Source organism: Tersicoccus sp. Bi-70, from assembly GCF_001968825.1.
In the GTDB taxonomy this organism is placed as follows: domain Bacteria; phylum Actinomycetota; class Actinomycetes; order Actinomycetales; family Micrococcaceae; genus Tersicoccus.
The window spans coordinates 1-56,885 of sequence record NZ_MIEU01000014.1 but is presented as its reverse complement, the minus strand read 5'-3'; the positions used below and the strand labels follow the sequence as shown (position 1 = coordinate 56,885).

General features: G+C 72.8%; 51 protein-coding genes, 2 tRNA genes, 1 other RNA gene and 1 riboswitch (1 of these 55 running past the window's edge). Of the genes, 29 read left to right on the top strand and 25 right to left on the bottom strand.

What is annotated here, in order from left to right; genetic code table 11:
- From recR to ffs, 3 genes are all read right to left on the bottom strand, one after another.
- A protein-coding gene (gene recR / locus BGP79_RS11360; RefSeq protein ID WP_076695619.1) for a recombination mediator RecR crosses the window boundary here: on the bottom strand, positions 1–382 show its 5' portion. It extends 212 nt beyond the left edge of the window; only the first 382 of its 594 coding nucleotides appear in the window; its start codon is at positions 380–382; its stop codon lies beyond the left edge, outside the window.
- A gap of 104 nt (positions 383–486) precedes the next feature.
- Positions 487–4,596, bottom strand: a complete 4,110-nt coding sequence (locus BGP79_RS17120) for a DNA polymerase III subunit gamma and tau (protein WP_076695617.1) — start codon at positions 4,594–4,596, stop codon at positions 487–489.
- Positions 4,597–4,676: 80 nt separating this feature from the next.
- Positions 4,677–4,773, bottom strand: an RNA gene (ffs, locus tag BGP79_RS11350) — signal recognition particle sRNA small type.
- A 164-nt stretch (positions 4,774–4,937) separates the two neighbouring features.
- Here ffs and BGP79_RS11345 point away from each other — a divergent pair.
- From BGP79_RS11345 to BGP79_RS11310, 8 genes are all read left to right on the top strand, one after another.
- Positions 4,938–5,022 (top strand) — tRNA-Ser (locus tag BGP79_RS11345).
- A gap of 139 nt (positions 5,023–5,161) precedes the next feature.
- Entirely contained in the window at positions 5,162–5,464 is a 303-nt protein-coding gene (locus BGP79_RS11340) for an urease subunit gamma (protein WP_076695615.1), read from the top strand.
- An 11-nt stretch (positions 5,465–5,475) separates the two neighbouring features.
- Positions 5,476–5,784, top strand: a complete 309-nt coding sequence (locus tag BGP79_RS11335) for an urease subunit beta (protein ID WP_076695613.1) — start codon at positions 5,476–5,478, stop codon at positions 5,782–5,784.
- A gap of 22 nt (positions 5,785–5,806) precedes the next feature.
- Positions 5,807–7,534 carry an urease subunit alpha gene (gene ureC / locus BGP79_RS11330; protein WP_076695611.1) on the top strand — a complete coding sequence of 576 codons (1,728 nt, stop codon included), beginning with the start codon at positions 5,807–5,809 and terminating at the stop codon, positions 7,532–7,534.
- 61 nt (positions 7,535–7,595) lie between these two features.
- A complete protein-coding gene (gene ureE / locus BGP79_RS11325; protein ID WP_076695609.1) occupies positions 7,596–8,081 on the top strand; it encodes an urease accessory protein UreE in 486 nt (161 codons plus the stop codon).
- Positions 8,082–8,098: 17 nt separating this feature from the next.
- Positions 8,099–8,947 (top strand): urease accessory protein UreF, encoded by an 849-nt coding sequence (locus BGP79_RS11320; protein ID WP_083701886.1) that lies wholly within the window; start codon positions 8,099–8,101, stop codon positions 8,945–8,947.
- 64 nt (positions 8,948–9,011) lie between these two features.
- Positions 9,012–9,623, top strand: coding sequence for an urease accessory protein UreG (gene ureG / locus BGP79_RS11315; RefSeq protein WP_076695607.1), 612 nt, complete (start codon positions 9,012–9,014; stop codon positions 9,621–9,623).
- Entirely contained in the window at positions 9,620–10,510 is an 891-nt protein-coding gene (locus BGP79_RS11310; protein ID WP_233121444.1) for an urease accessory protein UreD, read from the top strand. Before ureG ends, BGP79_RS11310 begins: the two co-directional genes overlap by 4 nt.
- Positions 10,511–10,520: 10 nt before the next feature.
- Here BGP79_RS11310 and BGP79_RS11305 read toward each other — a convergent pair whose 3' ends face one another.
- A complete protein-coding gene (locus BGP79_RS11305; protein ID WP_076695605.1) occupies positions 10,521–11,435 on the bottom strand; it encodes a hypothetical protein in 915 nt (304 codons plus the stop codon).
- An 86-nt stretch (positions 11,436–11,521) separates the two neighbouring features.
- On the opposite strand from BGP79_RS11305, the gene BGP79_RS11300 reads away from it, so the two are divergent.
- Together BGP79_RS11300 and BGP79_RS11295 are read left to right on the top strand one after the other, a co-directional pair.
- Positions 11,522–11,821: a type II toxin-antitoxin system VapB family antitoxin gene (locus BGP79_RS11300; protein WP_076695603.1), complete on the top strand. Its 300-nt coding sequence runs from the start codon at positions 11,522–11,524 to the stop codon at positions 11,819–11,821.
- 29 nt (positions 11,822–11,850) lie between these two features.
- Positions 11,851–12,489, top strand: a complete 639-nt coding sequence (locus BGP79_RS11295; protein ID WP_076695601.1) for a LytR C-terminal domain-containing protein — start codon at positions 11,851–11,853, stop codon at positions 12,487–12,489.
- Positions 12,490–12,598: 109 nt separating this feature from the next.
- Here the strand turns inward: BGP79_RS11295 and BGP79_RS11290 are convergent, their stop codons facing one another.
- Positions 12,599–16,648 carry a S8 family serine peptidase gene (locus BGP79_RS11290; RefSeq protein WP_083701839.1) on the bottom strand — a complete coding sequence of 1,350 codons (4,050 nt, stop codon included), beginning with the start codon at positions 16,646–16,648 and terminating at the stop codon, positions 12,599–12,601.
- Between the two features lie 352 nt (positions 16,649–17,000).
- Between BGP79_RS11290 and BGP79_RS11285 the strand changes: the two genes are divergently transcribed.
- Positions 17,001–17,837 carry an alpha/beta fold hydrolase gene (locus BGP79_RS11285; protein ID WP_076695597.1) on the top strand — a complete coding sequence of 279 codons (837 nt, stop codon included), beginning with the start codon at positions 17,001–17,003 and terminating at the stop codon, positions 17,835–17,837.
- Positions 17,838–17,953: 116 nt separating this feature from the next.
- Here the strand turns inward: BGP79_RS11285 and BGP79_RS11280 are convergent, their stop codons facing one another.
- Positions 17,954–18,808, bottom strand: coding sequence for a PfkB family carbohydrate kinase (locus BGP79_RS11280; RefSeq protein WP_076695595.1), 855 nt, complete (start codon positions 18,806–18,808; stop codon positions 17,954–17,956).
- 237 nt (positions 18,809–19,045) lie between these two features.
- On the opposite strand from BGP79_RS11280, the gene BGP79_RS11275 reads away from it, so the two are divergent.
- The 4 genes from BGP79_RS11275 (at position 19,046) to BGP79_RS11260 (ending at position 22,768) form a co-directional block, all read left to right on the top strand.
- Positions 19,046–19,762 carry a queuosine precursor transporter gene (locus tag BGP79_RS11275; protein WP_076695593.1) on the top strand — a complete coding sequence of 239 codons (717 nt, stop codon included), beginning with the start codon at positions 19,046–19,048 and terminating at the stop codon, positions 19,760–19,762.
- A gap of 74 nt (positions 19,763–19,836) precedes the next feature.
- Complete coding sequence (locus BGP79_RS11270; RefSeq protein WP_076695591.1) at positions 19,837–20,430, top strand: DUF4126 domain-containing protein; 594 nt, start codon at positions 19,837–19,839, stop codon at positions 20,428–20,430.
- Between the two features lie 68 nt (positions 20,431–20,498).
- Positions 20,499–21,188, top strand: a complete 690-nt coding sequence (locus BGP79_RS11265; RefSeq protein WP_076695996.1) for an ABC transporter ATP-binding protein — start codon at positions 20,499–20,501, stop codon at positions 21,186–21,188.
- A complete protein-coding gene (locus BGP79_RS11260) occupies positions 21,185–22,768 on the top strand; it encodes a DUF6297 family protein (RefSeq protein ID WP_076695589.1) in 1,584 nt (527 codons plus the stop codon). The genes BGP79_RS11265 and BGP79_RS11260 overlap by 4 nt, the downstream gene beginning before the upstream one ends.
- Before the next feature lie 16 nt (positions 22,769–22,784).
- Here the strand turns inward: BGP79_RS11260 and tgt are convergent, their stop codons facing one another.
- On the bottom strand, positions 22,785–24,068 hold the full coding sequence (gene tgt / locus BGP79_RS11255) for a tRNA guanosine(34) transglycosylase Tgt (RefSeq protein ID WP_076695587.1): 1,284 nt from the start codon (positions 24,066–24,068) through the stop codon (positions 22,785–22,787).
- Positions 24,069–24,291: 223 nt separating this feature from the next.
- On the opposite strand from tgt, the gene BGP79_RS11250 reads away from it, so the two are divergent.
- The 8 genes from BGP79_RS11250 to BGP79_RS11215 all read left to right on the top strand — a co-directional run bounded on the left by BGP79_RS11250 (position 24,292) and on the right by BGP79_RS11215 (position 30,670).
- Positions 24,292–24,927, top strand: coding sequence for a response regulator transcription factor (locus BGP79_RS11250; protein WP_076695585.1), 636 nt, complete (start codon positions 24,292–24,294; stop codon positions 24,925–24,927).
- A gap of 257 nt (positions 24,928–25,184) precedes the next feature.
- Positions 25,185–25,358 carry an aureocin A53 family class IId bacteriocin gene (locus tag BGP79_RS16635; protein WP_198928468.1) on the top strand — a complete coding sequence of 58 codons (174 nt, stop codon included), beginning with the start codon at positions 25,185–25,187 and terminating at the stop codon, positions 25,356–25,358.
- Between the two features lie 76 nt (positions 25,359–25,434).
- Positions 25,435–25,971: a PH domain-containing protein gene (locus BGP79_RS11240; protein ID WP_083701837.1), complete on the top strand. Its 537-nt coding sequence runs from the start codon at positions 25,435–25,437 to the stop codon at positions 25,969–25,971.
- A 4-nt stretch (positions 25,972–25,975) separates the two neighbouring features.
- Entirely contained in the window at positions 25,976–27,520 is a 1,545-nt protein-coding gene (locus BGP79_RS11235) for a PH domain-containing protein (protein WP_076695581.1), read from the top strand.
- Positions 27,517–28,419: an ABC transporter ATP-binding protein gene (locus tag BGP79_RS11230; protein WP_076695579.1), complete on the top strand. Its 903-nt coding sequence runs from the start codon at positions 27,517–27,519 to the stop codon at positions 28,417–28,419. Before BGP79_RS11235 ends, BGP79_RS11230 begins: the two co-directional genes overlap by 4 nt.
- Positions 28,416–29,231, top strand: coding sequence for a hypothetical protein (locus BGP79_RS11225; protein ID WP_076695577.1), 816 nt, complete (start codon positions 28,416–28,418; stop codon positions 29,229–29,231). Before BGP79_RS11230 ends, BGP79_RS11225 begins: the two co-directional genes overlap by 4 nt.
- Positions 29,232–29,299: 68 nt before the next feature.
- Positions 29,300–29,527, top strand: coding sequence for a hypothetical protein (locus BGP79_RS11220; RefSeq protein ID WP_143588402.1), 228 nt, complete (start codon positions 29,300–29,302; stop codon positions 29,525–29,527).
- Positions 29,528–29,647: 120 nt separating this feature from the next.
- Positions 29,648–30,670, top strand: coding sequence for an FUSC family protein (locus BGP79_RS11215; RefSeq protein WP_076695573.1), 1,023 nt, complete (start codon positions 29,648–29,650; stop codon positions 30,668–30,670).
- Between the two features lie 2 nt (positions 30,671–30,672).
- Here the strand turns inward: BGP79_RS11215 and BGP79_RS11210 are convergent, their stop codons facing one another.
- Positions 30,673–31,215, bottom strand: coding sequence for an NUDIX hydrolase family protein (locus tag BGP79_RS11210; protein ID WP_076695571.1), 543 nt, complete (start codon positions 31,213–31,215; stop codon positions 30,673–30,675).
- Between the two features lie 99 nt (positions 31,216–31,314).
- Here BGP79_RS11210 and BGP79_RS11205 point away from each other — a divergent pair, with 99 nt between their 5' ends.
- On the top strand, positions 31,315–32,157 hold the full coding sequence (locus tag BGP79_RS11205; protein WP_076695569.1) for a phosphatase PAP2 family protein: 843 nt from the start codon (positions 31,315–31,317) through the stop codon (positions 32,155–32,157).
- A 45-nt stretch (positions 32,158–32,202) separates the two neighbouring features.
- On the opposite strand, the gene BGP79_RS11200 is transcribed toward BGP79_RS11205, so the two are convergent.
- Positions 32,203–33,363, bottom strand: coding sequence for a glycoside hydrolase family 76 protein (locus tag BGP79_RS11200; protein WP_076695567.1), 1,161 nt, complete (start codon positions 33,361–33,363; stop codon positions 32,203–32,205).
- Between the two features lie 173 nt (positions 33,364–33,536).
- On the opposite strand from BGP79_RS11200, the gene BGP79_RS11195 reads away from it, so the two are divergent.
- Entirely contained in the window at positions 33,537–34,310 is a 774-nt protein-coding gene (locus tag BGP79_RS11195) for an SDR family NAD(P)-dependent oxidoreductase (RefSeq protein WP_076695565.1), read from the top strand.
- Complete coding sequence (locus BGP79_RS11190; RefSeq protein WP_076695563.1) at positions 34,307–34,873, top strand: SRPBCC domain-containing protein; 567 nt, start codon at positions 34,307–34,309, stop codon at positions 34,871–34,873. The genes BGP79_RS11195 and BGP79_RS11190 overlap by 4 nt, the downstream gene beginning before the upstream one ends.
- On the opposite strand, the gene BGP79_RS11185 is transcribed toward BGP79_RS11190, so the two are convergent.
- The 12 genes from BGP79_RS11185 to tadA form a co-directional block, all read right to left on the bottom strand.
- Entirely contained in the window at positions 34,836–35,750 is a 915-nt protein-coding gene (locus BGP79_RS11185) for a TspO/MBR family protein (RefSeq protein ID WP_233121441.1), read from the bottom strand. The genes BGP79_RS11190 and BGP79_RS11185 overlap by 38 nt on opposite strands.
- 85 nt (positions 35,751–35,835) lie before the next feature.
- Positions 35,836–36,474, bottom strand: a complete 639-nt coding sequence (locus BGP79_RS11180; protein WP_076695561.1) for a DedA family protein — start codon at positions 36,472–36,474, stop codon at positions 35,836–35,838.
- A 37-nt stretch (positions 36,475–36,511) separates the two neighbouring features.
- Positions 36,512–37,438 (bottom strand): pseudouridine synthase, encoded by a 927-nt coding sequence (locus tag BGP79_RS11175; protein ID WP_076695559.1) that lies wholly within the window; start codon positions 37,436–37,438, stop codon positions 36,512–36,514.
- 116 nt (positions 37,439–37,554) lie between these two features.
- Positions 37,555–38,379, bottom strand: coding sequence for a DNA-formamidopyrimidine glycosylase family protein (locus BGP79_RS11170; protein WP_076695557.1), 825 nt, complete (start codon positions 38,377–38,379; stop codon positions 37,555–37,557).
- Entirely contained in the window at positions 38,372–43,378 is a 5,007-nt protein-coding gene (locus BGP79_RS11165) for a DEAD/DEAH box helicase (RefSeq protein ID WP_233121438.1), read from the bottom strand. The genes BGP79_RS11170 and BGP79_RS11165 overlap by 8 nt, the downstream gene beginning before the upstream one ends.
- Before the next feature lie 59 nt (positions 43,379–43,437).
- Entirely contained in the window at positions 43,438–44,184 is a 747-nt protein-coding gene (locus BGP79_RS11160; protein WP_143588401.1) for a DUF4232 domain-containing protein, read from the bottom strand.
- A gap of 82 nt (positions 44,185–44,266) precedes the next feature.
- Complete coding sequence (locus BGP79_RS11155; protein WP_076695551.1) at positions 44,267–44,761, bottom strand: GNAT family N-acetyltransferase; 495 nt, start codon at positions 44,759–44,761, stop codon at positions 44,267–44,269.
- Positions 44,762–44,846: 85 nt separating this feature from the next.
- Positions 44,847–45,698, bottom strand: a complete 852-nt coding sequence (locus tag BGP79_RS11150; protein WP_076695549.1) for an ADP/ATP-dependent (S)-NAD(P)H-hydrate dehydratase — start codon at positions 45,696–45,698, stop codon at positions 44,847–44,849.
- Positions 45,682–46,458, bottom strand: a complete 777-nt coding sequence (locus BGP79_RS11145) for a histidine phosphatase family protein (protein WP_076695547.1) — start codon at positions 46,456–46,458, stop codon at positions 45,682–45,684. The genes BGP79_RS11150 and BGP79_RS11145 overlap by 17 nt, the downstream gene beginning before the upstream one ends.
- Positions 46,455–47,486, bottom strand: a complete 1,032-nt coding sequence (locus tag BGP79_RS11140; RefSeq protein WP_076695545.1) for an aldo/keto reductase — start codon at positions 47,484–47,486, stop codon at positions 46,455–46,457. The genes BGP79_RS11145 and BGP79_RS11140 overlap by 4 nt, the downstream gene beginning before the upstream one ends.
- Positions 47,487–47,683: 197 nt before the next feature.
- Positions 47,684–47,773, bottom strand: a tRNA-Ser gene (locus BGP79_RS11135).
- 52 nt (positions 47,774–47,825) lie between these two features.
- On the bottom strand, positions 47,826–48,308 hold the full coding sequence (tadA, locus tag BGP79_RS11130) for a tRNA adenosine(34) deaminase TadA (RefSeq protein ID WP_076695543.1): 483 nt from the start codon (positions 48,306–48,308) through the stop codon (positions 47,826–47,828).
- A 33-nt stretch (positions 48,309–48,341) separates the two neighbouring features.
- Between tadA and upp the strand changes: the two genes are divergently transcribed.
- The 3 genes from upp to ligD all read left to right on the top strand — a co-directional run bounded on the left by upp (position 48,342) and on the right by ligD (position 51,762).
- Positions 48,342–48,980, top strand: coding sequence for a uracil phosphoribosyltransferase (gene upp / locus BGP79_RS11125; RefSeq protein WP_076695541.1), 639 nt, complete (start codon positions 48,342–48,344; stop codon positions 48,978–48,980).
- Between the two features lie 151 nt (positions 48,981–49,131).
- The gene (locus BGP79_RS11120; protein ID WP_076695539.1) at positions 49,132–50,667 is read left to right on the top strand and encodes an ATP-dependent DNA ligase; all 1,536 of its coding nucleotides are present in this window, start codon (positions 49,132–49,134) and stop codon (positions 50,665–50,667) included.
- 111 nt (positions 50,668–50,778) lie between these two features.
- On the top strand, positions 50,779–51,762 hold the full coding sequence (gene ligD / locus BGP79_RS11115; protein WP_076695537.1) for a non-homologous end-joining DNA ligase: 984 nt from the start codon (positions 50,779–50,781) through the stop codon (positions 51,760–51,762).
- 95 nt (positions 51,763–51,857) lie between these two features.
- Here the strand turns inward: ligD and gcvH are convergent, their stop codons facing one another.
- From gcvH to BGP79_RS11095, 4 genes are all read right to left on the bottom strand, one after another.
- Entirely contained in the window at positions 51,858–52,241 is a 384-nt protein-coding gene (gene gcvH, locus BGP79_RS11110) for a glycine cleavage system protein GcvH (protein ID WP_076695535.1), read from the bottom strand.
- Between the two features lie 41 nt (positions 52,242–52,282).
- A complete protein-coding gene (gene gcvT / locus BGP79_RS11105) occupies positions 52,283–53,446 on the bottom strand; it encodes a glycine cleavage system aminomethyltransferase GcvT (RefSeq protein WP_076695533.1) in 1,164 nt (387 codons plus the stop codon).
- Positions 53,447–53,504: 58 nt separating this feature from the next.
- The gene (gcvP, locus tag BGP79_RS11100; protein WP_076695531.1) at positions 53,505–56,366 is read right to left on the bottom strand and encodes an aminomethyl-transferring glycine dehydrogenase; all 2,862 of its coding nucleotides are present in this window, start codon (positions 56,364–56,366) and stop codon (positions 53,505–53,507) included.
- Between the two features lie 156 nt (positions 56,367–56,522).
- Positions 56,523–56,614, bottom strand: a riboswitch (glycine riboswitch).
- Positions 56,615–56,730: 116 nt separating this feature from the next.
- The coding region (locus BGP79_RS11095; protein WP_143588400.1) for an integrase core domain-containing protein at positions 56,731–56,885 on the bottom strand (155 nt) is incomplete at its 5' end.

The following is a 56,885-nucleotide window of genomic DNA, read 5'->3' as shown; positions in this document are numbered from 1 at the left end:
TGAGCAGTTCGCGGATGCGCAGCTGCTCGGGACCGACACCGCCGATCGGATTGATCGCGCCGCCGAGCACGTGGTATCGGCCGCGGAAGGCACGGGTGCGCTCGATGGCCATCACGTCCTTGGACTCCTCGACGACGCAGATGGCGCTCGGGTCGCGGCGGGAGTCGCGGCAGATCGAGCACGTGTCCGACTCGGAGACGTTGCCGCAGATCGAGCAGAACTTGACGCGATCCTTGACGTCGGTGATGGCGGTGGCGAGCCGGCGCATGTCCGCGGTGTCCGCCTCGAGGATGTGGAAGGCGATGCGCTGGGCCGACTTGGGGCCGATGCCGGGAAGGCGACCGAGCTCGTCGATCAGCTCCTGGACGGCTCCTTCGTACACGGGGTCACCTTATCCTTCGGGTCGGGTCGGGTCGGGTCGGGTCGGGTCGGGTCGGGCTGATGCGGCGCGCGTGAGCAGCAGTCGGGGGTACCAGGTGCGGCGAGTCAGTCCCGCAGCAATTCGCGTTCGTCGATGAGCTGGGCGCCGAGCACCCGCTCGGCGGCGGCACGACCGGCACGCCCGGAGTCCTCGAGCACCTGGTCGTCCTCGCTGGGGACGTCCTCCATCGGCGTGGGCACGGGCGCGGGCGCGGTACCGCTGGCCGCGACGCCGTCGGACGCAGTGCTGTGGGACGCAGCGCCACGGGACGGAGTGCCGTCCGGCGAGGCTGCACTCGGTTCGGCGCCGTTCGGGATGCCGACCGGCGCGCCGTGTCGCTGGCGGCCCGGCTCCGTGGATTCCGGTGCCGGGGTCCTGGACGGGCTCGGGGAGTCGGGCGTACTCGTGTCGGGACGGGCGCCGTCGCTGCGCGTGCCGGGCGCCGGGCGCGCCGACGTCTCGACCGAGGCGGCCGGTGCCGGGCGAGCCGCGGCCGACGACGAACCCGGTGCGGGGCGTGCGGGTGCCTCGGTCGAGCCGGTGGTGCCGGGTGCGGGGCGTGCGGGTGCGTCGGTCGAGCCGGGAGCGGGACGTGCGGGAGCGCCGGCGGGTGCGGGACGTGCGGGTGCGTCGGTCGAGCCGGGAGCGGGACGTGCGGGAGCGCCGGCGGGTGCGGGACGTGCGGGTGCGTCGGTCGAGCCGGGAGCGGGACGTGCGGGAGCGCCGGCGGATGTTCCCGGTGCCGGGCGCGCGGGGACGCCGGCGCTGCCGGACGTGTCGGCCGAGGCGGCGGCTGGAACCGGACGTCCCGGGGTGCCGGGCGGGGACGTGTCCGCAGCGGAGCGCGCCGGCCCCTCGCCGCGAGCCGGGGCGGTCTGCTGTCGGCCGCCCGCATCGCGACCCGACGGACCCGGACTCGAGAAGCGGGAACGCGAGGGCCCGCGTCCGCCCCCGGCGTACTCGTCGTCGGGGAACGGAGGCTCGTCCAGGTCGGGCTCGTCCGGTAGGGGCGGTTCGTCGTCCCACGGAGCCGTGGGGGTGACCGCATCCGCTCGGGCGCCCGGCCCCGGGATTGCCGCTGTAGACGGCCGGGTCGTGGCCCGATCGGTGCCCGCCGCAGGCGACGCCGGCGTCGAGGCAGCCGTGTCCGACCGATCTCGGTCCTGGGATCCATCTGTCGACCGATGCGGAGTCGATGGACCCGCGTCCGACCGCTCCCGGTCCGGCGATTCGCTGGTCGACTCATCCGCTCCCGACGGAGCGGTACTCTCCCGATCCGCGCCCGATGGCGCGGTGGTCGCCGGATCCGAGGTCACTCGTTCAGCGGCTGCTCGTTCCCGGGTCGCCGCCGGAGCCGGAGCGGCGGACGACGGCCGGTGGCTCGGCCGGTCGGCACTCGCCTGAATCTCGTTCGGCTGGTCGGAATCCGGCCGATCGGTGGCCGATCGACCGGCACGGGCCTGATCATCGCGCGATCGGCCGGTGCTCGAATCGCCGGTGGTCAATTCGTCGGTGTCGCGCGGGGGACGCGTCGGCGTGGGCCGCGCGGACGAGGGCGCCTCGCTGCGGGCGGACCCGGGTGCGGGCGCGGTGGTCGGCCCGGAGGGTGACCACACCCGCTCCCGCGGATTCGCCACCGGCTCGGCCGACGACGGCGCACTGGACGCGCCGGACGCACTCGGCCCGGAACCGGGCGATCGCATGCCTCCCGGGCCGGTGCCGCGAGTCCGGTCACCGCGGGGGTCGGCGTCGCGCGGTGAGGCAGGCTGTTCCGCGCGGCGTGCATCGCGGTCTGCGGTCGGGCGTCCCTGGCGGGGGGCGCCGTTCGTCACCGCGCCGTCCGTCACGGCGCCGTCCGTCACCGCGCCGTCCGTCACCGCGCCGTCGGCGGAGGCGGCACGCTCGCGATCGGCCGGACGCCCGGGGCGGCCGGCGGATTCAGAGGGTGCTTTTGGGCGGCCGCCACCGTTCGCGGGGTCACCGGTGGGCCGGGGTGCTTCCTGACCGCCGGCGGTGGGTGCCGACCCGGGGTGGACGGCGACGACGCGCACCTGCAGGCCGAGGACCGAGCCGAGCGCCTCGCGCAGGTGTTCCTCGTGCCGGCCGAACTGCTCGGCGATGCCCGGCGTCGGGAACTCGAGGTAGAGGGTGTTCTCCCGCAGGGCGCGCACGGTGCCGTTCTGGGAGACCAGGATCCACGCGACCTTCTTGCTGCGGCCGAGCGCCTCGAGCACCTCGGGCCACGCGCGGCGCACCATGTCGACGTCGGACGAGCCGCCGTCGGTGGCCGCGGGTGCAGGGGCGGGCGCAGGGGCCGGAGGCGCGTCGGCGCCGGCATCGCCGGGTTGGGCCGCTTCCACGAGCTCGTCGTCCTCGGCGGCGGCGTTGCCGCCGGGCTGCCGGGAGGGCGGGGGCTCGGGCAGGTCCGCCGGGTCGACCGGCGCCGCCGCGACCGGGGACTCGTCGTGGTCGGTGGGCACGTCCCGGTCATCGACCGGCGCGGTCAGCTCGACCGACTCGTCCTCGACGGCCGCGTTCTGCTCGGGAGCGGTGCGCTCCTCCGGCGCCGTCCGTTCCTCCGACGACGCGGGCGTCGCCAGCGAGTCCGGCGTCGTCTCCCTCGCACGAGCGGGTGCCGGCCGTGCGGGTGCCGACCCGGCGGGCGGTCCGTCGGTGGACCGGCCGCCCGGACCGGACGTGGAGGTCGACGAATCGGGTGTCGCCGGTGCGGGTCGGGCGGGTGCCGGTCGAGCGGCTCCTGACGTTGTGGGGGCGGGCCGTGCCGCCGTTGCACGGGTCTCCGCGTCGGCGCCGCCCGATCGGATGTCGCCTCGAGCACCGTCGCCCCGGGCACCGTCACCTCGAACACCGTCCTCGCGGGCAGCACCGACGCGCGCACCGTCCGTCGCGGCGGCCGGAGGAGCACCGGCGGCGGGAGTGAGGCCGACGTGTTCGGTGCCGTGCTCGACGCCGGCGATCGCGCTGGCCGGTCCGCGTCCGGCCTCGGGTGCGGCGTAGTTCAGCCGCCGTTCGATCCGGTCCACCCGGGCGGCGACGCCCCGCTCGCCGGCGTCCGCGCCGGGCAGCAGCAGGCGGGCGCACAGCAGCTCCAGGTGCAGGCGGGGCGAGGTGGCCCCGGTCATCTCGGTGAGGGCGGCGTTGGTGATGTCGGCGGCGCGGGAGAGCTCGCCGCGCCCGAGCTGTCGCGCCTGGTTCTGCATCCGGGCGATCGCGTCCTCGGGCACCGCGCGGAGCACGTGCCGGGCGGACTCCTCCATGGCGCCGACGATGATCAGGTCGCGGAACCGTTCGAGCAGGTCCTCGACGAAGCGGCGCGGGTCGTGCCCGGTCTGGATGACGCGGTCCACCGCCCCGAATACCGTGGACGCGTCCCCGGCGGAGAGGGAATCGACGACGTCGTCGAGCAGCGAGGCGTGGGTGTAGCCGAGCAGGTCGATCGCCATCTCGTAGCTCAGGCCCTCGTCGCCGGCGCCGGCCATCAGCTGGTCCAGGACGGAGAGGGTGTCGCGCACCGAGCCGCCGCCCGCGCGGATGACCAGGGAGAGGACGCCGGGCGCCACCGGGACGTTCTCCTCGGCGCACAGCCGCTCGAGGTAGGCCAGCAACGGCTCCGGGGGGACGAGGCGGAACGGATAGTGGTGCGTGCGCGACCGGATGGTGCCGATCACCTTGTCCGGCTCCGTGGTCGCGAAGATGAAGAGGATGTGCTCGGGCGGCTCCTCGACGATCTTCAGCAGGGCGTTGAAGCCCGCCGAGGTGACCATGTGGGCCTCGTCGATGATGAACACCTTGTAGCGGTCGCGCACGGGAGCGAAGGTCGCCCGCTCGCGCAGATCCCGTGCGTCGTCCACACCGCCGTGACTCGCCGCGTCGATCTCGATGACGTCGAGGCTGCCGGACCCGTCACGGGCCAGCTCGACGCAGCTGTCGCACACGCCGCACGGAACATCCGTGGGGCCCTGGGCACAGTTCAGGCAGCGGGCGAGGATCCGGGCCGACGTCGTCTTGCCGCAGCCGCGCGGGCCGGAGAAGAGATAGGCGTGGTTGACCCTGTTCTTGCGCAGCGCCGTCATCAGCGGTTCGGTGACGTGTTCCTGCCCGATGACGTCGGCGAACGTCTCGGGACGGTAGCGGCGGTACAGGGCGGTGCTCACGGATGAAACCCTATCGACTGGCACTGACGGAACTGGCCGGCCGGTGTGGACGCCCGCGAGGGGCCGGCACGGGCGGAGAACGTAGAGACCCCTCGTACACCCGCCAGAGCCCGTTTACCCTTGCTACCTTCCGGTCCTGGGGGAGTTCAACAGGATGACGCCGCACGAGGGGCTGCAGACGAGTCTAGCGGATCCGGCGCCCCCTCCCTGCCGGCCTCACCCTCGTCCTCACCGTCGCCAGGACGCTGCCCCGGCCGGTGGCCGGCGGCGATCGCGCGTCGATTGGTCCGGCGGCGTGGCCATCGGGTAGCCTGAGGCGTGCTCGTTCGCGAGTGCCACCAGGAGGATTCGCCTAGCGGCCTATGGCGCACGCCTGGAACGCGTGTTGGGTTAACGCCCTCGGGGGTTCAAATCCCCCATCCTCCGCGGCCGGTGTCGATACCGACACCCGAAGAGCCCCTTCCTCGCCAGGAAGGGGCTCTTCGCGTCGGTGGACAGCATCGCGCCGTGTCGGTGCGCGGGCCTAGGGTTGGATCACCTCGACCCCGCGTCCCGAAGGACTTCCATGCATCTGTTACCCCGCGAGCAGGAGAAGCTGCAGATCGTCGTCGCCGCGGACCTGGCACGCCGCCGGCAGGGCCGTGGCCTGAAGCTGAACTTCCCCGAGGCGGTGGCCATCATCAGCTACGAACTGATGGAGGGGGCCCGGGACGGCCGCACGGTGGCCGACCTGATGAGCTGGGGCACGACGATCCTCACCCGGGACGACGTGATGGAGGGCGTGCCCGAGATGGTCGCCGACGTGCAGATCGAGGCGACCTTCCCCGACGGCACCAAGCTCGTCACCGTCCACCACCCCATCCGCTGACGGAGGACGCGATGATCCCCGGCGAGTACGTGCTGCGCGACGAACCGATCGTCGGCAACGAGGGCCGCGAGACCCTCGAGACCGAGGTGACCAACACGGGGGACCGTCCCGTCCAGGTCGGCTCCCACTTCCACTTCTTCGAGGTCAACCCGGCGCTGGCGTTCGACCGGGCACCCACCCGCGGGTTCCACCTCGACATCCCCGCCGGTACCGCCGTGCGGTTCGAGCCCGGCGACCGGAAGTCCGTCCGCCTCGTGGCGATGGCGGGGGCGCGCTCCGTCCACGGCTTCACCGGTGCCGTCGACGGCCCCCTCGACTGATCCGTCACCGCGGAAGGACACCATGAGCTTCTCGATGAGCCGGCGCCAGTACGCCGACCTGTACGGCCCGACGACCGGCGACGCCGTGCGCCTGGCGGACACCGACCTGTTCCTCGAGGTCGAGCGGGACCTGACCACCCACGGCGACGAGGTGGTCTTCGGCGGCGGCAAGGTGATCCGTGACGGGATGGGCCAGGACGGTACCGCGGTGCGCGACGGCGGCCCGGGCGAGGCGCCCGTGGCGGACACCGTGATCACCAACGTCATCGTGCTGGACCACTCGGGCATCTACCGGGCGGACGTCGGGCTGCGCGACGGCCGCATCCTCGGCATCGGCAAGGCCGGCAACCCGAACATCATGGACGGCGTCGACATCGTCATCGGTCCGGCCACGGAGGCCGTGGCGGGGGAGGGGCGGATCCTCACCGCCGGCGGCATCGACTCCCACATCCACTTCATCAGCCCGGACCAGTTCGCCACCGCCCTGAACTCCGGCATCACCACGATGATCGGCGGCGGCACCGGGCCCGCGGAGGGGACGAAGGCGACCACCGTCACCCCCGGGCGCTGGAACCTCGCGAACATGCTCCGCGCCGTCGAGAACGTGCCCATGAACGTCGGGTTCCTCGGCAAGGGTCACGCGGCGACGACCGCACCGCTCGCCGAGCAGGTCGAGGCCGGGGCGATCGGCCTGAAGATCCACGAGGACTGGGGCTCGACGGCGTCGTCGATCGACAACGCCCTGCGGGTGGCCGACGAGTACGACGTGCAGGTCGCCATCCACACGGACACCCTGAACGAGGGCGGCTTCGTCGAGGACACGATCCGGGCCATCGACGGCCGCGTGATCCACACGTACCACACGGAGGGCGCCGGGGGCGGGCATGCGCCGGACATCATCCGAATCGCCGGCCTGCCCAACGTGCTGCCCGCGTCGACCAACCCCACGCTGCCCTACACGCGCAACACCGAGGAAGAGCATCTGGACATGCTCATGGTGTGCCACCACCTCAACCCGGACATCCCCGAGGACGTCGCGTTCGCCGATTCGCGGATCCGGCCGGAGACCATCGCGGCCGAGGACGTGCTGCAGGACCTGGGCGTCTTCTCCATCACGTCGTCCGACTCGCAGGCCATGGGCCGGGTCGGCGAGGTGGTGCTGCGCACCTGGCAGGTCGCGGACAAGATGAAGCAGCAGCGCGGCAAGCTCGGCGGCGACACGGAGCGGGGCGACAACATGCGGCTGAAGCGCTACATCGCCAAGTACACGATCAACCCCGCCCTCGCTCACGGCATCGCCGACGAGGTGGGCAGCGTCGAGGTCGGCAAGTTCGCCGACCTGGTGCTGTGGGAGCCGGCGTTCTTCGGCGTCAAGCCGTACCTCGTGTTCAAGGGTGGTCAGGCGGTCTCATCCCTGATGGGCGATCCCAACGCGTCGATCCCCACGCCCCAGCCGCAGCTGATGCGCGAGTCCTTCGGCGCGATGGGCACGGCCGTGCACGCCTCGTCCATCACGTTCCTCTCGCAGGCCGCGGTCGACGCCGGGGTGCCCGAGCAGCTCGGTCTGCGCAAGCAGATCCGCGCCGTGCACGGCATCCGGACGCTGCGCAAGTCCGATCTGGTGCACAACGGCGCCACCCCCGACATCGAGGTCGATCCGGAGACGTACGAGGTGCGGGTGGACGGGGAGCGGGTCACCTGCGACCCCGTCGACGTCCTGCCGATGGCCCAGCGGTACTTCCTGTTCTGAGCCGGCCGGTCCCGAGCGGGTCGGATGACAGCAGCACGACGACGACGGAGGAGAACACCGCATGATCGTGGAGGAGATCGCCGGCAACCTGGCCGAGCTGACGGACGAGGAGCGCGCCCGCGTGCACGTCGAGCGGGTAATGCTGCCCAGCGCCGACCTCGTCAAGCGGATCCAGCGGGTGACCACCGACCACGGCCGCGAACTCGGGCTGCGGCTGAAGGCGGCGCCGGGCCGGGACGGCGACCTGAAGGACGGCGACATCCTGCTGCGCGAGGACGCCGGACTGGTCGCGGTCGCGGTGCTTCCCACCGACGTGCTCGTCATCGCCCCGACCTCCGTCCTGCAGATGGGTGTGACGGCGCACTCCCTGGGCAACCGGCACCTGCAGTCCCAGTTCTTCGACGCCGACTCCGCGTACGGCGCCGACGTGATGGTCGTCCAGTACGACCACACCGTGCAGGACTGGCTCGAGCACCACGGGGTGCCGTTCGAGCGGCAGCAGCGGGTGATGCCGGTGCCGTTCCGGCACGCGGAGCACACGCACTAGTGCCCATGAACGACCCGATGACCCTGAACGACCCGGTGACTCAGCGCGACCCGGTGCTCCCGCGCGACGACGAGGGGGAGCTCCTGCCCGTCGGCGCCCTGCTGGCTCTGCAGCAGCTGAGCGACTCCGCGCTGCCCACCGGCGCCTTCGCCCACACCTTCGGCCTCGAGACGTATCTGCACCGGGGCACCGTCACGGACGAGGCGTCGTTCGCGCGCTGGCTCGAGCGGTTCCTCGACCTCCAGCTCGTGCCCGCGGACGGGCTCGCCGTGCGCCTGACGGTCGAGGCGTGCCGGGCGTCCGCGCCGGATCCGACGGCCGAACCGACGGCCGAGCGGACGGCCGAACCGGCGGATGCGCCGCCGACCGCGGTGGCCGACGACCTGCCGGACGGGTTCGTCGACCGGATCGTGGAGCTGGACGCCCTCATGCACGCTCAGGCGCTGCCGGCCCAGGTCCGCCAGGCCGGCGTGACCATGGGACGGCGGCTCGTCGAGATCGGACGCGAGGCGCTGCGCGGTCCGCGGCTCGCGGCCTACGCGGCACTCGTGGAATCCGGCCGGTGCCACGCCCACCCGTCGATCGCCTTCGCCCTGATCGGCGTCGACCAGGGGGCGTCGGCGTCGGTCCTCGTCCCCGCCTACCTCTTCTCGACCGTGGGCACGCTGACGCAGAACGCGGTGCGCGGCATCCCGCTCGGGCAGAACGCCGGCCAGCGGGTACTGGCCCGGATGCGTCCCGCCGTCCTGGCCGCGACGCGGCGGGTCGCGGAGCTGACGGTCGAGGACCTCGGGGCGGTGCCGCCGGGCCTGGAGATCGCCCAGATGCAACACGAGACGCAGCGGGCGCGCATGTTCATGAGCTGAGTTGCTTCATTCCGAGCGGGCTGCCCTGCCCAGGACACGACGACCACGACGGAGAGGACACACCATGACACCGGTGAAGATCGGCATCGGCGGGCCGGTCGGCGCGGGCAAGACCGCGCTGATCGAACGGCTCAGCCGGGCGTTGAGCGAGGACATCTCGATGGCCGCGATCACGAACGACATCTACACGATCGAGGACGCGAGGATCCTGGCCCGCACCAGTGTGCTGCCGCTGGACCGGATCGTCGGCATCGAGACCGGCGGCTGCCCGCACACCGCGATCCGCGAGGACACGTCGATGAATCAGGCGGCGATCGACGAGCTGATCGCCACTCACCCCGACCTGCAGGTGATCTTCGTGGAGTCCGGTGGCGACAACCTCTCCGCGACGTTCAGCCCCGAGCTGGTGGACTTCTCGATCTACATCATCGACGTGGCCCAGGGGGAGAAGATCCCGCGCAAGGCCGGGCAGGGCATGATCAAGTCCGACCTGTTCATCATCAACAAGACCGACCTCGCACCCCACGTGGGTGCCGACCTGGCGGTGATGGAGGCCGACTCGAAGGACTTCCGCGGCGAGAAGGCGTTCTGCTTCACCAATCTGAAGACCGACGACGGGCTGGACCGGGTCATCCACTGGCTGCGGCACGACGTCCTGATGCTCGACCTGGCGTGAGCGTCCCGGCGATCCCCGCCGCCCCTCGCACGGCCGCCGGCGTCGCCCGCGAGCCCGAGCGCTTCCGCGGCGAGCTGGACCTGACGGTCGAGCCGCGGCACGGCCGGTCGGTGGCGGTCCACCAGTACCACCGGGGCGCGCTGCGTGTGCTGCGCCCCCTGTACCTGGACGCCTCGGGGCAGGTGACCTACGTGGTCGTCAACCCGGGCGGGGCCTACCTGGACGGGGACCGGTACCGGCTCGGGCTCACGCTGGCGCCGGGGGCGGAGCTGCTGCTCACCACCCAGTCCGCCACGAAGGTGTACCGGACGCCGCACACGGGCGCGACGCAGACGTTCACCGCCCGGCTCGCTGCGGGCAGCCGGCTGGAGTACCTGCCCGACCAGCTGATCGCCTACCGCGGTGCCCGGTACCGGCAGGACACCCGCATCGCGATGGACCCGCAGGCCTCCCTCGTCCTGGCGGACGTCATCACCCCGGGCTGGTCCCCGAACGGCATCCCCTTCCGGTACGACGCGCTGCGGCTGCGCACGGCCGTGACGATGGGCGGCAGGCCCGTCGTCGTGGACAACCTGCAGCTGGGCAGCGGCGACGGGGACGGGGACGCCGGCACGGCCGGACCCGGGCTGCTCGAGGGGCGCACCCACGTCGGCACCCTGCTCGTCGTCGACCCCCGGGTGGGCGCCGAGCAGGTCGACGCCGCCCGCGCCCAGCTGGCCGCGCGCCTCGGGCTCATCGGCGGCGCGACGGCGCTGGCCGTGCCCGGGATGGTCCTGCGCGTGCTCGGGGACTCCACCGAGACGGTGAGCGCGGCACTCCTCGCCGTCGTCGACGACCTGCGCGCCGCCTGGACCGGTCAGGCCGGCGTCGACCTGCGCAAGTACTGAGGGCCGGCCCTCAGCGCGTGGCGCCCACCTCGGCCACGCGGGCGGCCAGGAACCGCGCGGTGGCGAGGTCCGGCTCGACGTCGTCCACCAGGTCCACCGCGTAGGGCGGGTCCTCCCGGCGGGGCACCGGCCGCACGTCCACGTGCACGACGTCGTGCCCGTGCTCGTGCAGCCAGTCGGCCATCGCGTAGTCCGACGGGGTGTCGCCGACGGTGTACCACCGCCGCGGCATCGCCCCGTCCGCGCCGAGCAGCGTCAGCGCGCGCTCGGCCCCGAGCGCCTTGCCGGACCGCTCGTGCTGGATGTCGGTGGAGATGATGGTCGGCTCGACGCGGACCGGGGTCGCACCGTGTTCGTCCGGGTGGAAGCGCCGGTCGTACACCTCGTGGATCCAGCCGAGACCCTCACGGGTCAGCGCCGCCAGCAGCTCGGCCTCGAAGTCCGGCTGCACCCGCAGGTAGGCGTCGTTGGACACCGCGGTGGACTGCTCGAGGGAGACCATCGCCAGTTTCGTCTCGTCGAGGAACATGTGCGCGCCGTACCGGCCCGCCAGCAGCGGCCGGACCAGCTCGGCCACCACGGCCGGCAGCTGCACGGAGGGGTCCACGTGCACCGCACCGGCGGGCTCGGTGAAGCTGAACCAGGTGCCGCCCTTCTCGCCGACGGCGTGCACGCGTGCCCGCGGGTCCAGGCCCGCGTCCCGCAGCGGGGGCAGGACCTCCCGCCACAGGAAGTCGGCCGAGCGGCCGGTGTTGAACACCACGGGCACGCCCGCCCCGCCGAGGGCGACGAGGTCGGTCACGATGCTCGGGACCGCGATGGTGCGGGTGACGGTGTTCGCGATCGGCCCGTCGACGTCGAGGAGCAGGCCGAACGGGGGAGGTGAGGACGCGAACGGCAGGGGAGTGCTCGGGACGGGGCTCATGGCCCCCAGTCTGGCAGCCGCCTGTCCGTCCCGCCTGTCCGTCCCGCCTGTCCGTCCCGCCTGCGGCATTGCCTAGCATGGTCCCCATGATCTTCGCGGCGGTCGGTGAGGGCCGGCCCTATCCTGACCACGGCCTGGCCACACCGAAGGACTGGGCCGCGGTCCCGCCGCGGCAGGTGCGCCTCGACCAGCTGGTCACCACCCGGCGGACGCTGGACCTGGAGGCGCTGCTCGCCGAGGACAGCACCTTCTACGGCGACCTGTTCCCGCACGTGGTGAAGTGGCAGGGTCGGCTGTACCTCGAGGACGGGCTGCACCGGGCGGTCCGTTCCGCGCTGCACCGGCGTGCGGTGATGCACGCCCGGGTGCTCGAGATCGACGACTGAGCCGGACCGACAGCTGAAAGGCGGATCCTGTGGCACGACGCCCGATCGACCCCCTCGACCTGCACGGCCTCCACATCGTCACCAACGAGGAGCTGGCCAGGACCCTGGACGCCGACGAGGCCGACCGTGAGCGGGCCCGGCACCGCCGCCGCCTGCTGCACGGGCTGGTGCTGATCCTCGCGCTCGTGGTCCTCGCCTCGGCGCTCGTCCTCGTGCTCGCGATGCTGCAGGGCTACCGGCCCTTCCCCGAGCCCGTCCGCACCGCGGCCGCGACGGCGAAGCCGACGCCGACGGTCAACGCGGCGGGGTGCCCCACCGTGCCGGTCGTCCCCGCGGCCGCGAACCGGGTCCAGGTGGGCGTGTTCAACGCGACGTCGACGCCGGGGCTCGCCGGCACCGTCGCCGCCCGGCTGCGCGAACGCGGCATGGTCGTGACGGGCATCGGCAACCGCACCGTCGCGGAGCCGGCGACCACCACGGTCGTCGCGGGCCGGGCCGGGCGGTCCGCGGCGCTCGCCGTGCAGCGCCAGCTCCCCGGTTCCCTCTACCGGGAGGATCCGCGCGCCGGCAGCGCCGTCGACCTGGTGATCGGCACCGGCTTCCGGCACATGGCCGACGCCCGTGCCGTCGACACGACGCACGCCGGCCGGTTGCGCTGCGGGAGCTGACCGCCGCAGTCCCCGGACGCACCGAGGGCCGGTGGCGTGATGCCACCGGCCCTCGGGTCGTTCGATCATCCGGTTCGGCGGCCCCTCCGGGGAGGGGCCGCCGGCCGACTCACTCGCTCAGGCGGTACCCGGCCCAGCCGCCGCCCACGATGATCGCGGGGCGGATCGACTTGCTGACCACCGGGTAGTTGCGCAGCTGACCGTTCGCGTCGATCGCGAGCACGCTGAGCGACCCGGCGCCGGAGAAGTCGGCGCGCGCCACGATCGAGGACAGACCGTTCCAGCCCCGCCCGATCACCGGACGGGTCTCGGAGACGAAGCTGCCGGCACCGTTGCCCCGGTAGAGGATCAGGTCACCGGCGCGGTTGCGGGCCACCAGGTCGGTCGAGCCGTCCTTGTCCCAGTCCGCGTCGCTGAGCTCGTACCCGGTCCAGCCGCTGCGTCCGATCACCGCGCTCGTGCCGAGCCGACCACTGGTGTTCGGGTAGTAGCGGAGTTCGCCGTTGCTCTCGATGGCGAGGATGCCCGGCGTGCCGGTGCGGGTCCACTGGGTGGCGAGCACCGTCTTGCCGGCCCAGCCCGAGGAGGCCAGGGTCACGGCGGGAGCGAACCCACCGCTGCTGCGGCCCGGGTAGACCGACACGTGGCCGTCCTTCCACTGGGCGACGACGTCGAGCACCTTGTCGCCGTTCCAGTCGACGACGGAGGTCGACTTCGTGTTCTGCCAACCGGAGCCGATCTTCGTGCGGGCGCCGAGCTTGCCGTTCCCGTCGGCCGGGTAGGCCCACAGGTTGCCGGCCGGGTCGACGGTGGTGACCGTCGAGACGGACGGGATGGACGGCTTCGCCGCCGGAGCGGTGGCCACCGTCACCGGCACCACCTGCGCCCGGCCGCCGTCCGCGTCACCCGTGGTCGCCTTGCCCGACAGGTCGCCGGTCGCGTTGTGCAGGTGCAGGAACAGCGCCTGCGCCGCACCACCGGAGGCCGCGCGCTGGGCCGGCAGACCGGTTCCCGGCACGTCGTTGAACAGGACGTTGCCGTCCGAGTTGCCGAAGGCGACGTTCGGCTGGCTCACGTTGTACGCGATCCAGCTGGTCGAGTCGACCGCGGCGCTGCTGTAGCTGTTGTAGCTGGACACCCGGTACTGGATCGGGGCGGACTTCGTCAGATCCAGGCCGTACGCCTTCGCCTGCACCGGGATGGTGAAGGCGTTGGTGTCGAAGGTGTTGGTGTCCACGGCGCCGGTCTGGCCGTTGACGGCCTGCAGGTCGACCTGGTCGCCCAGGGCGCCGTTGACGATCGGGTAGGTGGCCGCCACGGGCAGGTCGACGTCGGGGATGCGGGTCGTGAAGGTGACGAAGTCGGCCTTGCCGTCCCCGTTGGTGTCCACCTCGACGTCGTACTCGGTGCCTCCGGAGATCACCGGGGTGTTGGCCCAGGTGGAGATGCCGAAGTTCACCAGCGCGTTGTCGCTGTTCCCGCCCGCGGCGGAGACCGCCGGGACGGAGCTGTTCGCCCCGACGTACTGCAGGTCGAGGACGTCACGCTGCGGCTGGGCCGACGCCGGCAGCTTGGTGCTCGAGGCACCGAGCTGGAAACCACCGACGATCGCGCCGAAGCCGGTCTGCGAGTTGCCCCGGCCCGACAGCGGCACCAGGGTGCTGGTCGGGTTGGCGCCGAACGCGACCGTACCGGCCGACATCGCCGACACCGGCTTGACCGACGCGTACACCGGAACCCGCAGGTTCGGCTTGCCGGCGGCGGTCAGGGTGAGCCGGCCGGCGGCCTCGGCCATGAACTGCCGCGCGATGTCGCTCTGCGTGGCCTCCAGGGACGGGTCCTCCGACTTGGCCAGGGCGGCCGGGTTCGCGATCGTCAGGGTGACCGGAACGGTCGCCGAACCGGCGGCCGGGACGGCCACGGTGGCCGGCACCGAGTACGCGACGCCCGGGACCTCGCTGGACGCCTTGTAGGCGGCGGCGTAGGTGATCGGGGACGTCGTGTTGTTCCGGACGGTGACGTTCTTGGTCACGGTCACCGGCTGGGTGCCCACCTCGAGAACGCCGAAGCTGACGCTGGTCAGCGTCGGGTCCTGCGCGGCGAACGCGTAGGTCGGCGTGTTCAGCGCGTCGAGGGCGTCGACCCGGCCGGAGCCGACCCGGTTCGGGCCGTACACGGCACCGTTCGCGGTCACCACGTCGTGGTTGGCCGTGTTCATCACGAGCGCCTTGGTCTGCGTCGCGGTGAGGAACGGGTACTTGCCGCGTACCAGCGCCGCGATGCCGGCCACGTGCGGGGTCGCCATCGAGGTGCCGGTCTTGACGTTCGGCTTGTTGCCACTGCCGACCGCGGCGGATCCGATCAGGGTGCCGGGGGCGGCGATGTCGGGCTTGATGATGCCGTTGGAGCCGTGCACACCCCGCGAGGAGCTGGAGTTGAGCTGGTCCTTCTGACCCGACGGACCGTCCGCGGTGCCGATGTAGTCCGGGCTCAGCCGCACCTGCAGCGTGCCGGCGGTGGCCGCCGCCCGCAGCTTGTCCGAGGAGGTCCGGTTCAGCTGGACACCGGGGATCGTGGTGTTGCCCGCGATGCCGGCGTCGAACACGTCACGAGGCGAGTCGAGCACGACGCCCGTGGCGCCGGCCGCCTTCGCGTTGTTGAACCGCACGCCCGAGCCGCACGGGAAGGCACCGTTCTCCTCCCACTGCAGCCACACCCACTTGCCGGTCAGCGAACCGGCGGGGAACGGCTGGCAGCCGAACTTGTTGGTCGCCACGTTGGCCGGCAGCACCACGGTGCCGGTCAGCTGCTCCGGGGTGACGGTCGAGGCGTTGTAGTCGAAGTTCGCCGAGTACTGGCCCTGCGCCTGGCCGGCCACGTCGGACGGGGCGAGCACGTCGACCCGGTCGAGCGTGACCTGGGAGCCGACGCTGTTCGCGACGGTCAGCGAGGACTTCGCGTTGCCCGGGGAACCGCCGATGTCGTAGCTGTCGCCGGCGTTGCCGGAGGCGACCACCGAGAGGATGTTCTGGTCCGTCAGGTTGTCGACGATGGCGTTCTCGGGATCATCGGTCGGGGACCAGTCGCTGCCGAGGGACATGTTGACGATCTGGGCGCGGTCGCTGAAGTCGCCGTCGCCGTTGGGGTCCAGGACGCGGTCGAGGGCCTCGCCCACGACGTCGGAGGAACCGTTGCAGCCGAACACGCGCAGCGAGACCAGCTTGGCCTTCGGGGCCGAGCCGGGGCCGATCCGCATGCCGTTGACCGTGGCGGCGTTCAGCGCGCTGTAGTCGCCGGTGAAGGTCGACCCGTCGCTGTTGACGCCGTAGCCGGCCGCGGTGCCGGCCACGTGGGAGCCGTGCCCGTTGCAGTCGAGCGGGTTAGCATCCGGCTTCGGGACCGGCTGGTAGGTCGACGAGCTCGGGTCGGCGTCGTAGTCGTCGCCTACCAGGTCGTAGCCCCCGGCGAACTTGGCGGCGTCGAAGGAACCGGCCGGGATGGTCGGGGACGCCTTGGCCGCCGCGAACGCCGCCGCGGTGCCCTGGCCACCGAAGTCGGTGTGGGTGTAGTCAAGACCGGTGTCGATCACCGCGATCGTCGTGCCCTCACCGGTGGCCTTGGTCTGCACCCACGAGTCGAGGGCGCGGGTGTCGATGTCCGTTCCCTTGTTGTCGATCCGCTTGGTGACCAGCGGGGTGATCTTGACGACGTTGGCCTGCTGGGCGAGCGCTCGCAGGGCCGCGGCGTCACCGCGCAGGGCGACACCGGGGATGGTGTTCGTCGTGGTGTAGAGCGTGGTCGCCCGGGCCGCACCGGCCGCGGCCTGCGCCGCTGCCGTGATGGACGCGCGGATGGCCCGCACCTCGGCCGCCTTCGCGAGGGGCTTCTGGGTGCCCTGTTTGACGGCGGCGGGCTGGGTGCGGTCGAACGCGCCCTGCCCGGTGAACTGGACGAAGACAGAAATCTGCCCCGACGCGCTGGCGAGCCGGGGCGAGATCTTGGAGGCTTTGACGGGCTGGGACTTCAGCCCCTGCGCCGGGTTGGTCGGGTCGGGCTTCTGGTCGGCCATGGCGGGTGTCGCGAAACTCGTGACGAGTGCGGCACCGGTCAAGCCTGCCAGCAGGGCCCGTCCCAGGGCCCGATTGCGCGCTCTTTTCATGGTTCTCCTCGAAGAGGGCGGGCAGAACATCGCGCCGTTCGTCCGATCGGGACGCAGCGGCGCGACGGGGAAGTTCTGCTCGCATGCGGTGATGACCCGGAAGAAGATCCGGTGGCCACCGCCGAGGGAACGACAGTGGTTGAGACCACCCTCGTGTCGAATCGGTCACATGTCAACGAGGCGTGACCAGATCTTGACCATGCCGTGACCTGCCGTGATGCTGAAAACAAGCCTGCTGTCGAATTCTCCCATCCGTCGGCGGGGCCGGTTCCGAATCATTCACACGTGCGCCGGCAAGTGCCGGGACGCCCACGCGGGCCCGACCGGGCCGGCGACGACGGAAGGAGCACCATTGGCCGAGATCACTGCTCACCACGGTCTGTTCAAGGACACGAACCTGCACGTCGACGACACTGGGGGCTCCGGCCGCCCGGTCGTGCTCATCCACGGCTGGCCGCTCTCCGGCGAGTCCTGGGAGCACCAGGTCGGCGCCTTCGCCGACGCCGGCTACCGCGTCATCACCTACGACCGGCGTGGCTTCGGCCGCAGCGACAAGCCGCTGACGGGATACACCTACGACACCCTCGCCGAGGACCTGAACACTCTGCTCGAGGCGCTCGACGTCCGCGACGCCACGATCGTCGGCTTCTCGATGGGTGGCGGCGAGGTCGTCCGTCATCTCGCGCGCCATGGTGCGGAGCGGGTGCGCAGCGTCGTCCTCGCCTCCGCCGTCACGCCGTACATGATGCAGGGCTCCGACAACCCGGACGGTCCGCTGACCAAGAAGCAGGCGGCCGAGATGACGGCCTCGCTGACGGCGGACCAGGAGAAGTTCTACGATCAGTTCACCACCGAGTTCTTCTCCGTGGACGGTCAGTTGAAGGTCTCGGAGGAGGAGCGTCAGAAGGCGCTGGCGCTGGCGCTGCAGTCGGACAAGAAGGCCGCTCTGGCCTGCATGACGGCGTTCGGCACCACCGACTTCCGCGACGACCTCACCGCCGTGACCGTACCGACGCTCGTCATCCACGGCGACGGTGACGCCACCGTCCCCTTCGAGGGCTCCGGCGCTCGCACGCACGCCGCCATCACCGGCAGCGAGCTGTACGTCGTCGCCGGCGCCCCGCACGGCGTCAACGTCAGCCATGCCGACGAGTGGAACCGCGTCGTGCTGGACTTCCTCGGTCGCTGACACCGGGGGGCGCCCCCATGCAGGCGCGACATCGGCGCGGGAACCGTCACGGTTCCCGCGCCGATGTGCGTCACGGGGCTTCCAGCGGCGCTGCTTTCCAGCCTGCGGCGCTGCCTTCAGCCTGCGGCGCCCTGCCACACGGCGTCGAACGGCGCGTTCGACGTGATCCTGCCCTGGATCGACGCCGTCACCAGCGACTTGGCCGAGCGGGCCGCCGTCAGCGGATCGGCGCCCTTGGCCAGTTCGGCCGCGACGGCCGCGGCGAGCGTGCATCCCGCGCCGCTGACGGCCACCTCGCCGATCTTCGGGGCGGTCAGCACGTCCACCCGGCTGCCGTCGTAGAACACGTCCTGGGCCTGCGAGCCGGCCAGGCGCACGCCGCCCTTGGCCAGGACCACCGCCCCGCTCGCCTCGTGGATCCGGCGGGCGGCCTCGGTCAGGTCCTCGACCGAGCCGATGTCGTCCACGCCGGAGAGCTGCTCGGACTCGAAGTGGTTGGGCGTCACGAACGTCGCGTGGGGGAGGATCTGCCGCCGGAGCGCCTGGTCGGTGTCCAGGGCGGCGCCGGGCTCCTGGCCCTTGCAGATCAGCACCGGATCCAGCACCACGGTCCTCGGCTTCCGGTCCGCCAGCCAGCCGGCGACGACCTCGATGGTCGCGGGCGTGCCCAGCATGCCGATCTTGACCGTGTCGATCGTGTAGGCCGCCGCGATGGCCTCCAGCTGGTCGGCGATCACCTGCGGGTCCACCGGCACGAACCGGTGGTTCCAGTTGTCCTTCGGATCGAACGAGACGATGCAGGTCAGGGCCGCGATGCCGAACACGCGTGACTGCTGGAAGGTCTTCAGGTCGGTCTGGGCGCCGGCGCCACCGGTGGCCTCCGATCCGGCGATGGTCAGGACGACGGGCGGCCGCCCGGGTTCGGAGGAATCGGGGGTGGACGCGTCGGGTGCGGTGGTGAGCTGAGCCATGCGTCCATTCTTCACCCCGGGGCAGCCACCCGGGAAAGGAGCGGCAGCAGCCGTCGCGTGACAGAATGACTCTGCCCGTTCCACGGGCGCGCACCGGCCGGGTGGCAGGCGGTCCGGCGCACCCTCGCACCCGGTCGGCGGTCCCCCGCGGCCGGCCCTCACCGCACCCCGCGGCGTCCGCACCGCAGCGGCGCCGTCGCACGGGTGCCGTCACCGAACCCGAGAGGTCACCCTGCCATGAGCGTCGCCGTCACGCCCCACCGCGCCGCGTTCGCCACCCGCAACCGCCGGTTCTTCGACATCATCGTGGCGCTGTTCTGCGTCATCCTGATCCTCTCGAACATCGGGGCGTCCAAGGGCGTGCTGATCGGGCCGGTGTTCGGCGACTTCACCATCGTCACCGACGGCGGCTTCTTCCTGTTCCCGCTCGCCTACATCCTCGGCGACGTGCTCAGCGAGGTCTACGGCTTTGCGGCCGCCCGGCGGACCGTCATCACGGGCTTCGCCCTCTCGCTGCTCGCCTCCCTCGCCTTCGTCATCATCATCGCCCTGCCCGGGTTCACCGACGACTACGGCGTTGCCAAGCAGAGTGCGCTCGAAGGCGCCCTGGGCCAGGTGCCGCAGATCGTGCTCGCCAGCATGGCCGGCTACGTCGTCGGGCAGCTGCTCAACTCGTGGGTGCTGGTGCGGCTGAAGGAGCGCACCGGGGAGTCGGCGCTGTGGGGCCGGCTGATCGGCTCCACCGGGGTCGGCGAGTTCGCGGACACCCTCATCTTCTGCTCGATCGCCGCCCCCGTCATCGGCATCGCCGACACCGGCCAGTTCATCAACTACGTGATCGCCGGCTACCTGTACAAGTGCCTCGTGGAGATCGTCGTCAGCCCGCTGACCATGGTCGTCATCCGGGCGATCAAGCGCCGCGAGCCCGACTACGCCACGCCGCCGGCCGCCTGAGGTTACCCTGAGCCCAGACGGCACGCCCCGACGGGGCCGGACGAGTCCGCCGGGGCCGGCGAGGGGAGCGCGGCATGGAGATCCTGACCGGGGCCGGGCTGGCCGCGTCCTCCGGCCTCAACGCCTACATCCCGCTGCTCGTGCTCGGGCTGCTCGACCGGTTCACCGGCCTGGTCACGCTGCCGTCCGGGTTCGGCTGGCTCTCCAACGGCTGGGTGCTCGGGATCCTCGGGGTGCTGCTGGTGCTCGAGGTGGTCGCGGACAAGATCCCCGCGGTGGACTCGGTGAACGACTGGATCCAGACCGTCGTGCGGCCGACGTCCGGTGGCATCGTCTTCGGCGCCGGTTCGGCCTCCCAGACCGCGACGGTCACGGACCCGGCGTCGTTCTTCACGTCCCAGCAGTGGGTGCCGATCGTCGTGGGGGTGGTGACCGCGCTCGCGGTCCACGTCGTCAAGGCGACCGCCCGGCCCGTCGCGAACGCCGCATCCGTCGGCACCGCTGCCCCCGTCCTCAGCACCGCCGAGGACGCCTCCGCCCTGGCCCTCTCGATCGCCGCGGTCCTGCTGCCGGTGCTCGTCGTGGTGATCCTGATCGTCGCCGCGGTCGGGCTCGCCCTGCTGTACCGGGACTTCCGTCGGCGGCGACGGGCGCGGTCGGCGGCCTGAGCGGTCGCGCGCCTGCCGGGGATCGTCTCGCCCCCGTCCGGACCTCCCGGGTTGATAGCGTGCCGCTCATGAGCGGAACCGCGATCCTGAGCGTCCGTGACCTGAGCTGCGGGTACGGGACGACGCCGGTGTGCGGGCCGGTGACGGCCTCGGTGTCACCCGGCGAGGTCCTCGGCATCGTCGGCTTCAACGGAGCGGGCAAGTCGACCGTGGTGCGCACCATGATCGGCCGCCAGCCTCCCCTCGACGGCGAGTGCCGGTTCCGCGGACTCCTCGTCGACGACCGTGCCGCCGCGTTCCGGGCGGCCGTCTCCTGCGTGTTCGACGAGGACGCGTTCTTCCCCTCCCTGACCGCCGCGGAGCACCTCGAACTGGTGGCCCGCGGCCACGGGATGCGCGAGCCCGTCGAGGCGGTCGCCCGCGAACTCGACGCCTTCGGCATCACCGCCGTCGCCGACGCCCTGCCCACGGAATTGTCCTCCGGCCAGCGGCGGCGCCTGCTCCTGGCCGCCGGGTTCATCCGTCCCGCCGACCTGCTGGTGCTGGACGAACCGGAGCAGCGGCTCGATCCGGTGATGCGCGAACTCCTGGGCGGCCGGATCCGTGACCGGGCGGGCGACGGAGGTGCCGTCGTCGTCGTCACCCACGCTCCCGACCTCCTGCTCGCGACGGCGACCACGTGCCTGGTGATCGACGACGAGGTCCGCCTCGTCCCGGTCGCCGACGGCGCGGCGCTCATCTCCGGCACCCGCACGTGAGCGCGACCCTGGACGCCGGTGCGGTCACCGGATTCGATCCCGCCGCGTTCACCCGACGTGCCTCGCGGCGGCACCGGACCCGATCGGCCGCGTCGGCGCTCCTCGACGGCTACACCGCGGTGCTCTCGGTGGGCGTCGCCGGGCTGTTCGGCTACGGCCTGCTGACGGCGTTGAACCACCAGCTCGGTGCCGTGACCGTCGTGCGCCCGGTGACCGACCCGGCCGCGGCGGTGCTGCCCGCCGCGACGTGTCTGCCCCTGCTGGGGCTGATCCTCACGACCGCGGCGCTCGGTGCCGCCCTGCGGCTCGGGCCCGTCGGACCGGACCGTGCCCAGCTGGCGTGGTGGCTGTGGGCCCCCGTTCCCCGCGCGGGCCTGCTGGCGCGTCAGGGCGCGAGCCGGGTGCTGGCGGCCGCGGCCGTGGGCGCGCTGTGCCTCCTGCCGGTGCTCGCGGTCCTCACCCTCGGTCCCGGACTGGTGCTCGGGGCGATCACCGGTGGGCTGCTGGCCGCGCTCGCCGCCGAGGTCGCCGTCGCCGCTCAGGCCGCCGGGCGCGTCCCGCTGATGCGCCGGGTGACGGCCGGGCTGGGGGTGGCCGCCGCCGCGGCCGGTCTCGCCCTGGTGCTGTCCGGGTGGTTGCTGCCCACCGGGGTCCCGATGATCGCGGGCGTCCTCACCGCGGCGCCGACCGGGTGGTTCGTCATCGCCGCCGGCGGCGCGGTGTGGCCCCCGGTGGCGCTCGCGGCCGTCGTCGCCGTCGGGTGGCTCGCGGTACGTCGTCGGCTCGGCACCATCACGACGTCCGAACTCGCCCGCGGTGGTGGCGCCGTCCAGATGCTGCAGCTCTGGGCCATCACGGGTGGCGCCGACGAGCTGGTGCGGACGGGACCGTCTGCCGTCGCCTCGACCACGCGGGCACACCGGTGGATCGCCCGCGTCCGTACCGCCGTCGGCGCGCTGCTGGCCGCGGACGCGATCAGCGCCGTGCGGCAGCGCGGCTCGTGGACCCTCGCGGTGCTGCCGGCGGCGGCCTGGTCGCCGGCGTTCATCGTCGGGGCGAACGGCCTGGTGCCGGTCGCGCTGGTACTCGTGCTCACGGCGCTCGCTGGGATGGCCACGGCCGCCCGGACGGTGCGTGCCGGCGCGGCGATGACCGAGCTCGACGGCCTGCTCCCGCTCTCGGCCGCGCGCACCCGGCAGCTCCACGCCGCGGTCCCCGCCCTGCTGCTCGGGGGCATGATGACGGTGCTGTGCGCCGGCCTGGTCCTGCTCGGCGCCGCGGATCCCGGTCTCATCGCCGTCGGAGCGATCGCGGGCCTCGGGCTGGGAGCCTGCGCCGTCCGATCGGCGTACCGGCCACCCGTGGACTTCTCCGCACCACCGATCCCGACCCCGTTCGGCTACCTGCCGTCCTCCGCGCTCGCCACGATGTCACAGGGGCCGGACCTCGCCGTCGTCGTGCTGGTCCCCGTCGTCGTCGCCCTGGTGATCGGCGCGACCGCGCCGCTGCTGATCGTGGCGCAGGCCGTCGTGGTGCTCGTCGTCGTCCTCATCGCGACCACCCCGCCGATCACGTCCTGAGGGGGAGCGACCCGCCTCAGCCGGCCGGCGTCGTCATCCGCGTGCCGTAATAGCGGCCCAGCACCTCGGTCTTCAGGTCGAGGAACGAGCCGTCCTCCAGCGCCCGCCGCGCGTCGTCGACCATCCGCACCACGAACCGCTCGTTGTGGATCGACGCCAGCGTGGAGGCGTTCATCTCCTTCGCCTTGAACAGGTGCCGCAGGTACGCGACCGTGTAGTGGGCGCAGGTGTAGCAGTCGCAGGTCTCGTCGATGGGCGTGAACTGGCGCTTGTACCTTGCACCGGCCAGGTTGATCCGGCCGTCCCGGGTGTAGACCGCGGACGTGCGGGCGACGCGGGTGGGGGAGACGCAGTCGAAGGTGTCGGCGCCGTTCTCGATCGCGGTGAACACGTCGTCCGGCTCGGAGATGCCGAGCAGGTGGCGCGGCCGGTCCTCGGGCAGCTCCTGGGCGCACCAGCCGACGATCGTGCCGAGGTTCTCCTTCTCCAGCGCGCCGCCGATGCCGTAGCCGTCGAAGCCGTGGCCGTCCCCGCCGGCTGTCGCCGCGCGCATCTCCGCCAGGTCGGTACAGGCCTTGCGGCGCAGGTCCTCGTACTGGGCGCCCTGGATGACGCCGAACAGGGCCTGGTAGGGCCTGCCGGTCCGCTCCGTGGTGAGCCGGGCGTGCTCGTCGAGGCAGCGCTGTGCCCAGCGGCGGGTCCGTTCGAGGGACTCCTCCTGGTAGCCGCGCGAGTTCATCAGGGTGGTCAGCTCGTCGAAGGCGAACATGATGTCCGCGCCGAGCTGGTGCTGGATGCCCATCGACACCTCGGGCGTGAACCGGTGGCGGTCGCCGTTGAGGTGGGAGCGGAACCAGACGCCGTCCTCGTCGACGTCCGCCAGCCGCTCCTTGCCGGGAGCGACGGCGTCGTCGACGCCCTGGTCGCCGGCCGGCAGGTCCATCGAGATGACCTTCTTGAAGCCGCTGCCCAGGCTCATCACCTGGAAGCCGCCGGAGTCGGTGAACGTGGGACCGGGCCAGTTCATGAACCGGCCGAGCCCACCCGCCTCGTCGACGATGTCCGCGCCGGGCTGCAGGTAGAGGTGGTAGGCGTTGGCGAGGACGGCCTGGCCGCCGAGCTCGGCGATCGCCTCGGGCAGCACGGCCTTGACCGCGGCCTGCGTCCCGACGGGGATGAAGGCGGGGGTGCGGATCGGCCCGTGCGGGGTGTCGATGACGCCCGCGCGCCCCGCCCCGGCCGACGACGTCGTCTCGTTCAGGCGGGCGGTGACGCGGAAGGAGAAGTCGTCGTGAGGCATCGGTCCATTCTGCCAGCGGGCAGCTCGGCGCCCGCGCTGCCGCGGGACGGCCCGCGTTGCACCTCTGCAACTTTCTGCAGCGACAGGTGCGGGGTGGTGCAGGAGGAGGCTATGTTGATCGGGTTCGCGCCGTCGGATCCTGTCGGCCGTGCGGACCACACCATCTATGGGGGGATAGACGATGTCGTCGACTCGGGTCCTGGTCGCGTCCTCGGAGAGTTTGATGTGCTGTGCCCTGTCCGGGCTGCTCGCCCATCAGGACGACATCGATGCCGCCGAGGTCCACCTCGCCGACGGACTGGACCTCGCCACGGCGTGCCGGTCCCGGGCAGCCCCGCTCGTCCTCCTCGACGCCCGCGCGGACGCGCTGGCCAGCGCCCTGGACGTGGTGGACCTGCTGCGCGGCAGCCCGGACGTCCAGGTGATCGCCGTGGTCACCGTGCGGTGCGCGGATGCGACGGCGCGGATGTTCGCCGCCGGCGCCCGCGGGGTCGTCGGCGCCGACGCCACCGCGGAGGAGCTGGTCGCAGCGGTCCGGGAGGTCTCCGCGGGCCACGTGTACGCGTCCCGGACCATCATGCGGTTGACGCTCGAGATGGTCAGCCAGTACCTCAGCTCCGGGAGCCGCTCGCCCCTGCGGCAGCACGAGACGCTCTCGGAACGGGAGCACGCCGTCGTGACGCAGCTGATGAAGGGGTCGACGAACACCGAGATCGCCCAGTCACTCCACATCGCCGAGGCCACGGTCAAGGCACACCTCAGTCGCGTGATGTCGAAGTGGAACGCCCGGGACCGGGTGCAGGTGGTCATCCGGGCGATCGGGGCGGGGGTCGTGGAGCATGACGCCGTGCGGAGCTGACCGGTCCCGGCCTCACGGCGGTGCTCGGTGTCGACTTCCGGCTATGTCGGACCTACTCGCGTCGACGGCGTCGAGACGAACGGCTGACCGGACCCGACGAAAGGCCAGCGGATCGCGACGAATGGCCACCAGGTCGAGACGAACGACCAATAGGCAGGAATGGGCGGCAAACCTAGCGTTGAACACAGCCCGAGGGGTTCAAGGAATCGGGTCTCGAGCAGTCGTTCAAGCAAGGGGAAAAGCCAATGTGGAGAGTCTTGAAATTCGTCGCCTGGGTGCTGAAGCAGGCATGGAAGTACGGGGCTTCGAAGGTCGCGAAGGCCGCCAGCTGGGCGAAGAACAACTGGCGTACCGTGCTGAAGTGGCTGGACCGGGGGATCGCCTACGGCACGATCCTGCACTGGATCCTGCAGCACCTCGGCCTGGCCTGACGCCAGCGACGCACGGTGAGCGGTCGGGTGCCTCACGGCGCCCGGCCGCTCGTCGGCATTCGACGAGGAAGGTCTCATGCAGACACAGCAGAGCACAGCGGTGACGGAGGGGCCGTCCCGCCGTCAGGCGCTGCCCGGGTCGACGCTGCCACCGGTGGCCCTGCGCTACACCACCATCCGGTCGCTCCTCACCGTCCTGCCGGTGACGGCGGTACTCTCCGCGGGCATTCTTCTCTTCCTGCCGGAATCGTGGCGATTCCTCGTGCTCGGTATTCTTCTTGTCGTCGTGGTGGTGGGAACGGTCGCCGATCTGTGTCTGTTCAATCGGTGGTCCGTCCGCAATACCCGGTATTCCGTCGACGCCTCGAGTGTGCGTATCCGGCACGGCCGTCTTCTCGTGCGGGAAACGACGATCGCCACGGCACAACTGTTGAACGTCACCGTGAACGAGGGTCCGCTGCTGCGCCACTGGGGACTGGCGCGCGTCACCTTCACCTGCATCAGCGAGGTCGAACCCCTCGGGCCTCTGACCGTGGCCGAGGCGGAGTCCGTGCGTTCCCGCGCCCTCTCCGCGTACCTGGACGCGGACGACGAGCCGTCGGCCGAGGCGTGACCCGATGACGCGACTGCCCGCCTCCGCCCTGCTCGCGGCGTATCTGCACTACCTGCCCAGCATCGCGGGCCTGGTGTCCGCCGCGGTGATCTACGGCCTCGAGCCGGACCTGTGGCCGGGCCGATGGGCCTGGGTGATCATCGGGCTGCTGCTGGCGGCGCGCCTGATCCATCCCCTGTACTCCTGGCTGACCACCACCTGGTCGAGCACGGCGGACCAGCTGCGGTTGCGCACCGGCCTGGTGGTGCGCACCTCCCGGACCATCGGCTGGCACAGCGTCGTCGTCCTGGACATCGAGGCGCCCTGGTCCCACCGACTGCTCCGGCTCGGCATCGTGTCGCTGCGCGTGGGCGGGGACGACGACACCGTGCTCACGCTCAACGGACTGCCCGACGCCACGATCCGCGCGTGGTCCGCCGCCGTGCAGGCGCATCGCGGTCCCGTCGCCGGGGTCGATGCCGACGCCGGAGCTGACGTCGGAGCCGACGCCGGACCGCTGGTTCCCGACGCCGGGCCCGGGCCCGACGAGCAGACCGCCGTGGCGCCCGAACCCGGGTCCGGCGCGGGCGAGGCGCTGGGTCCCGCCGCCGGGCGGCTGGTCTACCGGGCGAGCTCCGGGGAACTGCTGGTCGCCAGCCTCGCCTACGGACAGTTCGTCGTGCTGGGCACCACCGCTGCGGCCGCGATGATGGACCTGGTGGACCAGGCCGGACTGCTGGACCAGACCCTGACGATGGTGGCCTCGGGCCCGCTGCTGGCGGTGGCCCTGGTCGTCGTCGCCCTCGGCCTCGGATTCCTGATGACCCTCGTGCGGTTCCACGGGTTCGAGGTGTACGCGGGACGGGACCTGATCACCATCCGCTACGGACTGATCGAGCGCCACGAGCGGGAGATCCGCGCCTCGACCGTGGTGGGGGTGCGGGCGCACCGGAATGCCGTCGAGATGCTGGCGGACCGGGTCCGCGTCTCGCTGATCACCGCCGACTCCACCGCCCAGCTGGGGACCAACCTGGTGCTGCCCTCGCTGCCTCGCCCCACGGTGACCGCCATCGTGCACGCGCTCTTCCCGGGGCAGGCGCCCATCGACCTGCTGGCCGCCTCCGGCCGCCGGTCCTTCCCGCGTGCTGCCGTCGTCCTGCTCGCCGTCGCCGCGATCCCGGTGCCGGTGGTGCTGGCCGTCCGGGACCGGGGCTTCCCGCTCGCGGTGTCGCTGGCCGCCGGGCTGCTGGTGGTCGCCCTGCTGCTCCTCGCCGGCCGGCTGATCACCGCGCGGCTCGCCCTCCGGGACGCCTCCGCGGTGTGGACGGTCCGCCACCTGGTGGAGACCGAGCTGATCGTCTCCGCACGATCGGTGCATCTGGTGACCGCGTTCGGCCCGGGCGAGCACGGGGTGCGGCTGGTCCGCGCCCACTACTGGGCGGCCCGCTCCCGCGCGCTCACCGCCGTCACCGCCCGTCCCGCCGTGAGCAGTGCCCTCGGCGCCTCCATCAGCCGCACATCCCTGCCCCTGGCTCGGGAACGACGCGAGAGAGCGAGCGCAGCATCATGATCGAGGTGAGGGGGGTCAGCAAGTCCTTCGGCACCCGTGCCGCCGTCACGGACGTCTCCTTCACGGCACCCGCGGGCGCCGTGACGGGCTTCGTGGGACCGAACGGGGCGGGCAAGACGACGGTGCTGCGGATGGTGACGGGCCTGGCCCGGCCCGATGCGGGCCGGGTCATGATCGACGGCGGCGAGCCCGGCTCCGCGTCCCACCCGGGGCTGCTGATGGGCGTGTTCCTGTCGGCCGAGTGGATCCCGCCGCAGGTGAGCGCGCTCGGCTTCCTCGAGTACGTCTGCGACACCCAGGCGGTGACGCGGGCCCGAGCCCGGGGGGCGCTGACGCTCAGCGGGCTGGACCACGTCGGATCCGCACCCGTCCGCACCTTCTCCCTCGGGATGCGGCAGCGGCTCGGGATCGCCGCGGCCACGGTGTGCCACCCCCGGATCCTCGTGCTCGACGAGCCGGTCAACGGGCTGGACCCCGACGGCATCCAGTGGTTCCGCTCGTTCATCGCCCAGATGGCCCGGGACGGCGCCACCGTCCTGCTCTCCTCGCACCACATGAGCGAACTGTCGATGGTCGCCGACCGCGTGGTGATGCTGCGTGAGGGGCGGGTGGCGGCGCAGGGAACGCTCGACGAGTTCGTGTCCACGGGGGCGACGGTCTCGAGCGTCTATCTGGAGTCGCCCGACCTGCCCCGCGTGCTCGACCAGCTACGGCAGCGCGGAGTGGAGCACCGTCCCGACGGGGCGGGCGTCCTCGTCCAGGGACTGGCCGCCACCGAGGTCGGCCGGATCGCGTTCGCGTGCGGTGCCGGCCTGAGCCACCTCGCCGCGGTGTCCCGCTCCCTGGAGGAGACCTACTTCGACCTGCTGACCGAACCGGAAGGGGAGCGGCTCCGATGAGTCAGACCGCCGCGGCGATCGAGGCCGCGTCCGGGAGGCCGGCCCCGCAGGACCTGCTCCTGGTCGCCCGGGCCGAACTGCGCCGGCTCACCCGCCGGGGAGGCCTGCGGGGGACCCTGATCACCGCGACGGCGCTGGCCGTCCTGGGAGGGTTCGGCACGCTCGCCGTCATCCTGTTCATCACCGAGACGGTGCCGCGGCAGGTGGCGACGCTGCCGCTCGAGGTGTCCGGGTTCCTCGCGGCACTCTCCGTCGCCATCGGCACGGCGCTCGGCGTCGGCCGGGACACCGGCGGCCACGTGCGCGTCGCCCTGACGCTCGTGCCGGACCGGCGACGCCTCTTCCTGGCCCGCGCCCTCGCCCACGTCGTCCTCGGCGCCGTCGCGGCCGCGGTCCCGGCGGCGCTGGTCGGCGGGATCGGCTGCCTCGTGGGAACGCTGGAGGCCGCGCCGTGGGTCGCGCTCGGCGTGCTGCTCGTGGTGGTCGCGTCCTCGAGCCTGACGCTGCTCGCCTTCGGTGCCGCCTCGCTCGTGGGACGGTCCTCGGGCGCCGTGCTGATCCTGCTCGGCGTGCTGGTCATCCTGCCTCTCGCGCTCGGGGCGCTCGGCGCGGCGCTGCCACCGCAGCTGCAGGACATCGTCGGCGGTACCGTCGAGGCGACGCCGACGCCCTTGATGTTCCGAGCCATCGGGGTCACCGCGCTCCCGTCCACCGGGGTGGGATCGATGCTCACCGGTCAGGCGGGCCTGGCGGTCTGGGGGCTCGGTGTGGCCCTGCTGGCGCTCGTCCGCTTCCGTCGCCAGGACGCGTGAGCCCGCTCGTGACGAACCCGCAGCATCGACCACCGCACAGCAGCGACCACCGCGAAGGACCGATCACCGTGACGAACAGGACCACCACCGTGAAGAACAAGACCGCCGACCGTGCCGCCACCGCTGCCCTGATCCTGGCCATCACCGCCGTCGCCGTTCTGCTCGCGGTCGGCACCGAGCTGCCCGTGGTGGTGCGGGCCATCATCAGCATCGTCGTCGGGCTGGCCGCGGCGGGTGTCACGCACGCCGTCGTCACCCGGCGCGGTCGCCCGTCGGGCACGGGCACCGGCCACTGACCGCGGCGCGGGGCGCCGGACGCTGAGGCGCCTCCCGGCTGATCCCGGCGGGCGTGAGATCCGCGACGGAACCGCCCCGATCCAGGTCTTCCGTCCCGCCGGTGTGATGTGCTGGATGACGTGACGGGTGTTCGCGACTTCTTCAGGTTCGGTCCCGCGCAGGCCGATCACCTCTCGGCAGCGCGGATCGCCGTCGGTATCGCGGTGCCGCTGCTGCTCGTGATGATCCTGGGACGGGCCGACCTGGCCGTGTTCGCGGCCTTCGGCTCGTTCACCGGCATCTACGCCAAGCGGGAGACGCTGCGCCGCCGGGTCGTCCACCAGTCCCTCGCCGGCGTCATCATCCTCATCTGCCTGGCCCTCGGCCTGTCGAGTGCGCACGCGCAGGTCAGCGGGCTGAGCATCGTGCTGATCGGCGCGGTCGTCGCCGCCCTGGGCGCGGTCGTGGCCGCCGCCGTCGGCTTCAAGCCCAGCGGCTCGGTGTTCTTCGTCTTCGCGTTCACGTCGATCGCGGCGCTGCCGACGCCCCCGTCGTTCCTGTCGGGCCTTGGCGTCGCCGTCGCGACCGTCGTCTTCTGCGTGCTGCTGGGGGTGCTCTCGCGTGTCCTCCCCGGCATGGGCGACGGCGCCGCCCTGCCCGGCGGCTCCTTCAGCCCCGCCCAGCTCGCGTGGCACGGCAGTCAGTTCCTCGTCGTCGCGCTGGTCGCGGGCCTGCTCGGTCAGCTCTCCGGCGCCGGGCACAGCAACTGGGCGATGGTCGCCGGCATCGCCGCGATCGCCGCCCCGGACGCGCCCGCCCGCGTCAGCCGGGCGATCCACCGCGTGGTCGGCACCCTCGCCGGTGTCGCGCTGACCGCCGTCATCCTCGGCTTCCACCCGAGCCCGTGGCCGCTGGCGATCGTCGTCATCGTCCTGCAGTTCCTCGGCGAGCTGTTCGTCATCCGGCACTACGCCACGGCCCTGATCTTCATCACGCCCCTGGCCCTGTGCATGGTGCAGTTGGGCAACCCGATGCCGGTCGAGCAGCTGGTGTTCAGCCGGGCGATCGAGACGGTGATCGGTGCCGCCGTGGCGGTGGCCGTCGTCGTGGTGCTCAGCCCGGTGGTGGAACGGATCCGCCGGCAGCGGGCACCGCAGGGCTGAGGTCAGCGACCCCAGCCGACGTGGGCCAGCGCCTGCCGGACGAGGTTCCCGCGGCCGCCCACGAACTCCGCCTGCACGCCGTCGCTCAGGCACTCGTCCGGCGTCAGCCATGACAGCTGCAGGGCGTCCTGGCGCGGAGTGCACTCCCCGGTCACCGGTACGACATAGGCGAGCGCGACGGCGTGCTGCCGGTCGTCCGTGTAGGGCGAGGGCGACGGCGACGGGAAGTACTCGGCGACCGTGAACGGCACGGGCGACGGCGGGATCTGCGGCAGCGCGAACGGGCCGAGGTCCTTCTCGAGGTGGCGCAGCAGCGCCGCGCGGATCGACTCCCGGTACAGGACGCGGCCGGAGACGAAGGTGCGGACCATCTCGCCCTCGTCGCTCGCGGTCAGCAGCAACCCGATCTCGGTCACATAACCGAGGGTGTCGACGCGGACCGGCAGGGCCTCCACGTACACCATGGGTAGCCGCTGGCGTGCCTCGTGGAGGTCCTCCGGAGAGAGCCATCCGGGGTACGGGTCGGGCGTGCGCACGTTGCTCATGTCCTCTGTTCTATCCGATCGGGGGCCGGGCGCCCCACCGCCACGCAGCCGACCGGCCGCACACGGGGGCCTCCGAGCCGGGTGGCCTACGCTTCCCCTGTGTCCTCCTCCGCGCCGCTGCGCCGGCAGCCGATCTCCCTCGCCGACCGCTTCGCCGAGCCTCCGATGGCCGGTCCCCGGCGCACCCGCCTCGTCGTCGCCGCGATCCTGGTGGTCGGCGGCCTGCTCATGTTCACCCGCATCTGGGACTGGTGGACGCACAAGGAGGACCTCTCGCGCTGGGACATCCCCCTGCTGGCCTGGCTGCTGCAGCACCGCATTCCGCCGCTGACCACCACGCTCGAGGTGATCACCACGATCACCGCCCCGACCGGGATGATCATCATCAGTCTCGTCACCGTGGTGGTGTGGCTGGCGCGCAGCCGGCACTGGTGGCGGCCCGTGCTGCTCGCCGGCGCGATGGCCGTGGCCGTGGCCTGCATCGTCGGCATCAAGTCGATCGCCGGTCGCGGGCGGCCGCCCGTGGCGGACATGCTGATGGGCGCCGACGCCTCCTACTCGTTCCCGTCCGGGCACACCCTGGGCACCGCGACCTTCACCTTCGTGCTCGTCTACCTGCTGTTCTTCCGTCACGGGGCGACGACGGCGGGCCGACGCCGGGGTGCCGGCCGGTGGGTGGCACTGGCCGGGGCGCTCGTCGCGGTGTTCGTCGTCGCGTTCAGCCGGCTCTACCTCGGCTACCACTGGCTCACCGACGTCACGGCGTCCGCCCTGCTCGCCGTCGCCATCCTCGGCGTCGTCGTCGGGATCGACACCTGGCGTCCGACGGGGCGGCGCGGCGGGGAGCCGGCCGGGGACCCGAGCCGCTCCGACGCGAGCCGATCCGACCCGAGCCGTCCCGATCCGAGCCGTCCCGATCCGGGTCGTCCCGATCCGGCCTGACGCGCTCACTTTTTCAACCGGACACGGCCCTGACGCGGGCGAGCGTCAGGCGGCGGGATCCGTCCCGTCGGCGCACACCGCGGCGGCCTCCAGAGCCATCCACGCCTGCAGCTGGGTGGACAGCTCGACGGGAGTGCCCACCGGATACGCCGCTGCGGCATCCACCAGCGGGTCGGCCGAGAAGACCAGCGCACCCGTGTCCGGCCCCCCGGCCGCCCACGACGGCGACTCCTCCGCCCCGACCCGCCGTCGGCCGGCCCAGAGCGCGTCGGCCGTGTCCGTGACCAGCCGCGCCGCCGTCGCCCGGGCCGCGGGGTCCAGCCGGGCGTCGGTGGCGGCGGTGGCGAGATACCGGGTCAGGATGCCGGTGAACAGCCCGCCGTCCCCGTCGCCGTGCGTGATCAGCACCCGGAGGGCACCGTTCGACGGGCGCGTCAACCCGGCGTCGACGGCGTGGATCAGCTGCGCCGCGGCGGTCAGGTCGTCCGGCCGGCCGAGGGCCAGCAGCGCGCCCAGCACCGGGCCCTGGTTGTAGGTGTAGCGGTCGCGGACGGTCTCGACCCGCGCGCCACCGAGCTGGAGCCCGTCGAGGTAGAGGCCGGACTCGGCATCGAGCAGGCGGTCGCGCAGCCAGTCGGTGAGCGCCCGGGTGCGGTCGGGCTGACCGGCGCGGGCGAAGAACAGCGCGGCCGGCGCCGTCGCGGGCGTGTTCTTGAAGGTGCGCTTCGTGTTCCAGTAGACGCCACCGCCGGCGTCGTCGGTGCTCGCACTGATCAGCCGCGGCCCGAGCGCGGTGACCACGGCCCGGCACCGGCCGCCCGCGGAGCCGGTGACCGCCCGGGTCAGCTCGTCCAGCCGTTCCGCGGCGAGGGCGAGCCAGGCCATGTCGTCGTAGTAGTGGTTCGGGTAGCGGAACAGGTTGCGCAGCCGGATGCCGAGCAGCAGCTGCTGGCCCCGGTGCAGCGACGTCGACGGCAGTCCCGCCCGGTGCTCCCGCCAGCCCGCGTCGACGAGACAGTCGAGGTAGTGGGCCTGCCACCAGTAGTGCCAGGGCCCGCGCAGGTCGGACGCCCGGTGCCGCGGCCAGCGCACGGCGGCCAGGTGCGTGCCGGGCAGGTGCAGCAGGCGGTGCCCGAACAGGGTGGTGACGGATCCCGCGGCGACGGCGGCCCGCACCGGTGCGGGACTGCTCGTGGAGGCGCTCATGGGGCCCAGCCTACGGACGGGCCGCCGGCCGGACCGTCGCGCGCCCCGGATGGCCCCACGCGTCGACGGGACGCCGCACCGACCGGCGTTAGGCTGACAGCGGCGGGTGGCCCAGGGGCGCCCGCGACCGGCCGCCCGACGGCGCCCGGATCAACGACATCGAAGGGGATGGCATGCAGATCGAGGGTTCCGTCGCGCTGATCACGGGTGGTGCATCCGGCCTGGGCGCCGCGACCGCGCAGACCCTGTACGACGCGGGCGCCTCCGTCGTCCTCGTCGACCTGCCGACCTCGCGCGGGGAGGAGGCCGCCGCCGCGCTCGGGGAGCGGGCGCGCTTCGTGGCCGCCGATGTGACCGACGAGGCGCAGGTCGCCGCCGCGGTCGCCGCCGCCGGAGAACTCGGTCCGCTGCGCATCGTCGTCAACTGCGCCGGCATCGGCACCCCCGGCAAGGTCCTCGGCAAGGAGGGCGTGCTGCCGCTGGAGCGGTTCACCCGGGTCATCCAGGTCAACCTGATCGGCACCTTCAACGTGATCCGGCTCGCCGCCGAGGCGATGACCGCGGTCGAGCCCGTCGACGGTCCCTTCGGCCCGGAACGCGGCGTCATCGTCAACACCGCCTCCGTCGCGGCGTTCGACGGACAGATCGGACAGCCGGCCTACGCCGCGTCCAAGGGCGGCGTCGCCGCGATGACCCTGCCGCTGGCCCGCGAATTCGCGCGCTCGCTCGTGCGCGTCATGACCATCGCCCCCGGCGTGTTCGAGACCCCGATGGTGGCCGGCCTCCCGCAGGCCGCCCAGGACTCCCTCGGCGCGCAGGTGCCGCACCCGTCGCGGCTGGGCAAGCCGGCCGAGTACGCCGCGCTCGTCGAGCACATCGTGGCCAACGCGATGCTCAACGGCGAGACGATCCGCCTCGACGGTGCCATCCGGATGGCGCCGCGGTGAGTGCCGGCGACGGAGGAGTCTCGCGCCTGCAGCCCCTGGTCAACCGCCACCCGCTCGGCACGGTGACCGAGCGGCCGGGCGGCATGGTCAGCCTCGAGTTCGAGCGGGACTACCTGCACGACGTGCACGAGGTGTGGCGGATGGTCTCCGACCCCGCCTACACCGCCCGGTGGTGGGCGCAGGCGCGCGGGGAGGCTCGCGAGGGGGCGACCTTCGACCTGCACTGGCTCAACGGCCGGCCCGACCCGCTGCCCTGGTGGGAGGGCACCGTGCTCACCGCCCATGAGGACGCGGTGTTCGCGATCACCAACAGCGAGCACGGGCGGCTGACGTTCGACCTCGCCGCCGCGAACGACGGCGGAGCCCGGCTGCGCTTCACGGACGAGGTGGCGCTCGCGCCGCTGGAGGTGGCGACGGTGATGGCCGGCTGGCACCTGCACCTGGAGCACCTGCACGACGCCCTGGACGGTCACCCGGTGCGGTGGGAGACCTGGTGGGACGACTGGTACCCGCTCTGGGAGCGGCTCAACGCCCGGTACGAGAGTCAGCTGCTGTCGGGTTGACGGGGCCGGTCGAGCCGGGCCGACGGCGCCGGGAGATCAGCGTCCGGACGATCGCCGTCCAGCCGACGATGAGCACCACTGCCGCGATCGCGGTGACGGCCGTCGGCGTCGACCGCAGCGCGCCGTCCAGCCGCGAGACGGCGATCCAGGCCAGGCCCCAGCCGAGGGCGAGGGCTGGGGCGACGCGGCCGTCACCGGCCAGGGCGAGGCCGGCGCCGACGACGGCGACCACCGCGAGGACGAGGATCGCCCACCAGACGGCGCCCCCGTCGAGGTCCACGCCCACGGGCGCGAGCGGGCCGGCGAGGGCGGCCGTGATGTTCGCGGTCGTCGCGACGCTGACCCAGCCGAGGTACAGCCCGAAGGTGCCGTCGACGAGGACGGCCTCGACGGCCCGGGGGTCCGGCCCGGTCACCAGCCGCCGGTAGAGGACGATCAGCGTCACCAGCAGGGCCACGATCACCGGGACGGTCAGGGGCAGCCAGCCGGCCTGGGCGACGAGGATCCATGCGGCGTTGAGCAGCATCGACACCGCGGCCGCGTACCCGGTGTCGCGCTGCCGGGGATCCCTGCGGTGCCGGGGGAGCGCCTGCCAGACGGCGTACAGCAGCAGACCCAGGTAGATGACACTCCAGATGGCGAAGGCGGGGCGTGCGGGAGCGAGCAGGGTGGCGTCCGGGCCGAGCGCGCCGCTGGCGGCGTTCTGGATGCCGGTCCCGCCGAAGGCCCCGGATCCGAAGGCCGAGCCGACCAGCGCGAGGACGAGACAGACGAGCACCACCATCTGGCGGGTCAAGTCCGACCGGCGTCCGGTGCGGCCCGGGCGGCGGCCCGGGTCGACCTGGGTGGAGGCGTACCGGTCCGGCGTCGAGCTCATGGGACGAGCGTATCGGCGGGCGGCATCCCGCGTCTCGTCGGGCGGACCGGTATCGGCGGGTCTGTTCGGCGCCGCCGGCCTCGTCTCAGCGCTGTTCGGCGTCCCGCTCGTCGGCGTCGGGCCGCACGCCGTCGTGCCGGCGGTGCCGGGCCCGCCAGGCGAGGACGCCCGCGATCAGGGCGCCGCTGGTCAGGCCGATGACGCTGCCGAGCGCCGCCCCGGCCCAGGTGGGCAGGTCCGCGGTGCTGCCGGTGACGAAGCCGAGCCCGACCGTCCAGAGTGCCCACAGGGCGGAGCCGACGCCGTCGAGCAGCACGACCCGGCGCGGGGGGACGCCGCTGAGGCCGGCGGCGGCCATCGACGCGGTACGGCCGCCGGGCAGGAAGCGGACGGCGATCAGGGCGGCGTCGGTCGCGGACCGGCCCGCGCGGACGATCGCCGCGTCCAGTTGCCGCTGCACGGCCCGACCCCAGCGCCACCGCACGAGCAGCCCGGTCAGTTCGCGGCGGAACAGCAGGTAGACGGCGAGATCCCCGGCCCAGCAGCCGAGGAAGGCCGCCAGCCACGCCAGCGGGAGGTTCGCATCGCCGTGCGCGCTCATCGCCCCGGCGGTGATGGTGAGGATCTCGGCGGGCAGCGGCGGGATGAACGCATCCAGGGCGACCGCCACGAGGATCGCCGGGTACAGCACCGGCAGGAACGACGCCAGCACACCCGGATCCACGGTGACGACTATAGGGCCGTTCGCTGGGTGCCGGTCGTCAGATCAGGGTGCGTCGGCTGGTCCAGGTGACGTCGCGGCCGGTGATCGGATCGGTGAACGCGATCGACCGGGCGAGCAGGCGCAGCGGCCGTTCGTGGTCGTCCGGTGCCTCGTCCTGCAGCACCGGGTAGTACCGGTCCCCGAGGATGCCCAGACCGAGCGACGCCATGTGCACGCGCAGCTGGTGGGTCTTGCCCGTGTGGGGCAGCAGGCGGTAGCGACCGACCGCTTCGCTCTCGAGGGCACTACCGGCGAGGGTGTTGCGGTCGAGCACCTCGGCCAGCTCGACGACGGTCTCCGCGTTGGGCTCGCCGGGCACCTCGCGGGCGAGCAGGTAGCTGCGGGACTTCTCGAGGCGGCTGCGCACGGTGACCGGCAGCTCGAGGTCGTCCCGCACCCGGGCGAGGGCCTCGTACTCCTTGCGCACCTGCCGCCGCTCGAACAGCACCTGGTAGCGGCCGCGGGTGGCGGGGTCCTTGGCGAACAGCACGACGCCCGCGGTCATCCGGTCCAGCCGGTGCACCGGGGTGAGGTCGTCGATGCCGGTGCGGACCCGCAGCCGGACCAGCGCCGATTCGCTGACGTAGCCGCCGCCGGGAGTGGTGGGCAGGAAGTGGGGCTTGTCGGCGACGAGGAGGTGGTCGTCCTCGTGGAGGATGTCGACGTCGAACGGGATCGGGGTCTCGGTGGGCAGGTCCCGGTAGTACCAGATGAAGGTGTGCTCGCTCAGCGGTGTCGCGGCGGTGAGGCGGGTCCCGTCGAGGGCCGCGACCTCCCCGGCGTCGAAGCGGGCGCGGATGCCGTCCGGGTCCACGTGCCCCCACCGGTCCAGCAGGTAGTCCAGGGCCGTCGCCCAGGGGCCGTCGTCCGGCAGTCGCACCCGGGTGGCGTTGACGCCGTTGCGCACGGGCAGCGGCGAGGACATCACCGATCCAGTCTAGGTGGGCCCGGCGGTCGAGCCGGCGGGTGCCGGCGCTCGGCGCGGGCCCGGCGTGGGTCGTGTAACCCGGCCGCCGCCCGGTCGGTGGTTCGGTCGGTGGTTCAGTCGGTGGCCGGCACCACGGCGTCGCCGGGGTGCTCCGGGACCGGCTGGCACCGCGGGCAGAAGTAGTACTCCCGCACGTCCAGCTCCGTGTTGCCCACCTCGGCGCGGACGATGGGCGTCCGGCAGCGCCGGCAGGGCCGCCCCGCCCGCCCGTACACCCAGTTCTCCTCACCGCGCCGGGTGTTGCCGGTGGTGACGATGGCCACCGCGCTCTCCCGGTTCAGCTGCAGCAGCCGGTACGCGCGGTCGACCACTCGGGGCAGGTCCTTGACGTCGGCCACGGCGGTGAGCGGGTGAACGCCGGTGAGGAAGCACACCTCGCAGCGGTAGATGTTGCCGATGCCGGCGAGGTTGCGCTGGTCCAGCAGGGCCTGCCCGATCGTGCGCTCGGGCCGGGACCGGAGCCGCGCGAGCGCCTCGTCGGCGTCCCAGTCGGCCCCGAGCAGGTCCGGACCGAGATAGCCGACGTGGTCCTCCTCCTCCGCGGTGGGGAAGACCTCGAGCTTGCCGAGGGAGAAGCCGACGATCGTGGCCGACTCCGTCCCGAGCACCGCGCGGGCCGAGTACGCCGGCCGCCGCCACCGCCCGTCGACGGGGTAGAGGTGCCAGGAGCCCTCCATCTTCAGGTGGGAATGGACGGTGCTCTCGCCGATCCGCATCAGCAGGTGCTTGCCGCGGGAGACGATCTCGTGCACGGTCTGCCCGGTCAGGTCGACGGTCGCGACGGACGGCACCCGCAGGTCGCAGCGCGTGATCACCTGACCGGCCAGCGCCCGGTTCAGGTTGCGGGCACTGCGCCACACGGTGTCCCCCTCAGGCACGGATCCTCAACCCTCTCGGTGTGGAGTAGAAGCCGGCGCCGGCCAGGGCGGACCCGGTCGGGGTGTCCAGCACGGACCGGCTGTTGACCTTCTCGATGGCGAGCTTGTCCACCGCCCCGCGGCGGACGACGCCGACCAGCGCCTGCGCGGCCAGCGCCAGGACGTCAGGGTCCTCGTCGAACACCAGCAGGGTCTTGCCGCCGCGTTCGACGTACAGCACGAGCACGCCGTCGACGAGCGCGACGAGCGCCCCGGCCTTCCGCCCGGGCCGGTGGCCGGTGCCCTCCAGGGACGGCCAGGCCAGGGCCGAGCCGTAGGGGTTGGCCGGGTCGGTGGCCGCCAGGCAGAGGGCCACCGGGTCGCGCCGCGACACCTCGGTCTCCTCGGAGAAGGAGCGGAGCCGGTCGACCGTGGCGGGCACCGAGAACTGGGCCGCGCCGAGGCCGTCGATGAAGTAGCCGCGCCGGGCCTGGCCCATCTCCTCCAGCCGGCTGAGCACCTTGTAGACGGTGCCGAAGCCGCCGGGCGTGCCCTCGACCGCCACCGAGCCGCGTGTGAGCACGCCGTAGCGGTCCATCAGCAGCTCGGCCATGGCGTGGGCCTGCACCGTCGCGTCCAGCGACGACTCGGGCAGCAGCGACCACCGGCCGGCGGTCGTCGGCAGGGCCGAGGGGCGGGACGTCTGGTTGCGGATCGCCGAGGAGCGCAGGTCCGGGCCCCGGCCCAGCGACGAGTCCCGTCCGACGGCAGCCAGGCCGTCGCGGCCCGGTCGGTGGCCCGAGAGCCGGGCTCGCCCGAAGCGACCGCCGCTCGTGCGGGCACGCGCCGGAGTGCGTTTGGCGGTGTGCGCGGTGTGACCGCCGGCCAGCAGGGACCGGACGGGGGCGTAGGTGTCGTTGCCGACGACCCCGGCCCACACGAGCCCCCACAGCGCGGCGGCGACCTCGTCGTCGGTCGCGGGACGGCCGGCGCCCGTCTCCGGGGACGCGCCGTCGGACGCGTCCGGGGCGACGACGGCGCCCGCGGCTCCGCGCACGGCGTCGGCGAGCTGCCGGAAGAACCAGGCGCCGCCCCGGGTGAGGAAGTCGATGATGGCCTGCTGCAGCCCGGTGGGGACGAACAGGGGCTGCCGGGTGAGGGTGAGGTCGGCCGACTCCGCCAGGTGCAGGCTCAGCCACCCGTCGTTGCCGGCCAGTTCCCCGGCACCGCTGACCAGCACGTCGCCGGTGGCCATCAGCTCGTCGAGCATCGCGGGGGCGTAGTCGGAGACCCGGCCGGCGAGCACCAGCGGCTCCCACGCGCTCGCGGGCACGGGCACCCCGGCGAGCTGGTCCACCACGGTGAGCACCCCGTCCAGGCCGCGCAGGCTCCCGCGGTCCGGGCCGATGTGCTGCCAGGCGGGCAGGAACCGGGCGTACACCGCGGGGGTGACCGGTTCGATGTCGTGCCGCAGTGCCGCGAGCGAGCGGCGGCGGATGCGTCGGAGCACCTCGACGTCGCACCACTCGGTGACTCCGGCCGAGCCGGTGGGCTGCAGGGAGGACGGCCGGAACTCGCCCTCGGCCACCCGGCCCTCGGTGGCAAGCCGGGCGAGGGCGGTGGCGACGACGGCGACGCCGAGGCCGAGGCGCTGCGCGGCCTCCGCGGCGAGGAACGGGCCGTGGGTGCGCGCGAAGCGCCCGACCAGGTCGCCGAGCGGATCCGGCACCGGTTCGATGAAGGCGGTGGGCACGCCCATCGGCAGCGGCACGCCCGCGGCGTCCCGGAGCCGGGCGGCGTCCTCGACGGCCGCGTAGCGGGCGACCCCGGCGATGGTCACCGCGAGGGCGCGGTTGGCGCGGACCAGCTCGTCCGCCCACGCCGTGACGGTGGCGACCGGCGCGGTCGGCGTCGGGGCGGATTCCGGCTCGGCGTCCTCGGACGGGTCGGCACCGGACGCCGGGGCGGAGTTCGCCAGGGCGGCGACGTCCGATGCGGCGCTGCCGGCGGGAGCGCTCCCGGCCGTCGCGGCGGGGTCCTCGGTGCGAGCGGCGAGCTCCTCGGCGGTCAGCGGACCGAGCAGCCGCAGCAGGTCCGCGACCCCTTCCGCGCCGCGCATGCGCCACCCGGGGGCGACGTGCTGCAGCTGCGCCTCGGTCTGCTCGATCACCCCCGGATCGAGCAGCTCGCGCAGTTCGGCCCGGCCCAGCAGCTCGTTCAGCAGGGTCGGGTCCAGCGACAGGGCGGCGGCGCGGCGCTCGGCCAGCGGGCTGTCGCCCTCGTACAGGAACCCGGCGATGTAACCGAACAGCAGCGACCGCGCGAACGGGGACGGCTGCTGGGAGGTCACCTCCATCATCCGCAGCTCCCGGCGGGCGACCTGCGCGCTGAGCGCCTTCAGGGCCGGGACGTCGTACACGTCCTGCAGCACCTCGCGCACGGTCTCGAGGATGATCGGGAACGTCGGGTACTTGCGGGCGACGTCGAGCAGCTGGGCGGAGCGCTGCCGCTGCTGCCACAGCGGGGAGCGTTTGCCGGGGTTGCGGCGGGGCAGCAGCAGCGCGCGGGCGGCGCACTCCCGGAAGCGGGACGCGAACAGGGCGGAGCCGCCCACCTCGGCGGTGATCAGCCCGTCGAGCTCGTCCTCCTCGAAGAGGAACAGCTCGGCCCCGGGCGGGTCGTCCTCCATCATCGGCACCCGGAGGACGATCCCGTCGTCGCTGGCCATCGCGGCGCCGTCGAGGCCGTACCGCTCCTGCAGCCGGGCGCCCACGGCGAGGGCCCACGGCGCATGCACGGGCATCCCGAAGGGGGAGTGCAGCACGATCCGCCAGTCGCCGAGCTCGTCGTGGAACCGTTCGACGACGAGGGTGCGGTCGTCGGGGACCTGGCCGGTGGCCTCCTTCTGCTCCCCGAGGTAGGCCAGCAGGTTGTCGCACGCCCACGTGTCCAGGCCGTTGGCCGTCAGCCGGGCGCGCGCCTCCTCCTCGGGGGCCGCGGACAGCTCCCGGACGAACGCGCCGAGGGCGCGGCCGAGCTCCACCGGGCGTCCGAGTGAGTCGCCCTTCCAGAAGGGCACCTTGCCGGGCTGGCCGAATGCAGGGGAGACGAGCACCCGGTCGTAGGTGATGTCCTCGATCCGCCAGCTGGTGGCCCCGAGGGCGAACACGTCGCCGACGCGGGACTCGTACACCATCTCCTCGTCCAGTTCGCCGACGCGGCGCGGGTTCTTCCCCGCCTCCTCGCCGACGATGAAGACGCCGAAGAGCCCCCGGTCGGGGATGGTGCCACCGCTCGTGACGGCGAGCCGCTGCGCGCCGGGCCGGCCCGTGATGGTGCCCTCGGTGCGATCCCAGACGATGCGCGGCCGCAGCTCGGCGAACTCGTCCGACGGGTAGCGGCCGGCGAGCAGGTCCAGGGTCGCGTCGAACGCGGAGCGCGGCAGCGTGGCGAAGGGGGCGCTGCGGCGGACGGTGTCGAACCACTCCTCGACGTCGATGGTGCCGAGCGCGGAGGCCGCCACCGTCTGCTGCGCGAGGATGTCCAGCGGGTTGGCCGGGATGGTCAGGGACTCGATCGCACCCGCGACCATCCGCTCCACCGTGACGGCGCTGTTGACGAGATCGCCCCGGTGCTTGGGGAACAGCACGCCGCGGGAGATCTCACCGACCTGGTGCCCGGCGCGGCCGACGCGCTGCAGACCGCTGGCCACCGACGGCGGTGACTCGACCTGGACGACCAGGTCCACGGCGCCCATGTCGATGCCCAGTTCCAGGGAGCTGGTGGCGACGACGCAGCGCAGCCGGCCGGACTTCAGGTCGTCCTCGATCAGTGCCCGCTGGTCCTTGCTGACCGAGCCGTGGTGCGCCCGGGCGAGCACGGGTTCGGCGCCGGACGTCGACCCGGCCTGGGCCATCACCTGGGCCGGCGGCGCCGTGGCGGTGCGGGTGCCGCCCTGCGCGCGCTCCTGCGTGCGTCCGGCGGCCCGTTCGGGCAGGGGCTCGCCGTCCGTGCCGGTGGCCCACACCTCCTCCTCGGCCTGCGCGGCGAGCTGGCGGTCCGCGTGGATCTCGTTCAGCCGGGCGGTGAGCCGTTCGGCGAGGCGCCGGGAGTTGGCGAAGACGATGGTCGACCGGTTCGCCTCGATCAGGTCGACGACCTTCTCCTCCACGTGCGGCCAGATGGAGGCCTGCGGCGTCGTGCCGGCGGAGGATCCCTCCATCACCGGGGCGGGCCCGAGTTCCGTCATGTCCTCGACGGGAACGGTGACCGTGAGGTCCCAGGACTTGCCGGACGGTGGCGCGACGATCGTGACGGGGGCGTTGCCTCCGAGGAACCGGGCGACGGTCTCGCGCGGTTGCACGGTCGCGGACAGGCCGATCCGCTGCGCGGGCCGGTCGAGCAGCGCGTCGAGGCGTTCGAGGGTCAGTGCGAGGTGGGCGCCGCGCTTGGTGCCCGCGACGGCGTGCACCTCGTCGATGATCACCGTGTGCACGTCGGTCAGCGTGTCCTTCGCCCGGGAGGTGAGCATCAGGTACAGCGACTCGGGGGTGGTGATGAGGATGTCCGGCGGGTGGGAGAGCAGCTGCCGGCGGTCCGCGGCCGTCGTGTCGCCGCTGCGCACCCCCACGCTGATCTCCGGCGGGGTCTCACCGCGGCCGCGCGCCGTCTGCGTGATGCCGATCAGGGGCGCCCGCAGGTTCCGCTCGACGTCGACGCCGAGGGCCTTCAGCGGGGAGATGTACAGGACGCGGGTGCCGGTGCGACCGTCGTCGTCGGACCCGCCGGACCCGCCGGCCGCAGGCGTGCTCCGCGGGGCGTCGCCGGTGCGGCCGAGGAACGAGTCGAGGGCCCAGAGGAAGGCGGCGAGCGTCTTGCCGGAGCCGGTGGGAGCGACGACGAGCGCGTGCTGGCCGCCGGAGATCGCGTCCCAGGCGCCCTCCTGGGCGGCCGTGGGCGCCGGGAAGGCACCGCGGAACCAGGTGCTGGTCGCGGGGCTGAACCGGTCGAGGACGTCCACGGATCCATCATCCACCCCGCCACCGACAGAACTCGCCGGCGGGGTGGACGGGGGACGGATCAGCGGACGGGCTGGAACGCGCCGACGTGCAGCAGGACGATCTTCGGGTTGCCGCAGGCGTTGGCGGTGTACGGCAGGAACAGGGCGTCGGTGGCGCTCGGCGGGAAGACGCGGAAACCGTCGGCCGGCTGGAGGTTGCACACCTGCCCGTAGTTCTCCGCGCGGGTGATCTGCAGGCGGGCCTGCGCACTCTGACCGGGCTTCAGCGTGATCGCCACGGGCGCCTGGGACGTGTCCCGCTGGGCGGGCACGCCGACCTGCTCACCGGTACCGCCGCCGACGAACGAGACCCCCGGGTAGCCGGCGAGCTTGCAGGCGGCGTCCGAGGTGTTCTTCACCGTCACGCCGGCGTAGATGCTGCCGGCGGCACCGCCGCCGGGCAGGGCCGCAGCGGAGCCGGAGAGCCGGGACGCCGTGCACAGCGGCAGGTCGCCGGCGGACGGGGTCGACGGGGCGGCGGTGGACCCGCTGCTCGCCGGGGCGGACGAGGCGGAGGCCGAGGGGGAGGGCGACGCGGACGCGGACGCCGACGGTGAGCTCGGCGCGGTCGTGGACGCCGGTGCCGCGGACGAGGACCCGCTGACGGAGACCGGTGCCGCGGACGCCGAGGATGCGCTGACGGAGGCTCCCGCGCTGTCGGAGGAGGCGGCGGTGCCGGTGGTGGAGCTGGGGGCGCACGCGCTCAGAGCCAGGGCGACCGCGGTGATCCCCAGAACCACCGCGGACGTCGACTTCTTCGATGTCATGGGTCCAGTGTTCTGGTCCGGCATACCCGGGTCAACGACCGGCGCGTGTCGTTATCGGATGTTCATGCAGGTCGGAGGGCCGTCAGCCGAGATCGTTGGGCCGGCCCATCAGCCAGTCGGGGAGGAAGCGGATCGTGGGGTCGAGGTGCAGCGGCCGGAATCCCAGCTCGAGGAAGAAGGCCTTCCGTACCTCCTGCTCCTCGACGGTGTCGCTCGCATCGGGGCGGACCACGACGGCGCTGCATCCCGCCGCGATGGACTCGCCGACGAAGTGACGCACCAGGGCCGCGCCGATCCCGGTGCGACGGCGCTCGCGGTGCACGAACAGTTCGGCGAGCCAGGATCCGTCCGTGCCGGCGAGGTGCCGCAGGTCGACGAGGGCGTTCCAGTCACGGAACCGGTGGTGGCCGGTGAGGAAGCCGACCAGTCGGCCGTCCAGTTCCGCGACCGTGACCGGCAGGTTCGGGGTCTGCGGACCCAGCGACGCCGTCTTGCCCGGCTTCCAGCCGGCCATCAGGTCCGCCAGCTCGGGGATGTGCCGGGACTCCGGGTGGTAGATGTGCGGTCCGTCGGCCATGCCTCTCCTCCGTCTCGGTCGTGTCCGCCGACGATGCGCCGATGGTCTGAACCGTCCGGGTCCGCCGCCGGGACCCGGACCCGGGTCAGATCGCGGACAGCTGGTGCTGGAGGCCGTCGGCCAGCTCACGGGCGAGGAAGCCGATCGGGCCGACCTCACGGGCGATCCGCTCGCCGGCGGAATTGTGCAGCCAGGTGGCCCACATCCCGGCGGTCTGCGGTGAGGCGCCCCGGGCGAGCAGGCCGGCGGCCGCGCCGACGAGCACGTCGCCGCTGCCGGAGGTGCCCAGGCCCGGACCGCCGGCGCGCACCTCGACCAGGCCGTCGGGACCGGCGACGATGCCGCCGGCGCACACGACCGCACCGAACTTCTCCGCCGTCTCCCGGGCGCCGGTCGCGTCGTCCTTCGGCTCCCGGCCGAGCAGCAGCTCGACCTCCGTCGAGTTCGGGGTGAGCAGCAGGCGGCCGGCGACGGGTTCGGCGAGCTCGGGGTGGTTCGCGAGGGCACCGAGCGCAAAGGCGTCGAGGGCGACGGCGGTGTCCGATGAGAGCCGGGGCAGCAGCCCCTGCAGCATGATCGTCGTCTGGTCGATGTCGGTCAGGCCGGGGCCGATGACGATCGCGTCGGCGTCCTCCTCGAGCAGGGTGTCGGCGCAGTCGCCCAGGACCGAGCCGTCGTCGTCCTCGGGCAGTCCCACGACGCCGGCCTCGGGGAAGGAGACGGCGACGACGGGGGAGACCGACGCGGCCATCGCCAGGGTCAGCCGTCCGGCGCCGACGCGCAGGGCGGCGAGGCCGGTGAGCGCGGCGGCGCCCGGGGTCCGGCGGGAACCGCCGACCACGAGGACGGACCCGCGCTGGCGCTTGCCTCCGCTCGCCGTCGGCAGCGGGTGGCGTCGCAGCAGACGCGGGGTGACGGGGTCAGGGCGTCGTGTCATCGGACTCTCCGCTGTGCCGGGTGACGGCGGCGTCGTGCCGCTCGAGGTGGGCGACGTCGTTGACGAGGACGGCCCGCCAGTCCGGGCCGGTGCCGGAGCCGTCGTCGACGCGCTCCAGCACGGTCACGGCCGCGTTCGGCATCGGGTTCACGCGGGCGTCCTCGAGCAGGTCCGCCTCCTCGATCCGCTCGCACACGTAGCGGATGAGCGAGATCACGGCGTCGTGGCACACGATCATCACGGTCTCGGCGTCCGTCGCCTCGACGTCGGCCAGCACGGACCGGATCCTCAGGGCGACGTCCGCCCAGGACTCCCCGCCGGGCGCCCGGTAGTAGAACTTGCCGAGGTACTGCCGGCGGTCCGCCTCGTCCGGGTACAGGGAGCGCACGCCCCGGCCGGTCAGGGCGTCGAGGATGCCCAGCTCCCGGTCCCGGAGCCGCTCGTCGACCCGCGGCGTCAGGTCCAGGCCCGCGGTGTCCAGCGCGATCGCGGTGGTCTGCCGCGCCCGCACGTAGGGCGAGACCCAGATCGCGTCGGGCGTGAAGGCCGCGTCGTCCGTTGCCTGATCTCCGGACGCGAGGTGGTGTCCCAGCGCCTCGGCCTGCTCCCGGCCGGTCGGGGAGAGCTCGACGTCGGCGTCCCGGGCCGGCACGGCGATCCGGTCGGCGCCGGCGGCGTCGGCCTCGGCGACCGCCCGGTTCGCCTCGCTCTCGCCGTGCCGCGCCAGGATCAGCCGCCGCACCCGGGACGGCACGGTCACCGCCCGCCCTCGATCTTCCGGGCGCGCTGCTCCTGGCCGGGGACGCCGTACGGGTAGTCGGGCCACGTGGGATCGCTCGCGGCGGTCAGCACGCCCAGGTCGTCCTCGGTCAGCACCAGGTCCGCGGCCCCGAGGTTGTCGTGCAGCTGCTCGAGGGAGCGGGCGCCGAGGATGACGGAGGTGACCGCCGGGGCGGCGGCGAGCCAGGCGAGCGCCACCTGGGCGGGGCTGACGTCGTGGTCCTTCGCGATGCCGGTGACGGCGTCGATGACCCGCCACGTGCGCTCGTCCGCGTTGCGCGCCTCGTACGCCTCCATGCCGCGCTTCGGGTTCTCGCCCAGGCGGCTGGTACCGGTCGGCGCGGTGTCCCGCTGGTACTTGCCGGTCAGCCAGCCGCCGGCCAGCGGCGACCAGGGCAGCAGGCCGATGCCGGCGTCGAGCGCCGCGGGCACGATCTCCGCCTCGATGCCGCGCACGAGCAGGTTGTACTGCGGCTGCAGGGTGACCGGCGGGTGCCAGCCGTGCGCCTTCGCCACGTGGACGGCCTTCGTCAGCTGCCAGCCGGTGTAGTTGGAGAAGCCGTAGTAGCCGATGTGCCCGGCGGTGACGGCGTCGTCGAGGAACTGCAGGGTCTCCTCGAGCGGGGTGATCGGGTCCCAGGCGTGCATCTGGTACAGGTCGATGTGGTCGACCTGGAGCCGGCGCAGCGAGTCCTCGAGCGCCCGGCGCAGGTGCCGTCGGGAGGTGCCGAGGTCGTTCGGGCCCTCGCCCATCGGGAAGCGGCCCTTGGTGGCGAGGACGACGCGGTCCCGGCGGGCGTGGTCGGCGGCGAACCAGGCGCCGATGATCTCCTCGGAGGTGCCGCGGGTGTAGACGTCGGCGGTGTCGATGAAGGTGCCGCCGCCGTCGACGAAGACGTCGAGAAGGGCGTGCGACGTCTCGACGTCGGCCTCCGCCCCGAAGGTCATGGTGCCGAGGGCGTAGGAGGAGACGACGGCGCCGCTGCTCCCGAGTGTGCGGTATTCCATGAGATGTCCCTTCGAGGGTCCGATCGATGGTGGCCGCACCCGGCCTTCCTCAGGTCACGACACTCCTCCCACGCTATACCGTGTCATCTGGGTCACAACGGGGCGGGGGGCTCCGTCGCCGGAGAGGCACCTCCTCGGGAACGCACGAAGGGCCCCGACCGTGTGGTCGGAGCCCTTCGCAGATGCGTCGCATCAGATGGCGGTGACGGTGGGATTTGAACCCACGTTGGCTTTGACACCAAACAACATTTCGAGTGTTGCACCTTCGGCCGCTCGGACACGTCACCAACCCGGACACTGTACCGGCTGGGCGGCTCCGGAGACGAATCGGCGCGGGTCTCACCGGTGCGCGGCGAAGAAGTCCCGCAGCAGGGCGGCGCACTCCTGCTCCCGGACCCGGGGGTAGACCTCCACCCAGTGGTTCAATCGGCGCTCGCGCAGCACCTCGAACACGGATCCGGCGGCGCCCGCCTTATCGTCCCAGGCCCCGAAGACGACGCGGGGGATGCGCGCGAGCACGGTGGCCCCGGCGCACATCGCGCACGGCTCCAGGGTGACGACGAGGGTGCAGTCCTCCAGCCGCCAGCGGCCGAGCCGCGCCGCCGCCGCACGGATCGCGAGCACCTCGGCGTGGGCGGTCGGGTCGGCGTCGGCCTCCCGCCGGTTGTGGCCCGCGCCGAGTACGGTGCCGTCCGGACCGACGACGACGGCGCCGATCGGCACGTCGTCGTGCGCCAGGGCCGCGGCCGCCTCCGTCAGGGCCAACCCCATCCACGCGTCATGGCGCTCACGTGCGACGTGAGAGGGGGCGGGCAGCGGCATGAGGCCATTGTGCCCGCTGATAGTTTGGGCACCATGCGCGTCAGCCTCGTCGACCACCCCCTCGTCGCCCACAAACTCTCGGTGCTCCGCGACCAGAGCACCAACTCGCCGGTCTTCCGGCAGCTGACCGAGGAACTGGTGACGCTGCTGGCCTACGAGGCCACGCGCAACGTCCGGGTGCACGACGTTGAGGTGACCACGCCCGTCGCGACCACCACGGGCACCGGGCTGGACAAGCCGACCCCGCTCGTCGTGCCGATCCTGCGCGCGGGCCTCGGCATGCTCGAGGGCATGACGCGGCTGGTGCCCACCGCCGAGGTCGGCTTCCTCGGCATGGCCCGCAACGAGCAGACCCTCGAGGCCGTGACCTACGCCGAGCGCCTGCCCGACGACCTGACCGGCCGCCAGGTGTTCGTCCTCGACCCGATGCTCGCCACCGGCGGCACCCTGCGCGAGGCGATCAACTTCCTCTTCGCCCGCGGCGCGGAGGACGTCACCTGCATCTGCCTCCTGGCCGCGCCCGAGGGTCTGGCCGCGCTCGAGGAGAAGCTCGGCGACAACGACCGGGTCACCATCGTGCTCGCCTCGATCGACGAGAAGCTCGACGAGAACGGCTACATCGTGCCGGGCCTCGGGGACGCCGGCGACCGCCTCTACGGCGTCGTCGACTGACACGTCCCTCCCCGTTCCCTCTTCGCCAGCTCGTCAATAGATGCTCCATCGAGGCGCTCGCAACCGCTTGCGTCGACATCTATTGACGAGCTGGCGTGGGTTGGGCGCCGCCGCCGGTGGTTCCGTCGGGGGCCGGTGACAGACTGAGCGCGTGCTCCTCGATGACCTCGTCACCACCGCCGCGACCGTCACCGCCACCCGCTCCCGCCTGGCCAAGGTCGACGCGCTCGCGGACCTGCTCCGCCGTCTGGAGCCCGACGACGTCGCGCCCGCCGTCGGCTTCCTGATCGGCCGGCCACGGCAGGGCCGGGTCGGGGTCGGCTACCGCAGCATCGGCGCGATCACGGGCGATCCCGCCGCCGCATCGACGTTGACGGTCGCCGACCTCGACGCCTTCCTCGACCGGTTGCTGACGACGACGGGCTCCGGCTCCGACGCGGTCCGCGCCCGCGACCTGGCCGGCCTGATGACGCGGGCGACGGCCGGCGAGCAGGACTTCATCGCCCGCGTCCTGCTCGGCGAGGTCCGTACCGGAGCGCTGGAGGGCGTGCTCACCGATGCGATCGTCGCCGCCTCCGGCCACCCGGCGGCCCTCGTGCGGCGCGCCGTGATGCTCTCCGGCGACCTCGGCGGCACCGCCCGCCTCGCGCTCACCGACGGCGAGGAGGCGCTCGCCGCCGTCGGGCTCGTCGTCGGCCGCCCGGTGCTGCCCATGCTCGCCGCGACCGCGGCCACCCCGACCGACGCGCTGACCACGACGGCGGAGGCGTCCGTGGAGTACAAGCTCGACGGCGCCCGCATCCAGGTGCACCGCGCCGGCGACGACGTGCACGTCTTCACCCGGAGTCTGGCCGAGGTGACGGACCGGCTGCCCGACGTGGTCGACGCCGTCCGGGCGCTGCCCGTGCGCGACGTCATCCTCGACGGCGAGACCCTGGCCCTCGACGAGGCCGGTGCGCCCCGACCGTTCCAGCAGACGATGTCGCGCTTCGGCACGATGGCCGACTCCGCGACGGCGCGCGAGACGGTGCTGACGCCGTGGTTCTTCGACGTCCTGCACGTGGACGGGCGCGATCTGCTCGACGAACCGCTGTCCGTCCGGATCGCCGAACTGCAGCGCATCGCCCCGGAGCTCCGGGTGCCCGGGACCGTCACGGACGACGCCGCGACCGCCGAGCAGGTCGCTGCCGACGCGCTCGCCGCCGGACAGGAAGGCGTCGTGGTCAAGGCGATCGATTCGCCCTACGCCGCCGGCCGGCGCGGGTCGAGCTGGATCAAGGTCAAACCGGTGCACACCTACGACCTCGTCGTCCTGGCCTGCGAATGGGGATCCGGCCGGCGGGAGGGGTGGCTGTCCAACCTGCACCTGGGAGCGCTGGACCCGGACGGGGAGTTCGGCGAGCCGGGCGGGTACGTGATGGTCGGCAAGACGTTCAAGGGGCTGACCGACGAGTTGCTGCGCTGGCAGACCGAACGGTTCCAGGCGATCGAGACCCGCCGCACGGCGCAGACCGTGTACGTCGAGCCCGTCACGGTCGTCGAGATCGCCATCGACGGCGTGCAGTCCTCGACCCGCTACACCGGCGGAGTCGCGCTGCGCTTCGCCCGGGTGAAGCGGTACCGCGAGGACAAGCAGCCGGGGGACGCCGACACCATCGGCACGCTGCGATCCCTGCTCCGGGAGTAGCACCCGCCCCACCTGGGGCCAGCTCGTCGATAGATGTCGACGCAAGCGGTTGCGCCGGCCCGGATGGGACACCTATTGACGAGCTGGCCTGCGGTGACGGAGCGTGGGGACATGTCCAGCAGAGGCGATTTCGGCGATCCGGTGGTGCTCGACGTGGACGGGTTCGACGTCCGGCTCTCCAGCCCCGACCGGATCTACTTCGCCGCGCGCGGGGAGACCAAGCGGGACCTGGCGGCGTACTACCGCAGCGTCGGGCCCGGCATCGTGCGTGCGCTGCGGGACCGCCCGTGCATGCTGCACCGGTTCCCCGACGGCGCGGCCGGGAAGAAGGTGCACCAGAAGCGGCTGCCGCGGGGTGCCCCGCCGTGGGTGGAGACCGTGCGCCTGCACTTCCCGCGCTGGAACCTGCACGCCGACGAGCTGTGCGTGACGAAGCTGGCCGACGTCGTCTGGGCCGTGCAGATGAGCACCGTCGAGTTCCACCCGTGGAACAGCCGCCGCGCGGACACCGAGAAGCCCGACGAATGGCGCATCGACATCGACCCGATGCCGGACGCGACCTGGGCGGACGTGCGGAAGACCGCGCACGTCGCGCACGAGATCCTCGACGAGCTCGGCGCCACCGGCTGGCCCAAGACCAGCGGCGGGGACGGCCTGCACGTCTACGTCCGGATCGCGCCCGAGCACGGGTTCGGCGACGTCCGCCGCGGTGCCCTCGCGTTCGCCCGGGAGGTCGAGCGGCGGTTGCCCGAGGACGTGACGACGACCTGGTGGCGCAAGGACCGCGACCCGTCCGCGGTCTTCGTCGACTTCAACCAGAACGCCCGCGACCACACGATCGCGTGCGCCTACTCGGTGCGCGGCAACGACGTCGGCACGGTCTCGGCGCCGCTGCGCTGGGACGAGATCGACGACGCCGAGCCGGGCGACTTCACCATCGCGACGATGCCGGCCCGGTTCGCCGAGCTCGGCGATCTGCACGAGGGCATCGACGACGCCGTCTTCGACATCGCCCCGCTGCTGGAGTGGGCGGACCGCGACGAGGCCGCCGGCAAGGAGACCCCGCCGGAACCCGAGGAGGGCGCAAAGCCCTGACGGCCGGAGGAGCGGCCCCGGGAACGAGACAGGCCGGTGACGGGCCGCCCGAAAGGCGACGGCGTCACCGGCTTGGGCGCGCCGGAACAGACGGACTACAGCGTCACGTCGTTCTTCTGCGCGTACTCCTCGGCCGACAGCAGCGGGCCCTCCGTCTCCACCTCGACGGTGAAGAGCCAGCCGGCGCCGTACGGGTCCTCGTTGACCAGGGCGGGGTTGTCGGCGACGTCGTCGTTGACGGTCGTGACCGTGCCGGTGACGGGGGAGTAGAGGTCGGAGACGCTCTTGGTGGACTCGATCTCGCCGCAGGTCTCGCCCGCGGTCACGGTGGCGCCCACCTCGGGCAGGTCGACGTAGACGACGTCACCGAGCGCGTCGGCGGCGACCTTCGAGACGCCCACCTTCGCGGGGGCCGCGTCGGTGTCGATCCACTCGTGTTCCTCGGAATAGCGCAGGCCGGTCTGCACAGCAGTGCTCATGGGGTTCCTCTGTTCGTGCGGGCGGGGAAGGCGGGGGAGGACTACTGTGCGCGCCGGTAGAACGGCAGGGCGACGACCTCGAACGGTTCGGCCTTGCCGCGCAGGTCCACGTCCAGGCGGGTGCCCGGTTCGGCCAGGGCGACGTCGACGTAGGCCATCGCGACCGGATACCCGAGGGTGGGGCTGGGCTGGCCGGAGGTGACCTCGCCGACCTGCGCGCCGTCCTGCAGCACCGCGTAGTGGGAGCGGGCGGACCGGCGGCCGAGGCCCTTCAGCCCGACCAGCCGCCGGCCGGAGGTGACGCCCTCGCCGGCGTCCTTCGCCGCCTGCAGCGCGGTGCGGCCGACGAACTCGTCCTCCTTGGACGTCAGGGCGACGATACCGCCGAGGCCGGCCGCGAACGGGGTGCGCTCGCGGGAGAGCTCGTTGCCGAAGAGCGGCATCCCGGCCTCCAAACGCAGGGAGTCCCGCGCCGCCAGGCCGCACGGCACGAGTCCCTGGTCCTCGCCGGCGGTCCGGAGCGCGGCCCACAGCCCGGCCGCGTCGTCGTTCGCGAGGAACAGCTCGAACCCGTCCTCACCCGTGTACCCGGTGCGGGCCAGCAGCACGGGCACCCCCGCGGCGGTGACCCGCACGGCCGCGTAGTACCGCAGGTCCGTGACGGCCTGCGCCTGCTCCGCCGGGACGACGGCGCGGACGATGGCCTCCGCGTTCGGGCCCTGGACGGCGATCAGCGAGGTCTGCGCCGAGACGTCGGTCAGCGTCACACCGTCGGCCTCGATGCCCGTGAACCCGGCCAGCCGGGTCGACAATTCCGACGCGACGGTGGCCGCGTTGCCCGCGTTCGGCACGACGAGGTACTCGTCCTCGCCGAGCCGGTAGACGATCAGGTCGTCGATGATGCCGCCGTCCTCGGCGCAGATCAGCGAGTACTTCGCCCTGCCGACGGCGACCGCGGACAGCTTCCCCACCAGCGCGTGGTCGAGGAACGCGCCGGCGCGCGGCCCGTGCACCTGGATCTCGCCCATGTGGGAGAGATCGAACAGGCCCGCGGTGGAGCGGACCGCCCGGTGCTCGGCGAGCTCCGAGCCGTACTTCAGCGGCATCTGCCAGCCGCCGAAGTCGGTGAAGGAGGCGCCGAGCTCGGCGTGGATGCCGTACAGCGCGGTGAAGCGCTGGGTGGGAACGGTGGTGGTCTCGGTCATGGGAGTACTCCGTCGGAGAAGGGTCGGCGTGAGGGGTCGAGGCAGCGGTTCGAGAACGTCAGTTCTCGAACGCGCTCAGCGGCGGGCAGGCGCAGACCAGGTTGCGGTCCCCGCCGGCGCCGTCGATGCGGCCGACCGGAGCGAAGTACTTGTCCTGCGTGCGGGTCGCGCCGGGGAAGGCGGCCTGCTCGCGGGTGTAGGGACGATCCCAGTCGCTGGTGACGACGGCGGCCGCGGTGTGCGGGGCGCGGCGCAGCGGGGACTCGGCGACGGCCACGGTGCCCTCGGCCACCGCGTCGATCTCGGCGCGGATGGCGACCATCGCGTCGACGAACCGGTCCAGCTCGGCCAGGTCCTCCGACTCGGTCGGCTCCACCATCAGGGTGCCGGCCACCGGGAACGAGAGCGTCGGCGCGTGGAAGCCGAAGTCGATCAGCCGCTTTGCCACGTCCTCGGCGGTGACGCCGGTGCGCGCGGTCAGCTCCCGCAGGTCGAGGATGCACTCGTGGGCCACCAGGCCGGCCTCGCCCGTGTAGAGCACGGGGAAGTGCTCGTTCAGGCGCCGGGCCACGTAGTTGGCCGCGAGCAGCGCCGACGTCGTCGCCTCGGTCAGTCCGTCGCCGCCCATGAGCTTGATGTACGCCCAGGAGATCGGCAGCACGCCGGCCGAGCCGTAGAGCGAGGCGGACACCGGGATGCCGACGCCGTCGTCGCCGACGTTCCACGTCGCCGCGTCCCCGGGCAGGAACGGCGCGAGGTGTTCGCGCACCGCCACCGGGCCGACGCCGGGGCCGCCGCCGCCGTGGGGGATGCAGAACGTCTTGTGCAGGTTCAGGTGGGAGACGTCGCCGCCGAACCGGCCCGGCCGGGCGAGGCCGACGAGGGCGTTCATGTTCGCGCCGTCGATGTACACCTGCCCGCCGGCCTCGTGCACGGCGTCGCACACCTCGCGGACGTCGGCGTCGTAGACGCCGTGCGTGGAGGGGTAGGTGATCATGATCGCGGCGAGCGTGTCCCGGTTCGCCTCGATCTTCGCGGCCAGGTCGTCGTGCTCGATCTCGCCGTTCTCGGCGGTGGCGACGACGACGACCTTCAGGCCGGCGAGGACCGCGGAGGCGGCGTTGGTGCCGTGCGCCGAGGCGGGGATCAGGCACACGGTGCGCTGGTCGTCACCGCGGCTGACGTGGTACCCGCGGATCGCCAGCAGCCCGGCGAGCTCGCCCTGCGAGCCGGCATTGGGCTGGATGGACACCCGGTCGTACCCGGTGATGGTCGCGAGATCCGCCTCCAGCTCGCCGATCAGCTCGCGCCAGCCGGCGGTCTGGCTGTCCGGGGCGAACGGGTGGATGCCGGCGAATTCGGGCCACGTGATGGCCTCCATCTCGACGGTCGCGTTCAGCTTCATGGTGCAGGAGCCGAGCGGGATCATGGTGCGGTCCAGCGCCAGGTCCCGGTCGGAGAGGCGGCGCAGGTAGCGCATCATCTGCGTCTCGGAGCGGTAGGTGTGGAACACCGGGTGCGTCAGGTAGTCGCTGGACCGGCGCGCCGCGGCCGGCAGCGCGAACGCTGCGTCGGGCGCGGGGGCGGCGTCCAGCTCCGCGCCGAACGCGCGGGCGACGACGACGACGTGCTTGCCGATGGTCAGCTCGTCGCAGGAGATGCCGACGGTGTCCGCGTCGACGCGGCGCAGGTTGACACCCTCGCGCTCGGCCGCGGCGATGACCTCGTCGGCCTGACCCGGCACGGACGCGGTGATGGTGTCGAAGAAGCTCGTGTGGGCGACCGTCACTCCGGCCTGCCGGAGCGCGGTGGCCATCTCGCGGGCGTGGCCGTGCACGCGCTCGGCGATCGCCTTGAGCCCCTCGGGGCCGTGGTAGACCGCGTACATGCCGGCGACGATGGCGAGCAGCGCCTGTGCGGTGCAGATGTTCGACGTCGCCTTCTCGCGGCGGATGTGCTGCTCGCGGGTCTGCAGGGCGAGGCGGTAGGCGGGCGTGCCGGCGTCGTCCTTCGAGACGCCCACCAGCCGGCCGGGCAGCTGCCGCTCCAGGCCCCGGTGGACGGCGATGAACGCGGCGTGCGGGCCGCCGTAGAACAGCGGGACGCCGAAGCGCTGGGCGGACCCGACGGCGATGTCGGCGCCCTGCTCCCCGGGGGAGGTGATCAGGGTCAGGGCGAGCAGGTCCGCGGCGACGGTGACCATCGCGCCCCGCTCCTTCGCGGCGGCGATCAGCTCGGTGGCGATCTCGACGCGGCCGGAGGCGCCGGGCTGCTGCAGCACGATGCCGTTGATCGGGCCCTCGGGCAGGCCGGCGGAGAGGTCGGCGACGACGGCGTCGAAGCCGAGCGCCTTCGCGCGGCCGGTGACGACGGCGATGGTCTGCGGGAACAGGTCGGCGTCGAGGACCGTGATGCCGTTCTTCGCGTCCTTGTTCTTGTTCGCCCGGCGCATCAGCAGCACGGCCTCGGCGACGGCGGTGGCCTCGTCGAGGAGGGAGGCGTTGGCGATGGGCAGCCCGGTCAGATCGGCGACCGCGGTCTGGAAGTTCAGCAGCGCCTCGAGCCGGCCCTGGGAGATCTCGGGCTGGTACGGCGTGTAGGCGGTGTACCAGGCGGGGTTCTCGACGATGGTGCGGCGGATCACCGGCGGGGTGACGGTGTCGTAGTAGCCCTGCCCGATCATCTGCACCCGCTGGACGTTCTTGCTCGCCAGCGCGCGGAGGGCGGCGAGGGCGTCGGACTCGCTCAGGGCGGCACCGAGCTCGAGCGGCTGGTCCTGCTTGATGCTGTCGGGGACGGCGATCGCGGCCAGCGCCTCGACCGAGTCGAGATCGATGGCGTTGAGCATGTGCTTGACGTGCTCGTCGCGACGGGCGCCGATGTGGCGGTCGACGAAGGCCGTGGGGGTGGACGAGATCATGAGGAACTCCGGAGGTCGGTCAGCCGGCGCGTGCCGGTACGGACGGGTCCCTCCCCGCTCTGTATCGGACCTGAGAGATTCCGCCGGGCCCAGGATGATCGACCTGGGCCGGCTTGCACCGTCGGTGAGCCCGTGGGGGCTGCTTTCCAGAGGTGGCTCGCCACGGCGGTACAGGTGCCTGAGAGATTCCCGGGGAGGAAATTGCTCCTTCGGCGCCCACGGATGCGGGACTCTCCCGCCGCGGATCACAGCCTGCCGGACGACACCCGTTGGCGGCGGGGCGTCCTGCGTCACATCAGGATACTCGACCGGGTGTTTCGGCGGGATGAACGCGGCCCCGCCATCCCGAGACCCTGCCAGCTCGTCAATAGATGTGGTGTTCAGGGAGGTTGGTCAGTCGGGTGATGGGTGGTTGGCCTCCGGTTGCGGTGTGGGGTCGATGGTGATTGTAGAAGTGGAGCCAGCCCGGTAGGGCTTCTCGTCGTTCGGTTTCGGTGGGGTAGAAGCGGGCGTAGGCCC

Bases quoted from the DNA above. Each gene is read 5' to 3' on its own strand.
- BGP79_RS11340 (WP_076695615.1), top strand. From the start codon at position 5,162: ATGCATCTGTTACCCCGCGAGCAGGAGAAGCTGCAGATCGTCGTCGCC.
- BGP79_RS11335 (WP_076695613.1), top strand. From the start codon at position 5,476: ATGATCCCCGGCGAGTACGTGCTGCGCGACGAACCGATCGTCGGCAAC.
- ureC (WP_076695611.1), top strand. From the start codon at position 5,807: ATGAGCTTCTCGATGAGCCGGCGCCAGTACGCCGACCTGTACGGCCCG.
- ureE (WP_076695609.1), top strand. From the start codon at position 7,596: ATGATCGTGGAGGAGATCGCCGGCAACCTGGCCGAGCTGACGGACGAG.
- BGP79_RS11320 (WP_083701886.1), top strand. From the start codon at position 8,099: ATGACCCTGAACGACCCGGTGACTCAGCGCGACCCGGTGCTCCCGCGC.
- ureG (WP_076695607.1), top strand. From the start codon at position 9,012: ATGACACCGGTGAAGATCGGCATCGGCGGGCCGGTCGGCGCGGGCAAG.
- BGP79_RS11305 (WP_076695605.1), bottom strand. From the start codon at position 11,435: ATGAGCCCCGTCCCGAGCACTCCCCTGCCGTTCGCGTCCTCACCTCCC.
- BGP79_RS11300 (WP_076695603.1), top strand. From the start codon at position 11,522: ATGATCTTCGCGGCGGTCGGTGAGGGCCGGCCCTATCCTGACCACGGC.
- BGP79_RS11290 (WP_083701839.1), bottom strand. From the start codon at position 16,648: ATGAAAAGAGCGCGCAATCGGGCCCTGGGACGGGCCCTGCTGGCAGGC.
- BGP79_RS11280 (WP_076695595.1), bottom strand. From the start codon at position 18,808: ATGGCTCAGCTCACCACCGCACCCGACGCGTCCACCCCCGATTCCTCC.
- BGP79_RS11275 (WP_076695593.1), top strand. From the start codon at position 19,046: ATGAGCGTCGCCGTCACGCCCCACCGCGCCGCGTTCGCCACCCGCAAC.
- BGP79_RS11270 (WP_076695591.1), top strand. From the start codon at position 19,837: ATGGAGATCCTGACCGGGGCCGGGCTGGCCGCGTCCTCCGGCCTCAAC.
- BGP79_RS11265 (WP_076695996.1), top strand. From the start codon at position 20,499: ATGAGCGGAACCGCGATCCTGAGCGTCCGTGACCTGAGCTGCGGGTAC.
- tgt (WP_076695587.1), bottom strand. From the start codon at position 24,068: ATGCCTCACGACGACTTCTCCTTCCGCGTCACCGCCCGCCTGAACGAG.
- BGP79_RS11250 (WP_076695585.1), top strand. From the start codon at position 24,292: ATGTGCTGTGCCCTGTCCGGGCTGCTCGCCCATCAGGACGACATCGAT.
- BGP79_RS11240 (WP_083701837.1), top strand. From the start codon at position 25,435: ATGCAGACACAGCAGAGCACAGCGGTGACGGAGGGGCCGTCCCGCCGT.
- BGP79_RS11235 (WP_076695581.1), top strand. From the start codon at position 25,976: ATGACGCGACTGCCCGCCTCCGCCCTGCTCGCGGCGTATCTGCACTAC.
- BGP79_RS11230 (WP_076695579.1), top strand. From the start codon at position 27,517: ATGATCGAGGTGAGGGGGGTCAGCAAGTCCTTCGGCACCCGTGCCGCC.
- BGP79_RS11225 (WP_076695577.1), top strand. From the start codon at position 28,416: ATGAGTCAGACCGCCGCGGCGATCGAGGCCGCGTCCGGGAGGCCGGCC.
- BGP79_RS11210 (WP_076695571.1), bottom strand. From the start codon at position 31,215: ATGAGCAACGTGCGCACGCCCGACCCGTACCCCGGATGGCTCTCTCCG.
- BGP79_RS11200 (WP_076695567.1), bottom strand. From the start codon at position 33,363: ATGAGCGCCTCCACGAGCAGTCCCGCACCGGTGCGGGCCGCCGTCGCC.
- BGP79_RS11195 (WP_076695565.1), top strand. From the start codon at position 33,537: ATGCAGATCGAGGGTTCCGTCGCGCTGATCACGGGTGGTGCATCCGGC.
- BGP79_RS11185 (WP_233121441.1), bottom strand. From the start codon at position 35,750: ATGAGCTCGACGCCGGACCGGTACGCCTCCACCCAGGTCGACCCGGGC.
- BGP79_RS11175 (WP_076695559.1), bottom strand. From the start codon at position 37,438: ATGTCCTCGCCGCTGCCCGTGCGCAACGGCGTCAACGCCACCCGGGTG.
- BGP79_RS11160 (WP_143588401.1), bottom strand. From the start codon at position 44,184: ATGACATCGAAGAAGTCGACGTCCGCGGTGGTTCTGGGGATCACCGCG.
- BGP79_RS11155 (WP_076695551.1), bottom strand. From the start codon at position 44,761: ATGGCCGACGGACCGCACATCTACCACCCGGAGTCCCGGCACATCCCC.
- BGP79_RS11150 (WP_076695549.1), bottom strand. From the start codon at position 45,698: ATGACACGACGCCCTGACCCCGTCACCCCGCGTCTGCTGCGACGCCAC.
- BGP79_RS11140 (WP_076695545.1), bottom strand. From the start codon at position 47,486: ATGGAATACCGCACACTCGGGAGCAGCGGCGCCGTCGTCTCCTCCTAC.
- tadA (WP_076695543.1), bottom strand. From the start codon at position 48,308: ATGCCGCTGCCCGCCCCCTCTCACGTCGCACGTGAGCGCCATGACGCG.
- upp (WP_076695541.1), top strand. From the start codon at position 48,342: ATGCGCGTCAGCCTCGTCGACCACCCCCTCGTCGCCCACAAACTCTCG.
- ligD (WP_076695537.1), top strand. From the start codon at position 50,779: ATGTCCAGCAGAGGCGATTTCGGCGATCCGGTGGTGCTCGACGTGGAC.
- gcvH (WP_076695535.1), bottom strand. From the start codon at position 52,241: ATGAGCACTGCTGTGCAGACCGGCCTGCGCTATTCCGAGGAACACGAG.
- gcvT (WP_076695533.1), bottom strand. From the start codon at position 53,446: ATGACCGAGACCACCACCGTTCCCACCCAGCGCTTCACCGCGCTGTAC.
- gcvP (WP_076695531.1), bottom strand. From the start codon at position 56,366: ATGATCTCGTCCACCCCCACGGCCTTCGTCGACCGCCACATCGGCGCC.